A 57,671-nucleotide genomic window follows, 5' to 3' on the forward strand; every position below is an offset into this window, starting at 1 on the left:
TTTGCAGCACGCTAATTAGATATGTTATGATGAATTTGGCTGAGAGGCATCAGTTTATTTTAAGTCGGCTACAACGTGATCAATACATCAACGTAGTTGATTTGTGTAAGGAATTGAAAGTCTCGTCTGTAACAATAAGAAAGGACTTAAAACTGTTGGAAGATAAGAGCCTGCTTTTTAGAACACACGGCGGGGCAACTGTAAATAACCCATATACTGTTGACCGTCCGGTTAACGAAAAAGAAAAACTACAATCGACCGAGAAGCATAAAATAGGTATTGCTGCAGCCGGCATGCTAAACGATAACGATTCGATCGTTATTGCCTCTGGCACTACAGTACTTTATTTCGCCAAAAATATTGCACCGGCCGCTAATTTAACAGTGGTTACTTCGGCTTTAAATGTAGCGTTTGAGTTGATGCGCGAGCCGAGTATAGAGGTAATTCAGCTGGGTGGCTTGCTGAGAAAAAGCTCGTCGTCGGTAATGGGTGCTTATGCCGAACAGGTTTTGCAAGATTTCTATTTTAACAAGCTGTTTTTAGGCGTGGATGGCATAGACCTCGATTTTGGTTTAACTACCACCAACGCAATGGAGGCCCATTTAAACCGGAAAATGATTGCGGCATCGCAACGGACAATTGTACTGGCCGATTCGACTAAATTTGGCAAAAGAGGCTTTGGAAAGATATGCGGATTGGAAGAAATAGATCATATTATAACTGATAAAGGAATTTCTGAACAAATTGTAAAACATTTGGAGGGTTTGGGTGTTACTGTAACTATCGTATAGCGAAAGCTTGCGTATAGTAAACCAAAACATCATAATTTGAACATGGGAAAAAAACGAATACACATTTTAGAAGACGATCAGGAGATCAGAAACGTTATTGAAATTTTGTTAAGTGACGAGGGGTTTGAACTGCAGCTTTCATCATCATTTGCAGAATTGAAAAAGAATATACAGGATGCCATGCCTGATCTTTTCCTGCTGGATGTGATGCTGCCTGACGGTAACGGAGCAGAGATTTGTGAAGATTTAAAAACGGATATTTTTACCAAACACATCCCGATTATTGTAATGTCGGCACAAAATAATAGTGAGCAAAAAGCTATTGATGCCTTTGCAGATGATTATATCAGCAAACCTTTTGATATTGATGATGTGCTGAAACGCATTAATGTACAATTACAAAAAAGCGCGAGTAAAAGCATAAAAATTTAGCGGGAGTTGGCCAAAAGCCACTTAAAGAGCGTAAAAAAAATAGTCAGGTTAGTTAAGCCTGACTATTTTTTTGTTTTAGGCCGGTTTTGCTTCCTGCGCTTTGTTAAACATTACAAATCGTTTAGAATCGCCTATGCGCTGTGGTGCAGAAGCATTTGTAATGATGGCGTAGTCTTCGGTGTTTTTATTGATGAAAACTCCAGCCCCGATAATGTTGTGTGTGCCAATAATTACATCTTCTTTTACGGCAGAATTGATGCCTAAAAAGGAGTTTTTACCGACAGTTACATTGCCAGCCAGAATATTGCCCGAAAGCAAAATATTGTCTTCAAGCGTGCAATGGTGACCAATCCTGCTCCCAATAAGCATACAGTTATTGCCGATAGTTACAAAAGGCTGTATATCGCAGCACTGATCAATAAAGGTATTGTGTCCCATCACTAAATCGGGCCAAACATTGGCTTTTGAGGAAACATAACTGGCAAAGCCATATCCCGCTGCGCTTACCTTATTATATACACTTTCACGCGCACTGTTTCTACCTATGGCAATATGCATTTTATAGGCATCGGGAGGAAAATCTTTAGTTACCTGCGCAAAGCTTAAAATAGGTAGGTTTTGTAATGTACTTCCTGCGGGTGGCACATAAGCATCATCAACACAAAAGGCAACTACATTATAAGGGCTGTCTTTCGTAAATGAATAACAAATAAATTCGGCCATTTTTCCTGTTCCATAGATAATAACGTTCATAATTTAGTTTTTGGTGAATTACTAATTTAGGTATTAGATAGCCTTGTTATCGGGCTTAAATGCATACTGTACAGTTATTGCATACCCCTGTTTACAGTTTGCACATTTGCGCAACCGGGCTGTTTCAGCAATGATTTGCCAGGCTATATTTTGGCCACGGCCAGAATGTTAATCGTTTTACAAGTGCCAAAAGGCTAAAATCGAAATTAACCGGCAGGCAATGCCAAAAATTAATATTTAAAAGCCAGGTCATACACCTGTAAAAGTGGTTGCACAACCGGGCGGAAATGGCCTGAAAACAAAATAGCAAAGGCTCAGATTGAAGCTTTAGCCTCACACCATTTTAAAAAATTACAACCTTACTGACCAGCTTTTAAAAATGAGGCTTAAAAAAGGCCAAAAATCATCGGGTTTATTGTAGTATTAAACAGCTTTTTTAAATGTTAAATCAATTTCTGACGTTTTTTAGATTTTGGCGATTAAATTTTTCTGCTAATTGGGTTATTTTTCGTCAAAAACCGCGCTTGTTTTTTTACATCTTCTGCGCCAGAAAATTCACAAATCCTGTATAATTAATGCGTATAGTTACTGGATTATTGTATATGCTGTTTGTTAATTATACAATTTAAATACAACCCCCTTTGGCCTATAAAACATTGGGTCTTTAATGCATAGCTTAGTTCTCAATAAATCGAATCACAAACCAAACGATTACTTAAGCTATGAAAAAAGTAATATTATTTATCGCCATATATACATGCCTTGCAACAGGCTGCGCTCCTAGAAGAGACTTAGTATATTTTAGTAACCTGGCTAAACAAACCAGCGATGAGAAATTACCATCGCAGGAGGTAAAAATACAACAGAACGACCTGTTAAGTGTAAGCATTAATAGCTTAAACCAGGAATCGAATGTATTGTTTGCCGTAAACACCAAAGCACCCAGCGCCGAAAACAACTATAAGGTAGAAGGTTACCGGGTAAATAAAGACGGAATGATTAATCTACCGGTAGTAGGTAATGTAAGGTTAGAAGGATTAACCATAGAGCAGGCCCAAAACACCATATCAAGAGAACTTGATAAATATGTTAAAAAACCGGTGGTTGATATTCAGCTGGTAAACTTTAAGGTAACCGTAATAGGCGAAGTAAACCGGCCATCAAATTTTACTGTTCAGGGAGATAATATTAACCTCTTACAGGCCTTAGGTATGGCCGGCGATATGACTGTGTACGGTAAACGCGATAATGTGCTCGTAATCAGGGAGCAAAACGGGCAGCGCGTAATGAAAAGATTAAACCTGAACAACCAGGATGTAATGAATTCGCCTTTCTTCTTCCTTAAACAAAATGATATTGTATATGTAGAACCCGATAAATCAAAAGCAAGCGAGTATAGCACCAATACCAGGGTAATGCCACTCGTAATTGCTTCGATATCTGCAGTAGCAGTATTAATAACAGCTGTATTAAAACAATAACGTCTCTTAAACACAAGAACATGTCTAAACAAATCGTAAGTGGTGGCGCAAAAGATTTTGCAGAAACTATGATAAGTTTTGCCAGAAACTGGCCTTATTTCTTACTCAGTATTGCCATTTGTATGGGTGCAGTATATGGCTTTTTATACATCACCCCACCAAAATATAAAGTGAGCAGTACTTTATTAATCTCTGACGATAAAAACGGTGCAGCCATGTCAAACAGCACCGCATTCAGCGATCTCAATATGTTTCAAACGGTTAAAACTGTTGATAATGAAATCGAGATCCTGAGATCGCGCGACCTGATTTTTAAAGTATTGAAAAAACTCAATCTCGAAACGGCTTATTTTAAAAAGGAAGGTTTTAGGGAGAAAGAACTTTATGGTAAAACATCACCCTTGGTGGTTACCGCCATCAGCTTAAAAAATGGTGCTTATGCCCGTAAAATCAATATTTCTTATCTCGACGATGTTTCTTACATTATCCAGGATAGCCTGAATACCAATATTGTAAAGTATGGCGATACGTTACATAATAAAAACTATGTAGTTAAAGTAGAAAAAGGACCTGCATATAAAAGCGAATTCGGCAAAATTAAAATCCAGTTTAAAAACCTGTACAAAATGACTGAAGCCTATAGTCTGGTTTCGCTAAAAATTGTGCCGGTGGTTAAAGATGCAAACACCATTACCATAAGCTTAAACGATGTGGTGCCGCAAAGGGGTATTGATATTTTAAACGACCTGATCGAAACCTACAACATCAATAACGTTAACAATAAGAATACCATTGCCCGCAATACCATCCGCTTTATCGATAACAGGTTAAAATATCTGGTTAGCGATTTGTCTGGAACAGAAGAAGATGTAGAAAATTACAAACAGCAGAACCGTGTCACCGATATCAATATGGATGCACAGATGAATGCTACCCGTACCAGCGAATACAACCAGTTACTGGAGAATTCATCGGTACAATTGCGGATTGTATCTTCTATAGAGAGCTATTTTAAAGGTAAACAAAGCCAGTACGATCTGGCGCCAAGTGCTATGGGCCTTAAAGACCCTATTTTAAACTCGCTCATTTCTAAGTTTAACGACTTACAGTTAGAACGCAACAGGATGTTGCGCACAGCAAATGCCGAAAACCCGTTGGTTTTAAATCTTAACGAGCAATTGGCCAGCCTGAAAACCAACATACTGGAAAACCTGAGCAGCATTAAACAAGGTTTTGTGATTGAACGCAATAACTTAAGGGCCAATTATTCACAGTATGATAGTAAAATCAAATCTGTGCCTACTATAGAACGTGGTTTGCTGGAAAGAAGCCGCGAGCAAAGTGTAAAATCGGGACTATATAAATATCTGTTACAAAAAAGGGAGGAAACGGCTTTATCGCTCTCAGCCACCGTCCCTACTTCGCAGGTAGTAGATAAGCCTGCTTACAACACTATACCAGATAGCCCAAAACAGCCATTGTTATATTTGTGCGGTTTTATTCTCGGATTTCTTGTACCTGCAGGCACCATTTACATTAAAGGTTTCTTCAATAACAAAGTACAGGATGCCAGCACTATCGAATTAACCGGTGCAAAAATGCTGGGTGAGCTTTCGCATAACCTCGATAAAAGCACCATTGTTTTTCAAAAAGACAACCGCTCTACCATCTCCGAATTATTCAGGTACATCCGGATGAATTTAGGGCTGATGGCCAATAACAGCGATAACAAGGTAATGCTGGTAACCTCGAGCATGAAAGGAGAGGGTAAAACCTTCTTCAGTGTAAACCTGGCTACTACGTTAGGCATGCTGGATAAAAAAGTAGTGGTGCTCGAGTTTGATTTGAGAAAACCCGACCTGCTGAACAAGGTAGGCTTAAAACAAACCATAGGTTTAACCGATTACCTGCTTGATGATGCTGTGTTTTTAGAAGACATTATTAGGCCTACCAAAGTATCAGAACATATTTCGGTTATCGGTTGCGGCAAATCGCCCGAAAACCCTGCCGAAATCATGATGAGCCCCAAAATGGACATGCTTTTTGATGAACTGAAAGAAAAGTTCGATTATATCATCATCGATACGTCGCCTGTAGGGCAGGTAGCCGATGCCTTTAGTTTGGCCGAGTACGCCGACGTAAGCATTTATCTGGTGCGCTACAATTACACCAATAAATACCAGCTGGCCATATTGAAAGATATTTGCGAGAACAACAAACTTAAAAACCCGATGGTGGTATTTAACGACGCCAAACGGGAGAAAAACCAGAAATACAGTTACGGCGGTTACGGTTATGCCATGGCTAACTAATGTCGTCCTATTTTATTCAGAATACCACGAATACCCAGTACCCAATACCAAATAAACGTCCCCAAACGATTTAATTCCTGTTTGCAAGCTTATTGAACCACGCGCCCTAACTAAGCACGGTTAAAAGTTCAGGCAGCTGTAAACTACTCACATTAAATTGCCCATTTGCCTCAAAAGCATCTAAGGTTTAAAGAACAAAAAAATAGTCATGTAAGTGATATAGCGAAGCTGTATCCGGTTGGCTAAAAACATTTAAACACTAAAAAAAGCATTATTACCTACAGCATGTAAGTGATATAGCGAAGCTTTATCAAACGGTCTAAAAATTAAATCTTAATCTCTTTCAAATTATATGGAATCTAAAATTAACTACCGCCCCTCGTTTCCTAAAAAATGGTTCGTAATCTATACCCGTCCACGTTGGGAAAAAAAAGTTGACAAATTGCTTCAGGAGCAGGGATTTGAATCGTTTTGCCCGGTTAGAAATGTAGAAAACCAATGGGCCGACAGAAAGAAAATAGTTAGCCTGCCGCTTTTTACCGGATACGTTTTTGTAAAAATTGATGAAAGAGATGGATTTAAAGTTCGATTAATTCAGGGCGTACTCAATTTCATTCATTACATGGGGAAACCTGCCATCGTGAGAGATAGCGAAATAGAACGCCTGAAACACATTATGGATGCCTATAACGATGTTGATATAGTGAGTTTGAGCGGTGTATCCAAAGGCGATCGCGTCCGGATCAGCAATGGTCTTTTCCACAACCAGGAAGGAGAAGTGATCCAGATTCAGGGCAAACATGTACTCATGTCTTTCGATCATTTAGATTGTGCTGTAGTAACCCGTGTACCTATAAGCAACCTTACTTTAACCGTTAACCCACAACAACATTATGTATAATTCTGAAGATAATTTAAAAATGTCGGTAATCGGCTTAGGATATGTTGGTTTACCACTGGCAGTAGAATTTGCCAAGAAATACAAAGTATTCGGTTTCGATATTAATGAAAGCCGCATAGCAGAGCTGAAAGCCGGATATGACAATACGCTTGAAGTAACTGAAGAAGCACTAAATGAAGTGCTTACTTTTGAATGCACTACGCTACAAGGCTTGTATTGTACCAACGAGCTGGAAAAATTACGCAGTTCTTCGGTTTACATTGTAACTGTACCCACACCGGTTGATAAAAACAACCGACCGGATTTAACCCCCTTAATTAAAGCCAGTGCAGTAGTGGCAAAAGTTTTAAAGAAAGGCGATATCGTAGTTTACGAATCGACTGTTTATCCTGGTGTTACTGAAGACGAATGTGTACCGGTTCTGGAAAAAGGATCGGGATTGGTATTTAACAAAGACTTTTTTGCAGGTTATTCACCCGAACGCATTAACCCTGGCGATAAACAACATACGGTAGCCAATATCTTAAAAATTACTTCGGGCTCTACACCAGAGGCAGCAGAAAAAATCGATGCTTTATACCGTTCGGTGATTAACGCCGGTACTTACAAAGCTTCTTCTATTAAAGTGGCCGAAGCAGCAAAAGTGATCGAAAATGCTCAGCGCGATATCAATATTGCTTTTGTGAACGAACTGGCCATGATATTTAATACTCTTGGCATCGATACTTCTGAGGTGTTGGCAGCTGCAGGTACCAAATGGAACTTCTTAAACTTTAAACCTGGTTTGGTTGGCGGTCACTGCATTGGCGTCGATCCTTATTATTTAGCCCAAAAAGCACAGGAAGCCGGTTACCACCCCGAAATTATTTTAGCCGGCAGGCGTGTAAACGACGGTATGGGCAAATATGTGGCTGATCAGATGATTAGAAAGATGATTGCCAAAAACATCCATATTGTAGGGGCAGAGGTGCTTGTATTGGGTTTTACCTTTAAAGAAAACTGCCCCGATGTACGCAACACCAAGGTAATTGATATTATCAGGCGTTTAGAAGAATACAAGGTAAATGTAACCATTCACGATCCCTGGGCCAATCCTGATCAGGCCAACCATAATTATGGTGTGATTTGCGAAAATGGTTCTTCAAAAACCAGGCGTTATGATGGGATCGTACTTGCTGTGGCACACCAGGCCTTTGATAGCCTGAATATTGCCGAATTGCGTAAACCTACCTGTGTAGTTTACGATATCAAATCAGTTTTACCGCAATCAATGGAAACGGTTCGTTTGTAAAAGCCATGAGTTTAACATATAAAGCACGATCGGGCATTATATGGTCGATTGGGCAGCAGTTTAGTGTTAAATTCATAAACCTGTTCATTACCATTATACTGGCCCGCTTATTAAGTCCGGCCGAATTTGGCTTAATTGCCATGCTCTCCATATTTATTGCCATAGGCAATTCCTTAATGGATAGCGGCTTAACTTCGTCACTCATTCGCACACGAACAGCCGGCCAAAAAGATTATTCGACCATATTTTTTTTTAACCTGTTGGGAAGCCTTGTCGTTTACGGCATATTTTTTATTTCCGCTCCGTTTATAGCTGATTTTTACAGGCAACCGCAACTTACCAATATTGTCAGAATTTATGGTTTAACCTTTTTAATTAATGCTTTCTTCAGCATCCAAAGTACGCTCTTAACCAAGGAAATGAAGTTTAAGCTCCAAACAATCATCCAGATTCCTTCTGTAATTCTGGGCGGTTGTTTGGGCATTTTCCTGGCTAAAAATGGTTATGGCACCTGGAGCCTGGTATGGATGAGCCTTTTAAGTGCAACAGTATCAACCATTTTGCACTGGTTTTATTCAGACTGGCGGCCGCGACTGCTCTTCAGCAAAAGGAGCTTCAGGAAACATTTTCATTTTGGCTATAAAATGACGCTTTCCGGTTTGCTGGATACTGTTTACCAAAACTTGTATACCGTAATAATCGGACGCTTTTATGCCGCAACCCAACTTGGTTTTTATGCACGTGCAGATAGCCTGAGCCAGTTGCCTATCGGCATTATTTCTACTGCAATTAATAAAGTTACTTATCCCATGTTTTCGAACATCAGCAATGACGATGTAAAGCTTAAAATGGTATACAAAAGGTTAATGCAGCAGGTTTTATTCTGGAATGCACCGATCTTGATTTTTCTGGCCTTAATTGCCCAACCTTTAATTTCGCTGCTTTTAACCGATAAGTGGTTGCCATCAGTACCTTATTTCCAGATTTTGTGCATTGCCGGGGTTTTGTACCCTTTACATGCCTACAACTTAAATATTTTAAAAGTTAAAGGACACAGCGGGCAGTTTTTAAAACTCGAAATACTGAAAAAAGTGCTAAGTGTAATTGGAATTGTTTGTGTCATTCCATTTGGCATTATGGGGCTTCTGTACTTCCAGTTGTTTTTTACTGTTTTTGCCTATTACATTAATTCCATTTACAGTGGCCGTTTAATCAACTATCCACTTAAAGAACAGCTTCATGATATTGCGCCTATTTTAATGTTATCTAGCCTTTTAGGTTTAGCGTGTTATGGCCTCGATAAATGGTTCCTTGCGCAATATCAGCTCAATAACTTTCTGCGGATTGTAGGGTTGAGCGTTGTTTACGCCGGCTTTTACCTGGGCATAAGTAATACCATCCGCTTAGCAGCCTTAACTGATTTTAAACAATTAATCCTCAAACAATGATACCTGTAACCAAACCCTTTTTGCCTAAGCAGGCAGATTTTAAAAGCTATGTAAGTAGCATTTGGGCCAGACAGTGGCTCACCAATAACGGACCATTGGTAAACGAACTGGAAATAAAGTTACAACAGTATTTGGCGCTCCCGCATTTACTTTATGTTACCAACGGTACAATAGCCCTGCAGCTGGCCATACAGGCTTTAGAAATTAAGGGAGAAGTAATTACCACGCCTTTTTCTTTTGTGGCTACCACCAGCAGCATTGTTTGGCAGGGATGCAAACCGGTATTTGTAGATATAGATGAAGAAACGCTTAACATTGATCCGGATAAAATTGAAGCCGCTATAACGCCCAGAACAACAGCTATTTTAGCAACACATGTATTTGGTAACCCTTGCGATATTGATGCGATAGACCGCATTGCTAAAAAACACAACTTAAAGGTAGTTTACGATGCTGCACACTGTTTTGGTACCCAGTATAAAGGCAAATCGATTTTTGCCTATGGCGATGTAAGTACAACCAGTTTCCACGCTACCAAACTTTTCCATACGATAGAAGGTGGCGCGGTATTTACACAAAATCCTGATATTTTAAAAAGAATGGCGCTCATGCGCAACTTTGGATACAGCGGGGTAGATACTTTCTCAGAACTGGGAACCAACGCTAAAAACTCAGAGTTTCATGCTGCAATGGGCTTATGTAACCTCAACTATGTCGATCAGATCCTGAATAAGCGCAAAGAACTATCACAGCATTATGCCATGCGCCTCAACAAAATTGACGCTCAGTTTCAGGTAATACAAGCGGATACCGATTTCAATTATGCTTACTTCCCGGTTATTTTCCGGTCAGAAGAAATTATGCTTGATACCATGAAACAGCTCGAACTGGTTCAGGTGTATTGCAGAAGGTACTTTTATCCATCACTGTCGGCGTTGCCTTACATCGATAAAATAAACATGCCTATTTGCGATTCGATTGCCAAACGCATCATGTGTCTGCCACTGTACCATACACTAACCAGCGCCGATCAGGACCTGGTGGTGAGAATTATTTTAAGAACTCAGAATTACCGCAAAAAACAAGTTGTTAAACTTGCCGATTATGGCCATCTCGTTAATGGCAGCAGGGTTGCGGTAAATGGACGTTAATGTCATCATTTATTATGGAACCGAACCACAACGATATCATGGTGAGCATTTTTTGCATCACCTATAACCACAGTAAATTTATAGCCAAAGCACTTGATGGTTTCCTGATGCAGCAATGCAACTTCAAAACTGAAATAATAATAGGCGACGACTGTTCTACAGATGGCACTGCCGAAATTATTGACGACTATGTTGCCCGATACCCAGGCAGGATTACCCGTTTAAAAGCACCCAAAAATATCGGCGCCACTCAGAATGTAATTCGTGTGGCGCTCGAAACCAAAGGGAAATACGTAGCCACCTGTGATGGCGATGATTATTGGACTGATCCGTATAAGTTGCAAAAACAGGTTGATTTTTTAGAAAACAACCCTGATTACGTCATGTGTTGTCACTACACCCGCGAAATTAATTTTGATGATACTGAGGTGTTTTACTTGGATTTTAATCCCGTTCCCTTAAAGTATAGCTTTAGCGATTTGATCATCAATAAACAAGTAGAAACCTGCACTGCAACCATTCTGTACAGAAATATCGAACCCATTAAAAATTTGTATAAAAACGAATGGTTTTTAAAATGCCATGCCTGCGATAAGTTTCTGAAGTTGTACTGCACCTGGGTAACCGGTAAAAAGATTTATGTATTACCTGAAGTAATGAGCTGCTACAGGCGCCATCCGGGTGGTATATGGAGCCCGGTTTCTTATGTGCCGTTAAAGAAAATGCAGCTGAGCGACTTTAACATCATTGCAAAGATTTTTACCTACACAGGTTTGCAAAAAATTAAGCTTTTGCATTTCTACTTAAAAAGGTACTTCCTCTTCGAAGTAAAACATAAAACATTTGGAAACGCTTTCCAGACCATTAAAACGATTGTAAATTAATTAGAAATGGCTACCAGATTATGCTTCGTAATAAACAGTTTAGAAGGTGGTGGAGCTGAAAGGGTAATTAGCAACCTGGCAAATCACTTTAGCAGCAAAGATTGCAATGTTACAGTGATTTGCCTCAATAAAGCTCAGGTTAAATATCAGCTAAATGAGCAGGTAAAAATTGTAAACCTCCTCGAGAGGAAAGACAATCATAATAGCTTCAATAGAATTAGGTATGCTTTCTTAACTTTTTACAGGCTACTAGCATTATTAAAAAAAGAAAAGCCCGACTGTACCATCTGTTTTATGACCTCGGCAAACATCTGGGCAGGTTTATGTTGCATGATTTTAGGCCTGCCGTATCTGGTTTCCGAAAGAACAGCACCAGACAGCACTTTAAATCAGTACAATAAATTTTTCCAATGGTTTGTATTTCATATTTACAGGAAATCAAAAGCGATTGTGCTACCTGCATTTGGTATGTTTAATGGATTTAAGCGGATTAAGCAGTTTGAAACGCTGTATAATTTTAAAACGATATACAATCCGATTCATCAGTTTGTAAAACCAAATCCCGGATCAGTTAACAGCAAACCTTTTATGCTGTCGGTGGGCAGGCTAAGTCACGAAAAAGGTTTTGACAGGCTAATCGAAGCCTACCATCTTTTGCAGTTAAGGGATACAGATCTCATCATATTGGGTGAAGGACCTGAACGCACAGCTTTAGAAGCGCAAATTGCTGCTTTGAACCTGGATGGCAAAGTAAAGCTGATTGGCTTTAAATCAAACCTGCAGGATTACTATGCTCAGGCTACTGTTTTTGTACTACCATCGCGAAACGAAGGTTACCCCAATGCCTTGGTAGAAGCCATGGGGATGGGCTGCCCTTGTGTAGCCATGAATTGCGAATTCGGACCCTCAGAAATAATTGAGGACGGCGTTAACGGTTTTCTGATAGAACAGGATAATGTACCTGCACTTTCATTAGCTATAGATAAACTGCTAAATAACAGCGAGCTAAAAAAACAATTTTCTGATAGGGCTAAGCGCATTAACGAAACCAACTCTATTGAAAAAATCTCAGCCAACTGGGAAGAATTAATACTGTCATGACCAAAAAAATAATGTTTCTCTTTTTGTTGTTTGGCTATGTTTACGCAACAACCTTCAACATCTTCATGACAGGGGTTTTCAGGATCCCTGCGCCAGTGGTTTTTCTGGCTCCGCTTATCTACTTCTACCGGACAGAGATTACACACTTCTCCTACGGTAAAGAGCTGATGGTAATTTTTGTAGCGGCGCTGTTTTTCTATTTGATTGGACAGGCTGATATAACGGGTTTTTTCGCCTTACTCATTGTTGCAGGTTGCTTTGCCTTACTTTTTAACTATGTTATTGGCACCAACCTGAAGCGGATGAATATTGCAATTGCCTTTTTCTTTGGGGTTTTACTGCTTTCGGGATTGATCATGTTTATAGATCACCAGTACAACATGGCGCCCATCAGATCGCTTTTAGCACAGGAAGATGTTTTGCAGTCGCCTGCAGGTATATCGAGCACCATCTTTACCTTCGGCTATCAAATGGCGGCACTAACACCTTTCATGGTAGTTAATGCTGTGCTTTTTAAACGCAGCTGGCTGCTTAACCTACTCTTGTTCGGCTTGTCTTTGTGCCTTATTTTCTTTGGTATGCAGCGGTCGGTCTTGGTTGCCTTTATCGTTGTGGTCGGTTTGTTTTTTTTAAGCTATTACAAATTCAAGTCAATTTTATTATTTGGCTTACTTGCCGGCGTATTCTTTATTGCACAAAGCTCACTCGAGCAGTTTTCGGGCGATAAAAAACAACAAAACATATTAAATAAAAGTGCCGAAAACGCTAAAGGGAAAGAAGAAAGGGGCGATTTAATGGGCGAAAATATACAGATCATTGCCGATTACCCTTTTGGTTTGCTTTTTTATGGTAAAACCTGGAATGATGTGGTGCAGCACAATTTTGTTTATAAGAAAGGCCCTATAGTAATTACCTCGCACAATGCTTATTTAATGTTCATTACTTACCTGGGGCCATTACTAGGCTTTATTTTACTCATCTTATTATACCATAAAGTCGGCAAGGTAGTTTTTTATGCTTTTCTGCATGTAAAGGATAAGAAAAATGCAATGCTCGTCTGCTTAAGCTGTTCATTTATAGCGATATCAATCAATTCATTTTTTCATAACGAATGGCTTTTGGCTACGAGCGGACCTACATTGTTTTTATACTTTGCTATTTTACAGCTCTCTAAAATCAAAATGGAAGACCCCATTTTGATCCAATACAATTAACGATTTAAGCATTCTGCATCCCGGCGGACCTTTTAACAAACAAACTAAATTTATTGATTATGAATATTCCTTTTTCTCCTCCGTTTATCGATCAATCAGTAGTTGATCAGGTATTAGATACCCTAAACAACAATTGGATTACTACAGGGCCAAAGGTTAAAGCCCTTGAGCAGGAAGTAAAGGTAATTACTGGTACAGATGAGGTGATTTGTGTTAATTCCTGGACCTCGGGAGCCATTTTGATGTTAAAATGGTTTGGTGTTAAAGCTGGCGACGAGGTAATTGTTCCTGCTTATACTTACAGCGCTACAGCATTGGCCGTTTTACATTGTGGCGCAATACCCGTAATGGTTGATGTACTTGATGATTTTAGTATAGATCCGGAAAAGGTAAAGGCTGCTATAACAACCAAAACAAAAGCCATTATTGCAGTGGATATTGCCGGGTGGCCTTGCGATTATAATGCTTTAAAGCAAGTGATTAGCGATCCTCATATTCAGAAAAAGTTTAAGTGTAACTCCGAAAAACAATCAAAACTGAATAGAATATTATTGATTTCGGATGCGGCACATTCTATTGGTAGTATCTACCTGAATAAACCGGCAGCACAGCACTGCGATGTAACTATATTTTCATTCCATGCAGTTAAAAATATTACTACCGCCGAAGGAGGTGCCGTTTGCCTTAACCTTCCTGTTCAGTTCGATCACGAAGCGGAGTACACCTATTTAAAAATGTATACACTTAACGGGCAAAACAAAGATGCCTTATCTAAGTCAAAGGGTGCCGGCTGGCGTTACGATATTCTTTTTCAGGGTTTAAAAATAAACATGCCTGATATTTGTGCTGCTGTTGGCCTTGCACAAATCAGGAAATATAACAGCGATCTGCTGCCAAAACGCAAGGCTATAGCCAAAAAATACTTTGAAAGTTTTCAGGAGGAGGAGTGGTTTATCAGTCCACCATTAATAAGCACACAAAGAGAATCTTGCTACCACCTGTTCCCTTTAAGGGTTAAAGGTTTAAGCGAGGAGCAAAGGGATCAGGTAATCGATGATCTGGCTGCCTTAGGTGTTGCTACAAATGTTCATTTTATACCAATGCCTATGCTTACGCTTTTTAAGGATATGGGTTATAAAATTGAAGACTATCCAATGGCTTATCAAAACTATGCCTGCGAAATTTCCTTACCGATTTATCCGCAGTTAACCCAGTCAGAAATCGATTTTATTATCAACTCGGTAGTTAGTTGTGTTCAGATTCAGCTGGACAAAAATCTCAAAGCGATCGATACCAATGTAGTTGAACTTAAACAAATGGCCGTAGCATCATGAAAATAGATAAAAAAAGAATATTCGATGTATTGTTTGCATCCTTATGCCTGATATTATTTAGTCCGCTTTTAATATTAATCGCTGTCCTGATCAAGCTCGACTCTAGAGGACCGGTTATATTTAAACAAATCAGGGTTGGGCGAAATATGCGTGATTTTCACCTGATCAAATTCCGGACGATGAAAGTGGCACAAAGTAATAATAGCCTGCTCACCATCGGTAACAGGGATAATCGTATCACCAAAGTGGGCTATTGGCTTAGAAAATATAAACTCGATGAGCTGCCCCAGCTGTTAAATGTTTTAAAAGGTCAGATGAGCCTGGTTGGACCGCGTCCAGAGGTAAGGAAGTATGTAAACATGTACAGCGAAGAACAACGTTATGTACTATCTATAAAACCAGGTATTACTGATTGGGCTTCTGTTGAGTTTTGTAATGAAAACGAGCTTTTACAACATGCAGAAGATCCCGAAAACTATTATATAGAACGGATCATCCCTGCTAAAATAAAGCAGAATATGCGCTATGTTAAGCAGCATGATATTATTACCGATTTTAAGATTATCTGGTTAACGCTAAACAGGATTGTAATCAACTAAAAAGATATGTCGGCGCTCCAACAAAATAATAACGAAGAAGTTAAAGCCAGAAAAAAGGTTTTTTTTGTACTGAGCTCATTAACTTCCGGAGGATCTGAAAGGGTTTTCTGGAACCTGGCCCAGGGATTTAACAAAGATAAGTTCGAGATTACCATTGTTATTCTCGATTCTACAGTAAATTGCTTTTCGATGGATCTGGATGGCGTAAGGTTTATCGATCTTAAGACCAAAAAGGCTTCACGATCTTTCTTTGCTCTATACGCTGTTTTAAAACGCGAAGCACCCTATGCAGTTTTCTCTACTACCGACCATATTAATATCCTGGTTTCGCTGGTAGGCAGGTTTTTAAATATCCCGATGCTGATTGCAAGGGCTTCGAACATTCCGCACGAGCAGCGCTTGTATGAAGGTTTTAAATCTAAATTTTACGAGCTTTTTGCAAGTGCAAGTTACAGGGGCTATAAACAGATTGTTTGTCAGTCTGACGAAATGAAGCAATCGCTTATTGATACCTATAATGTAGATCAGAACTTAATTAAAGTAATTGCCAATCCCGTACTGCTGTCAAATAAGCTTAAAGGTGCCAAAGCCGCTGTTAAAATTTACAAGCTTCTGGTGGTGGCTCGTTTCGCGCTCGAAAAAGGTTTAGACAGGTTGGTTGAAATTATGGCTGGCCTACCCGAAAATTATCATCTCGATTTTGTAGGCACAGGTGTGCTTAAAGATCAGATAGCCAAACAAATTGCAGACAGACAGCTTGGTCACAGGCTCAAAATATTGGGCGAAATTAAAAACATCCACGAAGTAATGGTTCAGCATGATTTAATGGTGCTAAGCTCGCATACCGAAGGCTTTCCCAATGTGGTGCTTGAGGCACTTACCGTAGGCCTACCCGTAGTAACTTTCAAAGTAAGTGGTATTCCGGGCTTAATTATCGATGGTTTTAATGGCTATGTAATTAAGCAGGGCGATTTGGAAGACTTTCGCCAGAAAATTATTCAGGCTTGTACTATCGACAACTGGAAGCCCGAAGCCATCAGGCAAAATGTATATCAAAAATGTGCACTCGATAAAATCAGTGCCGAATACGAAGAATTAATCAGTTAACAACTCAAAAAAATAAAGTTATGTGTGGAATATATGGTGCTACTATACCTTACTCAGACGGCGTGGTCCGCGAGAAAATGGCAAGGATCAACTTTCGTGGACCAGATTATACCGGTGTACAACGTTATAACCAGGTTGTTTTTGCCCATAACCGCTTAGCCATTATTGATCTCGATGCACGCTCTAACCAGCCTTTTTCGTACCTGCACCTGCATATCGTTTTCAATGGCGAAATATACAATTACAAAGATATCCGTAAAGCGCTCGAAGCTAAAAACTACCAGTTTAGAACCAGCTCCGATACCGAAGTAATTTGTGCCGCCTATCTTGAATATGGGGCCGACTGCCTTACATATTTCAATGGCATGTTTGCTTTTGTAATTTACGATACACTGAAAAATGAACTTTTTGGTGCCCGCGATCGTTTTGGCAAAAAACCTTTTTATTATGCGCACGAACACGGCACTTTCGAATTCGCCAGTCAGCCTTCGCAAATCAGTATCGACCGCGATTTAAGTGTAGATGAAGATGCCATTAGCCAATACTTAATTTGGGGCTATGTTCCTCAGCCACAATCTATCTGGCAAAATGTTAAGCAATTGCCAGCCGCTAATTACTTTACTTACAATCTCCAAACCGATAAACTTAAAATAACCGAATACTGGACTTTAGATTACGGCTGGAAAAACAAGTTTGCCGGTACTTACGAAGAGGCTAAAGAAGCTTTGGCACTTATTATTGCCGATTCGGTTAAAATCAGGATGAATGCAGATGTGCCGCTTGGGGTTTTCCTTTCGGGTGGTATCGATTCTTCGCTCGTAGCCGCTTTAGCAACCAAAGAAATCGATCACGTAAAAACCTTCTCCATTAAATTCAACGAAAAAGGTTTTGATGAAAGTGCTTACGCCAATCAGGTAGCCAAACATTTAGGCACCGATCACCATACCATTGAATGTAATTATGATGATGGCATACAACTAATCGAGAACTTTAACCGCTATTACGACGAACCCTTTGCTGATTCGAGTGCTATACCCACCATGCTGTTGAGCAAAAGCACCCGGGCACATGTAACCGTAGCTTTAAGTGGCGATGCCGGCGATGAAGCTTTCCTGGGCTATCACCGATATAAATGGATTAAACAGGTAAGTAGTTTATTTTACGCGCCACATGCAGTAAGAAAAGCTTTTGCCGGCTTAATTAACCAATCGCCAAGTTACCGGCACAAGCTTATTGCCATGGGCATTTCTATGGAAGATGTAGAAAAGCTTTATGTAAAAATGTTTGGCAATATGGAAAACTCGTGGGTAAAACAACCCGATCTGGCCAAATATAATCCCTTGATGCACATTTTAACTAATCCATCAAAGCCTTTGCTGGAGCGTGTTTCTGATTTCGATATTAAAACTTATTTAAACGGCGATATTAATACCAAGGTAGACCGCGCATCTATGGCTTTTTCATTAGAATCGCGCTCACCTTTAATGGATTACCGGGTAATTGAGTTTTCGCGCACTTTGCCTACGCACTTTAAATACAGCAGCGGTAACCAAAAACGGATTTTAAAAGATCTTTTGTTTGAGCGCGTACCTGCACACATGTTCGATAGGCCAAAAGCAGGTTTTACCATGCCATTTCAAAACTGGTTCAGAAATGAGCTTAAAGATTATGTAATGGATAACCTCTCTGCTGATAATTTAAAAAACATTCCTGGTATCCATGTAAAAAGAACACAGGAAATTATTAATGAACACATGACAGGGAAATGGAACCGTTATCCGCAAATCTGGAAATTACTGGTGCTGTCGCAATGGCTCATTAAGAACAAAACAAACGCTAAAAAAATCTCACTAGTCGCTTAACAATATGGTAACGGCAACAGTTAACCTCTTCAATAAAATTTTTGCGGCCGATAAATGGAATATTGGTTTCGTACATCAAACACCCGAAAATCTGATCGAGACCCGAAAATTAGGCACTGCCATTAACTGGTTGCCTGAAGATGATATCGATTACGCAGCCGATCCCTTTGTAGTAAATGTGGGCAACACGCCGCGCATCTATTATGAAGAGCTCGATTTTTGGAAAGGGAAAGGCGAGATCATGATGATTGACGGGCTGGATTTTAAAAACAAAAAGAAAATTAGCGGTATAAAGCCCGATGCCATTCACTTATCTTATCCATATCTGATTGAAGAAGGGGGCACTTTATACTGCATTCCTGAAACATCAGAAGCCAAAGAGGTTGCACTTTATCAGGTAGATGAGAATAATCCGGAGAAGTTGATTAAGCTTAAAGCCCTGGTAAGTGGAAAGGCTTTTGTAGATAGTTCAGTCATTCATTACAACAATAAATACTGGCTGTTTACCAGTGTATCAGGCGATCACGATCATCTTTACATTTATCACTCCAATGCGCTGGATGGACAATATACAGGGCATTATCAAAACCCAATACCTGTTGAAGCAGCCTTTTGCCGTGCTGCAGGGCATTTGTTTGTAGTAGGGCAGTCGCTGTACCGGCCTACACAAAACCCGGTTAGCCGTTATGGAGGCTCCATCATGATTAACCAAATAGAAGTACTAAACGAAAAGGAATTTAAAAGCACCAACCAGTTCGAAATATTACCAGATAAAGCATATAGCAAAGGACTCCATAACATCAGTTTTGCCGACAACATTATTGTAATTGATGGCAAGCGGAAAGTAGTAAGCCCGATAATGCCGATTAAAAAGTTTGTCAGGAATTATAAAAACAGGTAAACCCAAACGAAATGAAAACACTAAAACAAAAAATCACTTTCATTTCGTTAACAGATGCCCCCAATGGTGCAGAAAACGTACTGCACATGATGGCCAATGCAGTAGAAGGTGATATGGTTTTTCTAAAGAAGCAACCTTTTTCTGGTTTAAAAGTATCCGAAAACATCGGTAAAACATATCTGTCTAAACAAAGTTTGATTAGCGGTTTTGCAAAACTGGTACCACAGCTCAGGCAATTTGGCCGTGACGATATTTTAATGAGTACGCATCCATACTTAAACGCTTTTTTAGGTTTTTTAAAACGGATTGGTTATTTACGGTCGAAACTCATTGTCAGAGAATGTACTTCGGTATTTACCCGGTTTCGGGGGATGAAGAAACGTATTTACGAAATCATTTACAGGATGGGTTACCCTGCAGTTGACTTGGTAGTTTGCCAAACCACCTTAATGCAAGAACAATTGCTGCTTCACAATCCCTTTCTGACAAAAGTAAAAGTACTGGTTCAGCCCAACCCAATCGATTTTAATAAGATTGTCGCCAAATCAAATCAGCCGCTAATTAATGGCGATGCAAAACTCGATTTTATCTGCTCAGCAGGGCGGTTGATCCCTGAAAAAGGTTTTCCGGTTTTGATCGAAGCTTTTAAACTGATTAAAGCTGAGCATCCGCAACTTAAATTGCTTTTGCTGGGTGAGGGGAAAGAAAGAGAATTACTGACGAAAATAATTGCCGAAAACGATTTAACCGGTTCTGTTTTTTTAAAAGGCCAGATCGATAACCCGGCACCATATTTTAAACAGGCTAAACTTTGCGTCGTATCCTCTATAAAAGAAGGATTTCCCAATGTGCTGTTAGAGATGATGTCGGTAAACAATGCAGTAGTATCAACCCTTTGTGCCGGCGGAATAAGCGAAATACCAGCGATTGCAAAAGTAGCCGTAAACGATGCAAAGGCATTGGCTAGCGCCATGAATGAAACTTTACAGCAACCACAAACAGAAAACACAGCTATTGCCACACAATACCTTTACGGCAGACGACCAGAAGTATTTGCCCAATCTATTTTAAACGCCTTATACGCGTAATCAATTCAAAATCAATTATTAAACCAAAACACTGCAAAGCGGTTTGTACCGCTATATCTAAAAAATAAAATCCACGCCTTACTTAAGGCTTTTCTTAACCGTTTCTCAAACAGAAAATTATGAAAATTTTAATTACCGGTACAGCCGGATTTATTGGTTTCCACCTGGCAAAACGCTTATTGGAAAGAGGTGATACTGTTGTAGGTATCGATAACATTAACGATTATTATGATGTAAACCTGAAACATGCCCGTTTGGCCGAAACCGGTATTACACACAGTACCCTGGTTGATGGAGTTCCTCAGCAAAGCGTTAAATATGAAAACTATACTTTCATTAAACTAGATCTTTGCGATAAAGCCGGCCTCGAAAATTGTTTTGAAACTTACCAATTTGATGCTGTTTGTAATTTAGCTGCCCAGGCCGGTGTGCGTTACAGCTTAACCAATCCTGATGCTTATATCGAAGCCAATATTAAAGGTTTTCTGAATATTCTGGAATGTAGCCGTCATTTTAAAATTGGTCATTTATTATATGCCAGCTCATCAAGTGTTTACGGGCTTAATAAAAAAATGCCTTTTTCGGCACATGATAATGTAGATCATCCGGTTTCATTATACGCGGCTTCTAAAAAGAGTAACGAGCTAATGGCGCATGCCTACAGTCATTTATTTAACCTGCCTACCACTGCATTACGTTTCTTTACTGTTTATGGTCCATGGGGCCGGCCTGATATGGCTTTGTTTTTATTTACCAAAGCCATTTTGGAAGGAAAGCCGATTGAAGTATTTAACAATGGCAAAATGAAAAGGGATTTTACCTATGTGGATGATATTGTAGAAGGAATAGTTAGAATTTTCGATCAGCCTGCCAAAGCTAATCCAGATTGGAATAGCCAAAATCCTGATCCTGCTACTTCAACCGCACCATTTGCTGTATTTAATATCGGCAGAGGCGAACCTGTTAATTTATTGGATTTTGTAGAGGAAATTGAAAAAGAAACAGGACTAAAGGCTGAAAAAGTATTTATGCCTATGCAGGATGGCGATGTGGCAGAAACATCAGCAAATGTCGACGATTTAAAGCATCTATTAGGCTATGAACCAAGCGTTTCGGTACACGTAGGTGTGAAGAATTTTGTGAAATGGTTTACAGAATTTTACCACCCTGATTTACACATTGCACAGAAAACACTCCGTATTGCGGTTTAGTTTGTCATTAAATTGTAAACTAGGTGTATTATTAATTCACATGTATTGAATAATTAAATCTAAATTTTGCATTCTGTAAACAATTGGTTTACAGTATAGCTAATCTATAACTAAATTTCTATTAATTAATTATCAGCACTTTAGCTGCATTTTTTTGAATATACTCATTTATCGCATATAGCGTTAAGTTGTAAATTTAAAAAAAATCAAAAATGCAGAGAAAGACAAATTTGTTTAAAAAAGTGAGTTTAATTGGGTTAATGTTTACACTGGTTGTTTTTTTTAGTAACTGTAAAAAAAATGCACAGGCAGAAGATGTAGCAGCAAATAGCACCGAGATGTTTTCGGGCGATTCGTCGGCAGTATTAGCAGCAACCGTAGGAAGTACAGGAAAGATAAATCTTTCGGGAACAAAATCAGAAGGTGGTTATGCGTACAAAATTTCGCAAACCATTTCAGGTGGCGACAATTCTACAGCTAAAGAGCAATCAATATTAAGATTATTTGAAAATGGTGTAGAGTTAGGCCCGGCACATTCAATACATGATGATATCAGAAATTTAGGTAAAGGCAGATTTAGCCACTGGGGAAGTACCGTAATCTTCTCGGCATCTGATAATACAGACCCAAGGACAAATGGTCGTACTTACACCTACTTAATGGGTGGAACCAGCACAATTGCACCTCCAGCTGATAATAGTAATACTACCGCGCCAACCACACCAACCCAATCTACTTCTGGGTTAATGGGTTATGCAATGGTAAACGGTACTACCACAGGCGGTCAGGGTGGTGCAGAAGTAACTGTTACTACTATAGCTCAATTAAAAGCTGCTGTTGCCGACAATACTCCACGTATTATCTACATCAGTGGTACAGTTAAAGGCGCAGGTATGGATCCTGTTTATGTAAAATCGAATAAATCAATTATCGGTAAGCCAGGCGCAGTAATTGAAGGTGTTAACTTATATATCTACACCGTAAGCAACATTATTGTGCAGAACATTACCTTTAAAAACTATGTTGAACAGGCAGCTGTACAAATTAAAGATGCGGCTCATCACGTTTGGGTAGACCACTGCGATTTTTCTACAGACCGTACACACGGATGGGAATACTGGGGTAAAGACATTTGTATTACGCGCGAATCTGATTACGTAACCGTTTCATGGAGCAAATTCCACGATACAAACTTGTCAGTATTAATTAGTGGTGGTATTGAAGGACACGAAGCTGATAAGGGCAAATTACACGTAACCATGCACCACAACATGTGGTACAATGTTACAGAAAGAGAGCCTTCAATGAACTACGGTAGCGTACACATGTTTAACAACTATCACTTAAACAACTCAGGTTACTCAATTGGTACCAGAGCAGGTGGTATTGTAAGAACAGATAACGAGTATTTCTCTAACTGTGTTAAACCTTTAACTACAAAAGTAGCAAGCGATCCGGAAGGATACTTTAGCGGTATTACAACCAACATTTACGATAAATGTGGCGCAAATAATATAACGACAGCAGTTTCTAGCTGGGTTCCGGAGTATGATTACAAATCATACGTTAACGATGCGGCAAGCGTGCCTGCATTGGTTATGGCTAACGCCGGTCCAACTAAGTAGACCAAAATCTTCATATTTTTTCTGCGAAGCCACCTGGATAGGTGGCTTTGCAGTTTAAATTAAAAAAATTGACATGATGAACATTACTAAGAAAAAGATCTTTATCGTCTGCGACTCTTCCAGATCATTGCTCGATTTTAGAGGGAGATTGATAGAAAAGATGCAGCAGCATAACCAGGTGTATGTATTTACACCCAAAATAGAACAGGATACGGTACGCAAGCGGCTCGACGATATGAAAGTAATTACCTACGAGAGCAATCTTAACGGCAGTAATGTATCTATCCTCTCTGATTTACGGTTTATATTTTCACTATATAAACTTATGCGTAGCATTAAACCGGATATATTTTTTCCTTATACTTTTAAACCGGTTATTTATGGCTCTTTTGTAGCCAAACTTTGCAAGGTTAAATTAATAGCCCCCATGCTTACCGGGTTGGGTTATAATTTTACCGATAACAGCTCAAGTAATAAGCTCGTAGTAAAAATTACCCGTTTGTTACTTAAGTTAAGCCTAAAACCAGATCCGCGTTTAAATATTATCTTCCAGAACAAAGATGATTCAGAGCGACTGGTTCAGTTAAACATCCTCAATAAAAAACACCAGGTTTACGTGGTAAACGGATCTGGGGTTGATTTAAGCCATTACAATTACTCAGAACCCAGTACTTCGCCCGTTACCTTTTTAATGGTGTCGCGTTTAATTAACGCCAAAGGCATTAGAGAATATTACGATGCAGCCAAAATAATTCACAAGACATTTCCAAAGGCTGTATTTAAGCTTATTGGGTCTTATGATCCCAATATCGATGCCATTAATGCCGATTTATACCAGCAAATAGCCAGTGGCGATACCATTCAATATATGGGCCAGGTAGATGATGTTAGGCCTGATATCGAAAATTCGTCGGTGATGGTGTTGCCATCTTACTATGGCGAAGGCGTTCCGCGATGTGTACTGGAAGGTATGGCTATGGGAAGACCGGTAATTACCAGTGATTCTGTTGGCTGCAGAGAAACGGTAAACCAAACACCCGGACAAGCCAATGGCTTTTTGATTCCGGTAAAAGACGCCAGTGCACTGGCCAGTAAAATGGAGTATTTCATTAAAAACTGTGATGAAATTATCCGCTTCGGAAGCAAAGGTTACGAATTTGCCAAATCCAAATTCGATGTAAACCTGGTTAACACCGAACTCTTCAAAATTATGCAGCTTCAGGCTTAACCTACCCGGAGTGCCGCAGTAAACTAACCAAATTATTCAACTAAACTTTAAGCTGTGAACAATTCATTTATTTACAAACGAGCCACTTTAGCCGATTTTCGGGAGGCTATTGATGAATATGGATGGGTCGTATATGAAAAAGCGATCAATCAGAAATTAATCTCCGAAATTATTGCAGGTTTCGAAACTTCATACCATTTACGTCGCGAAATTCAGATTTTAAACGGCATTGAGGCAAATATGGAAGGAACTTTACATCACTTACTCGAAAAAGATAATTTTGCACTCGAGTTACTGAGTAAACTATATTGCCACCGTGAAATACGCGATTTTTTAGGGGGAAATTATATCTTAAATGGTATTAATGGGGTAATCAACTCCAAAAAAAGTCATTCCTATATCCAAAATATACATCGCGATATCCGCACCTTTTCACCCGATTCGAAACTGATGATCCAGATGATTATTGTGCTCGACGATTTTACCATATTTAATGGTGCTACGCATTTTTTATCTGGTTCGCACAAACTCGATATCAAACCTGAAGAAAAGCATTTTAAAGCTTTTTCTAAACAAGCCGTGGCTAAAAAAGGAAGCATTATTCTGTTCGATTCGAACCTCTGGCATGCAGGCGGTGTTAATTTTACCCGCAAGCCACGCCGCGCCTTAACGCTGGGCTTTACCAAACCCTACATTAAGCAGCAATTCGATTATCCACGCTTTTTGGGTTACGAATTTGGCGAAAAGATAGACAGCGATCTTCGGCAGATTATTGGCTACAATGCCAGGGTTCCGGCAAGCCTGCAGGAATATTATCGCCCGGTAGAAAGCCGGATGTACAAATCAGATCAGGGATAAATGCTAAAACAATGGAAGTCCAAACAAAAGCTGCCAAAACTATTGGCGGTTACATACAACTACAGTTACCAAAGGGAAACATTTTTCATCCAGGCTTAGTAGCACTTAACACCGGACGTAACGCTTTCGAATACATTCTTAGGGTAAGAAAATACAACCTGATATATCTTCCGTACTATACCTGCGAAGTATTGTTGGAACCCTTACATAAACTAAACATTGCCTATAAGTTTTATCATATCGACGAAAACCTCGATCCGGTAATAGATTTCGATCTCGAAGCACACAGCTGTTTATTGTATACCAATTATTATGGCTTAAAAACAGAAACGGTTAAACGCTTAACCAAAACGATCAGCAACCTGATTATCGATAATGCGCAGGCCTTTTTCTGTAAACCGATTGCCAATGCCGATACCTTTTATTCGTGCCGTAAATTTTTTGGTGTACCGGATGGGGCTTACCTCAATATTGGCACTCCAATAAATGAGAACTTAAATCAGGATCAATCGATTAACCGTTTTTCGCACCTGATCAAAAGTATCGACATCAATATAGAAGAAGCATACAACGATTACATAGAGAATAATAAAGTGCTGTGCAACAACGATATCAAGAATATGTCGACCTTAACCACGGCGATGCTTTCTGGCATTGATTACGAAGCATGTGCTGCAATAAGAAGAGAAAACTTTGCCTTTTTAGCCGAACAACTGGGCGATAAAAACCGCTTGCATTTAAATTTAGTCCCGGGCGATGTTCCGATGGTGTATCCCTTTTTAAGCAATGATGCAGCTATAAAGCAAACACTTATTAAACAAAAAATATTTGTGGCCACTTATTGGCCAAATGTTTACGAATGGGCCAGCCCTGATAGTTTCGAATACGCGCTGGCCCAAAAGCTTATCGCATTGCCTATAGACCACCGTTACGGGTTAGACGACATGCGCATTATGGTTAATGCTTTAAAACCGCTAATATGAACACGCCAATTTACCTCAGGCCATTAGAACTTAAAGATGCAAGTGTATCTTATAAATGGCGCAACGATCCCGAAGTATGGTCGTACACCAAATTTGTTTTAAAAGATCCGGTTACGGTAGAGGTAGAGCAAGCCTGGCTGGCCAGTAAAATGAAGGCTGTTAACGAAAAACGTTTTGCCATTTGCATTAAAAATACAAACGAGTATATCGGCAACATCCAATTACTTGACATTAATAACGATACAGCAGAATTCCACCTTTTTATTGGTGAAAAAAAATACTGGGGCAAGGGCATAGGGTACAGCGCATCGTTGATGCTCTTAAAATATGCCTTTTATAACCTTAATCTTAAACATGTTTTTTTAGAAGTACACGCCGATAACCTGGCTGCTTATGCCATTTATAAAAAAGTAGGTTTCGAACGCATTTCTCAAGAGCATGATTTTATAAAAATGGCTATCAATCCATCGGTTTTATTGGCCATGAACTAATCTACCAACTTTAATATGCTCCAAATGAGAAAGATTATTACCATTAATGAAAAGCAGGAGTGGACAGACTATGTGAAACGCGCGCTACATTACGATTTTTATCACACCTGGTATTACCATTCGTTAGATAAAAGCGGTTTGCCCATACTCTTTGTTTACGAGGAAAATGAAAATTACATCGCTTTTCCGCTGCTAAAACGAAATATTCCCGGATCAGACTTTTTTGATTTTACTTCAGTTTACGGTTATACCGGACCTATTTCGAACATGGACTTTAAATCGCTCGACGATGATTTTATGGAACGGTTTAAAGCTTCTTTTATCGCTTACCTGCAAACCGGGCAAAACGTTACTGTATTTTCACGCCTGCATCCTTTTTTCGATCAGGAGAGATTGATGGAAAAGTTTTCGGGGGTACATGCCAACGGCAAAACAGTTGCTATTGATTTAACTACCAGCATAGAAAGCCAGCGCGCGGGATACCGAAAGAGTGTTAAAGAGAAGATAAGGCGTTTACGAAAACGCGATTATGAGGTAAGAATTTCTACCGATATTAACGACGCCATTATTTTCTCAGAAATATATACCGAAAATATGCTGCGAATTGGAGCTAAAGACAGTTACCTTTTTAACCATGCTTATTTTGTGGCTTTGCTTACTTCGGATGAGTTTGATAGCAAGCTCTTTATGGTTTACAAAGATGGTATTGCCATTTCTGGGGCTATTGTGGTTTGCACCAACGAAATTATGCAGGTACATCTGCTTGCCACACGCACTACCTATTTATTTGAATCGCCGGCTAAACTGTTAACAGATGAAATCACGGTTATCGGTCGCCAGTTGGGCTATAAATATTTTAACCTCGGTGGTGGTGTTAATTTTAAAGAAGATACTTTATTTGGCTGGAAAATGGGTTTTTCTAACCTGTGTTTCGAGTTTAACAGCTGGAGATATATAGCCAATAACGAATTATACAATACCCTTTTGAACGAACGGTCGCTTGACCCTTACTCTAATGTTGATTTTTTCCCACTCTACCGTAGTCCCGTAATTGCTTCATAATTAATTATTTATTTTTTAGGATATGATTATGCTGATCGAAAATAACGCTATAGGCACAACTTTACAATTGGGTTTGGCAGAAAAAGCCGATTGGATAAAGTATGTAGAACGTGCAGCCGATTATGATTTTTATCATAGCTGGCAGTATCATTCAATGGCCACCAACGGAACTCCTATTTTGTTTATTTATGAGGAGGCTGGCAATTTTATTGCGCTACCTTTGCTCGAACGCCCAATTGCAGATACCATTTACTATGACCTGCATTGTGTATACGGGTATTCGGGACCGATATCGAACCTCAAGTTCAATCAGCAGCCAGATACTTTAAAAGATAACTTTTTAAATGCCTTTCTGGCTTTTTTACAGCAGGGTAAATATGTTTCTGTTTTCTCTAAACTGCATCCGTTTTTTAACCAGAACGAGCTGTTAAAAAGAACAAAAGGATTGTACGAAAATGGAAAAACCATAGCTGTAGACCTGCGGCAAACGCTTGAAGATCAGCGTAAACAATACAGGGAAACCACCTGGGATGGCATTAAGAAATGCCGGCGTTTAGGCTACACCTTGCGCGAAAGTCGCAAACAGGAAGATATAGCTGCCTTCACCCAATTATACCAGGCCAATATGGGCCGCATAAGTGCTACCGAGTTTTACCTGTTTGATGAAGCCTATTTTACCCATTTAATCCATTCTACAGAATTTGATTGTAAACTGGTTTTGGTTTGTTTGGGCGATGAAATAACGTGCGGAAGCATTATCACGCTCACCAATGGCATTATTCAGGGACATTTAATTGCCACCAATATAAACCACCTTAAATATTCGCCTGCCAAATTCCTGATTGATGAGGTGAGCGGCCTGGGCAGAAAATGGAACATGAAATATTACCATTTAGGTGGTGGCCTAGGTTATAAAGAAGACTCGCTTTTTGAATGGAAGCGGGGCTTTTCGAACTTAATTTTAGATTATTACAGCTGGCGTTACGTTGCCAACGAACCTGTTTACAACCAGCTGGTAGAAAAATCAGGCATCGATATCCAGGATACGACTGATTTTTTTCCACTGTACAGAATGACCCCTCAATAACAACAATTGCTTTATTTAATGATTCTCAATTATGAAAAATTTTTTCTTCCCCGACAAGGCGCACTCTAGATGGTTAATTTTACTCATCGACCAGATGATTGTAGTCTGGACCTTGTTTATAGCCATTTTATTAACCCATACACTCAGTTACCAGGATATTTTTAACGCCAGTAACGCCATGTATGTAGGCCTTTACTGCGCCATTGCAGCAGGTGTTTTTATTACCTTGCGTATCCATACCGGTATTATTCGCTATTCTAATACCGAAGATATTTTAAGGGTATTTCTGGCTGTTTTTGTTACCAGCTTACTTTTTATTGGCGTAAATAAAATCCTTTCGCAAAGGTTTCAGTTATTGTGGAGTGAAATGGATAAAGCCCTGATCCTGAATTTCTTTATCTCTTCATCATTGCTCATTTTGATGCGTACATTGGTTAAAGGGGTGTTTTATTTTTTTAAAGAGCTTAAATCCGAAACCAAAGAAAATATCCTCATCTATGGTTCTGAAAAGAAAGCCATCCTGATTAAAAATGCCATTGAGCAAAATGAAGATTCGAACCTGAATATTATTGGTTTTGTTGATGATAACCGCGACCGGGTAGATAAATACCTCGAGCAGAAAAAAGTATACCATTCGTGCTCAGTAGAGTTTTTAAAAGAAAAACATGGGATTAAAAAAATACTATTTGCCGAAGATGCCTTAAATACCTTAAATAAAAAGAAAATTATCGATACCTGCGTAAACCAGGGTATTAAGGTAATTATGGTGCCACCATCTGATAAGTGGCTTTACGGCAAGCTTGATTCGCACCAATTGAGGGATTTAAAAATTGAAGATCTTTTAGAGCGCGAGCCAATTAAACTTAACAAAAAGAATATCCTTAAAGATTTAAGTGGCAAATGTATTTTGGTTACCGGAGCTGCGGGATCTATCGGATCAGAAATTGTGAGGCAGGCTTTACATTATAACCCTAAAATGGTTATCCTTTGCGATCAGGCCGAAACACCCTTACATGATTTGAAATTAGAGCTCGAAGATAATTTTCAGGCTGCAAATGTAAAAATCTTCATGGCCAACGTACAGAATATAAACCGCATCCGTACACTGTTCGAATTGTATAAACCAGAAATTGTTTTCCATGCTGCGGCCTATAAACATGTACCCATGATGGAAGATAATCCGGCAGAGGCTGTTTTAACCAACGTTTTAGGTACTAAAAACATGGCCGATGTATCAATGGAATTTGGTGTAGAAAAGTTTGTGATGATATCGACAGATAAAGCGGTGAAACCTACCAATGTAATGGGTGCCTCAAAACGTTTGGCCGAAATTTATATCCAGTCTTTAAATAGTCCGGAAACCTTGCCAAATGGCGAAATTACCACACACGCTTCGCGTACACGCTTTGTTACCACCCGTTTTGGCAATGTACTGGGCTCAAACGGTTCAGTTATTCCGCGGTTTAAAAGCCAGATTGAGCGCAGAGGACCAATAACCGTTACCGACCCTGAAATAACCCGTTATTTTATGACGATACCCGAAGCTGTACAGCTGGTAATGGAAGCCGGCGCCATGGGTAAAGGCGGCGAAATCTTTTTATTTGATATGGGCAAACCGATTAAAATAGTCGATTTAGCCATTAATATGATTAAGCTGGCTGGCTTAACACCTTACAACGACATCGATATTGTCTTTACCGGTTTAAGGCCTGGAGAGAAGCTGTATGAAGAACTTTTGCTAATGGAAGAGGAAATCATGGCCACGCACCATCCTAAAATTAAAATTTCGCAAAAAGTGGCTTATAATTACCTCTATGTAAACCAGATCATTAAAGACCTGATTGTGCTAAACAACGATGGAAACGATCTGAATATGGTAAAGAAAATGAAAGAAATTATACCCGATTATATCAGCAACAATTCGCGTTACGAAGAGCTTGATTTACTGGTTGCCAATTAATTAGATCAATGTTAAAACAGTAATTAATTATTTGCTTTTCTTAACAAAAAATTATTAAATTTAAGTAACATAGTCGTCCCCGAATGTTGGTTGAATTTAAATATCCGTTTTAAATTAAATTAACCGCTATGAGTTTAAATGTAGGACAGGTTCTTGAGCGCGTTGTGCGCCGGGACCGTATGGGCATAAGTGAATTATCCCGTAAATTAAATGTAAGTAGGAGAACAATTTACAATTGGTTCGATCAGAAGAGCCTTAACCCCGAAATCATCTGGAAAGTTGGAAGTGTAATCGGTCATGATTTTTCGATAGAGTTACCTGAAACCTTTGCAAAGACCAGTAATAATATACGCGAGGCTTTCGATGCACATACCGAAGATTTTGCTAAGGGCGATGCCAATTCGGTATATTTCTGGATGAATAAATACATTAAGCTTCTCGAAAAATACAACGAAATATTAAGTCACACCAATTTAGACAAAACAGTTTCTGAAAAGGTGGCGCATCATACTATGCCCAGAAACAACAGCGGCAACCGCTCTGTAGCCTAGGTTTAATTACTTATTTCTCATTATTCAATTACAAAACCAATCTCACAGGCTAACTACATACTTCTTGTAGTGGCCTTCAGTATTATTTCTTAACTCTCTAAAGCTTTACCATATTTCGCTTTATGGTAATGGATTTCTATTTACTAAATTTTTGAAATCATGAAAACAATTAACGCATTAACTCTGCTATTATCTTTATTTATTTTTCAGGGTGTACATGCACAATCGCAAGTTTATGGCGGCACAGGTATTCGTTATTCGTTAGGTATCGAAACTGGTTTGGCCACTGGTTATTTAGCTAAAAAATATGAAGCACCCCTGGGCGTTTCTGCACAAGCCGAATTTCCCATTACAGAGGGCATCTTATATGCCACAACCAATGCCGGTTTCAACAATATTTTTGTTACTGGTACCTATTCACATTTGGTAGATGATCTTCACCTCATTCCGCTTAAAGCTGGTTTGAAGTATTTTTACAGGAGTAATCTCTACTTGCAGTCTGAAATTGGCGTTTCATTCCTGTTGAATAAAACCAACTGCGTGGAAGGTAAAAAGGCGGCATTTCTATATGCACCGCAGTTTGGGATGATATTTTATCTCCACAACAATAATTATATCGATGCCGGCCTGCGTTGGGAGAGTAACGGCAAATACTATAAGTGCGATCACACCAATAACTTCGTAGGCTTCCGTGTTGCATGGGGTTTCAGCCTATAACTGCTGGTATATTAAAGTAATCATCTTTTAATAAGCTCTGTACATGAAAGCAAGTATACAGTATAATACCATGAATGGATTATGGATTCTCTTCATTGATTGTAAGTACGAGGATTCTCCTAAATACATCAGGATGATTACCAAAATAATAATCAAAATGCTATCCGGCACCATTATTCCCGGCAATAAGCGCAGGGTGAGGTCGGGGAGGCACTACCTCATCCACGAACACGTGGTAGAGCTGCATACCGACGAATGGTTTCCGCTGGTGCTGGCCAGCGAAAGGAAAGAGCTTTTAGAAGGTATTAAATCTATTTTTATGGATATGAATGGAAAAAAATAATGGCTGTCCCGAATGATTGTCATCCTGGGCCTGTTGAAGGACATACTTAAAATATATCCTAATTGAGTTCTACAGGCTAAAAACAGAAAATCTCTTATCAAGACAGCCAAATTTAAAAGACCAGCTTAAAAAACGGGAAGGTTGCTCCGCAAGGAGTGGCCTTCTCTTGTTTCAGGCCAGGTCTTAGTAATTAAGCGATAAACCTAAACCAAAACCCATATCGCTATCGTAGTGTGTACGAATACCCATATTCTTATTAATTACATACCTCAAATCAGCCATGTATTCCAGATCGGTATTCACCATAAAACCCGCCCTGAGTCTTTTAGATACCGGAATATCTTCGCGCATTAAGGCCAAACGTACAATACCATCATGGTAAACCTCTGCCTGAAAATCAATTAGCAGAGGTAAGGTGTACATTACACCCAGGCTCACGGCACTTCTGCTATCTTTTTTGTTTACCTGGCCGAAGATATTTTTCTCATGTTCGTCCATTCCCATTTTACGATAACGCCAGTCGAAACCAATAAAAGGCATTAACCATTGCATTTTACCAATGTAGCGGCCTACGTGCGTTTCTACTTCAAAACCATGCATATCGCTATAACCCAGGCGCCATTCGGTACCTACCGACCATCTTGCGTTTTGCAACATAGCCGAACCGTCATTACCGTTTGTGGCAAAATCGTTCTGGGCCATAAAATGAGGCATATTACTTTCTTTTTGCAGCTCGCGATAGGCCATAGCCTTATCAGGCAGTAATGGGTTCTTATAATCGCCTACTGCAAACACACGGTTCATACCCGCCATCATGTGGTATAAAATATGGCAGTGAAAAAACCAGTCGCCTTCTTCGTTAGCCAGAAACTCAATTGTATCCGTCTCCATTGGCATAATATCGAGCACATTTTTAAGCGGCGCATTTTCGCCCTGGCCATTAATTATCCTGAAATCGAAACCATGTAAATGGATTGGGTGGCGCATCATTGAATTGTTGTATAAGGTTATGCGGAGTATTTCTCCCTTTTTAACGGGGATTTTGTCACTTTCACTCAACACCTTATTATCCATGCTCCAAACGTAACGGTTCATGTTACCCGTTAATGTGAATTTGAGTTCTTTTACAGGCGTATTTTTAGGCAGGGTAGTAGGTTGCGGTGCCTTAAGCATGGCATAATTGAGGGTTACAATATCACCTAAAGCATTAGCATTATAGCGGTTTGGATTCTTCTCCATATCCATCTCTTTCATGCTGTGTGCTTTGGCTTTGTCGGCTTCTCCGGTAATTTCCGGATACATCACTACATTCATATCCATCTGGTTAAGGCTCATTTTCATGCCCATATCATCCAGGTCGCCGTTCATCTTCATCATATCGTTCATCATCTTCATGCCATCAAAATACTTAAGGCGCGGTAAAGGCGAAATCAACTGTTTAATACCATTACCGATAAAATAACTGGTAGATTGTGTACGATCTTCGGTGGTGGCCATAAATTCGTATGCTACGCCGTTTTCCGGTATCGTAACTACTACATCATAAGTTTCTGATACGGCAATAATCAAACGGTCAACCTCAACAGGGCTTACATCGTTACCATCGCTGGCTACAACTGTCATTTTACCACCGGCATAACGTAACCAGAAATAAGAAGATGCACCGCCGTTTGAAATGCGGAGCCGAACACGGTCGCCAGCTTTTAAGGTTTTGCCATCTACGCTTTTTAATTCGGTATTAACCTGGCCATTCATCAGCACTTTGTCGTAATAAACGTCGCTAACATCCATCGCTGTCATTCGTTTCCATTCGTTTTTAACCTTAGTTTTAAGCTGGCCCTGCTTAACGGCTTCAGCATAAGATTGTGTAGCTCCTTTTTTAATTGCTGCCCAATCATTTGCGTTATGCAGCATGCGGTGTACGTTATCGGGATTAAGGTTAGTCCACTCGCTGAGCACTACCGGTACAGTTGGCAAATCATCTATTCCTTTCCTGAAAGTTTTATCGGTATCACGTTTCTTCATTACAAAGTTGCCATACATACCAATTTGCTCTTGCAGGCCCGAGTGTGAATGATACCAGTGTGTTCCGTTCTGGATGATTGGAAAGCGGTAGGTATGTGTGGTGTTGGGCTTTATGGGCTGCTGGGTAAGGTAAGGCACACCATCCTCTTTATTTGGCAAGAACACACCATGCCAGTGTAACGAGGTATTTTCCTTGAGCTGGTTGTGTACCACAATTTCTGCAGTATCACCTTCGGTAAAAGTGAGGGTAGGCATGGGGATCTGTCCGTTTACAGCTATGGCCCGTTTTTCTTTTCCGGCATAGTTTACCAGGGTATCTTTTACGTAAAGCTGGTAACGTACTACTTTTTGCGCCAATGTAGTTTTTGTAGCAATAAATAAAAAAAGTATGGTAGTAAACAGCTTTAAGTTATGATGAAATAAACTTCTACTTTTCATTTGTGATTTTTTAATTAAGCGGGTTATTTTAACGTTTCTAGAGTACTACCGCAAGTCAGCATTTTAGCACCATAAAAGGGGTTCTTAACCGCACTTTCTTTACTTAGCCAGTTGGCTCCCTTACCACTGTTATACATCGGGCAATGCTGATAATAAACAGGTTCAGCTTGTTTTGTAACTTTAGCCAGTGCATACATATTTGCAGAAAGAGTGGAGAAAGCTTGCCTTTGCGCTTCCACATCTTTTAATTTGGCAATATTGCTCACCTTAGCTGTCAGGTCTTTTACTGCCGCCATCCAGGCAGTGTGTTCGGCCGTGCTAAGTTTCTCCATTTCTACTGCTTTGATGGCCTCAAGTAAGGCTGTTGCTTTAAGTCCGGCTGCATTGGCATCTGTTTTTACCAGTGCATCTTTAATGGCAAAATACTGATCGAATACTGTTTTTAGTGGTGATGTTCCTGAGCTGCTTGCTGCCATAGCCTGATGATCGTGAGGGACTTTTTCTGCTTGCGCTGCTTTCATTTTGCTTGCTGGCTTTAAAGTCCGCTGGTACTGGCAACGCTCCGGTAATTTCGCATAAGCTTCATCAGGTGCCAAATAGCTTGTATTATCGTATCCTGCTAAAGCAATTCGTTTTAATATTTCATCGGTATTGGTTTTCTGGCTGTTGTAAGTAATGCTGGCCATTTTGGAAGTTTTATCCCATTCTGCTGCAGCAATCCCTTTTACATTTGCAGCGGTTTCGATGGTTTTTTTGCACATTTCACAGTTTCCTGATACCTGAATGCTAAGGATTTGTGCGTTTTTAATTTGGGCGAAGGTATTTCGGGTTGATAATAATAAGATCATTACCACCAATATTTTTGATGTCAATTTCATTGTGATGATTTTTAAAGGCTATAAATTAATTAATAAGTAGCTATCCTGGTTTTGGTGAGGACGCATTTGTGGCTAAACAGCCATTAATTTAAGCTATTTTTGGCGGTTGCCAGATGGATATAAAGCCAAAAGAATAATTGGATTGTTGATAACCAATTTGCTGTTTTTCGGCCATAAGCGGCTGATTGATCACTTGCAAATTGCATACCATGGCCAGGCTAACTGAAGGACTTGAAGCACAACAGCGACAAGAACCGTGCTTGCATTTGTGCCTGCAATCGTTGTGTTTTGCTTTTTTACCGGCTTTAGCGTGGCAGCAATCATGCATCGCTGCTTTTTTGGTCTCTGCTTTAGAGCAGGAAGCGTGCATTGTTTTATCAGACTTGGTAGCATGCGCATAACTAAGGCCTGGGAATAAAAAAGATCCCAAACACAATAGCAATACTGCAACGATATCTACTCTTAATTTTTTCAATGCAAAGCAAAGTTAGGAATTAGATTCAGCTATGCTTTAGTATATTGAAATTATATAAACAAATCATAAAATTATATAAACGGGGCATAGCAATTAAAAGAGTTATTCACAACCTAATTTACTTAAATTGGAGTATCCTGTTTTTACTATTTCAACAAAAATTTGCAAGCATAAATTTCATCAATAACCTTTAATGTTTAAACTATAAAGGCTTAGTTTAATTAGTTGAAGGGTTTACTAGCGAAACTCTTATGCTTTTTTTGTTAAATTCAATATCCAAGTGAACCCGTATCCCTACCGCTATCTTCTGTTTATCTTGTTCTCCAGGAATCCATAGGGGAGCGCTTAACATTGCATCAATAATAGCCGTATCTACTGCAAAGTTTATATCCTCATCGATAATTTTTCTTGTTATTACACTTGGTTCAGTAACTCTTCCTGTTTTATCTATAGTAATGCTGTAAAATGAGTTTTTTGTGCCAGATTGGCTCATACCTTTTTTCGAAAGCTGGGTATTTAAGTAACGAACAAAGTCATATTTGGGGCGGGGGTCAGTTACCTGCTTATATTTATCCTTTTTTTTGTTAATAGAGGGGATTGCCTTAATCAGTTTATTTTTTTTGTAGATATCTGTTTGTATGGTATCACCCTCTCCTGATAATATATACCATTCGCCTTCTCTCATATCATCCACATAATTTCCGGTTACTGATAATATCCCATGATTATAGCTCTCGTATAAACCATTCAATTTCCCATGTTCGTATGTTTGAGCAATTTTTTTTTCATTGGAATCATTGAAGGTAGTCCAGATACCTGTTCTTTCTCCATCAACAAAGTAACCAACCATATGCAGAAAATTTTTTGCGGGTACGATTACAGAATCCGTTTTATGGGTGGCGTAATCGTAAGTAATTTGTAAATGTGGTGGACTATAATGGTAATACTTGAACCTTCCGGATGGTATAGTTAATTTTTCATCCTTAAATGTCCCTATAGTCATTATACTATCTTGTGCATCATATTGATGAACTATCCAGGCAGAATTAGAGGCTAACTTTTCAACTACTGTTCGGCTGTTATTACGGATGGAATCCAGAGTGTCACCAAAGGGTGGTAATTGCACAATGCGTGATTGCGCCATTAAAAGTGCAGGAAAAAGCACGAATAATAGAAGAAAGCGGTTTGACATACATAAATATATAGAAATTAGTAAATATTAGGATGGAGTCATTAAAGAAAATCCTGGAAAACAAAAAACCCGACTATTGTCGGGTTTTGTTTCTTTGGCGGAAAGCGAGGGATTCGAACCCCCGGACCTGTTACAGTCAACAGTTTTCAAGACTGCCGCATTCGACCACTCTGCCAGCTTTCCGGAGGCAAAAGTACAAACTCCGGCTAAATCTGCAAACTATGATTGTGTTTTTTTTATATAAAATTGATAATTGCTTAACACAGAGGGAGAAAAAATTATTTCTTCTGGATGTTTTCTTCAATTGGCTCTGATTTTTTGAACAGATTGAAGGTAGGCCTGATGATTTTAACGCTTCTTTTACTCACATCCACACTCGCGTTTAGCTCAAAACCGAGTAGTAATATCAGCGAGTTGAGGTAGAGCCAGATCATCACCACGATTAAGGTGCCTATAGAACCGTATACTTTGTTGTAAGAACCAAAATGGTTGATGTAATAAGAGAAGCCCCAAATCGTAATAAAAGCCAGTATAGTGGCCAGCCACGAGCCGGCACTAAAAAGTTTCCACTTTTTGGTGTGCGAGGGGCCATAACGGTAAAGGATAGAAATGGTAATGAAGTACAATGTTGCCAGTACAGCCCAGCGGGTAAATCCTACAACAAAAACTATCATGCTATCTTTGATATGAAGCTCGTTCTTGATGTAGGTGAGCAGCACCTCGCCCAAAGCCATGGCGCTGATACAGATAATAATAGAGAAGCAAATGATCGTAGTTAAAACCAATGCAATCAGCCTTTGTTTTATCCAGCTACGGGTTTCGATAATTAACGACGATTTGTTAAAAGCTTTCATTAGGTTTTTAACGCCATTGGTGGCAAAAAATATAGCCGATAAAAAACCGAAGGATAGTAAACCCCGGTTCTGGTTTTTGATAATGTCTTTTAAGGTCGTTTCAAAAGCGTCGAAAGCATTATGTGGTAATACCAGTTGAATTAAGTTTAACAACTGATCCTGGAAACCTTTAATCGGTATAAAGGGGATAAGCGTAAAAAGGAAGATAATACCCGGAAAGATGGCCAGCATAAAACTGTAAGCCAGCGACGAAGCTTTATTAACCAAGGTATCTTTACCAATTTCCCTGAAAAAGAAAGTAGCAACGGTATACAAAGGGAGTGGGCTAAAACCAGGCAAAATACATCCCTTGGTCCATTCTATAAACCGAGAATAGAGCCTAAGATGTAATAATTGCCGGTGTAACCATTCCATTGCAAATACTAATTAAAAAATACCGATAATTTCTCCATGAAATTTTCGGGTGGATTGGTAGGCTTGTTTTTTTTCATATCTACAAAAACAAGGGTAGTAGCACCCAGGTTAATCAGTTCTTCCTTTTCGTTATACAATTCGTATTCAAAAAATATCCTGATGCCTGGTAAGGTTTTAATAATTGTTTTTACGGTAATTTCCTGGTCGTAAAGGGCAGGTTTAATGTATTTACACTTTAGCTCCAGCACGGGCATCATAATGCCATCAGCCTCCATAGAGCTGTAGCTCATACCTAAACTGCGTAACATTTCTACCCGGCCTACTTCGTAATATTGAGCATAGTTACCGTAGTACATATAACCCATCTGATCGGTTTCGCCGTAGCGCACCCTGATTTTCGTACTATGGCTATACATTATTTAAATATATTCCTTTTATTTAAAGCCTCGCGGTATTTTTTTGCATTTACTTCGTGTTCTGCCTTGGTTTCGGCAAAGTTATGGTAACCCGAAAAATCTTCTTTGGCACACATGTAAATGTAATTGTTCTTATCGCGGTTTAATACCGCATCTATTGCATTTATACTCGGCATCATAATTGGTCCCGGAGGCAAACCGGCATATTTATAGGTATTGTAAGGCGATTGCACCTGCAACAGCTTTCCGGTTACCCTTTTAACCGTAAAATCGTTATTAGCGAAAATTACAGTCGGATCGGCCTGTAACAATATGCCCTTGTTTAAGCGGTTTAAGTACAAGCCGGCAATAATTGGCATTTCTTTATCGTAAAGCGCCTCACCATCAACAATCGAAGCCAGGGTATACACCTGTGAAGGCGTAAGGTTTAAACTTGCTGCTTTTTGCTTACGTTCGGCGGTCCAGAATTTATCATATTCCTTGTGCATCCTTTCAAAGAAATCAACCGGCGAAATATTCCAGTACATCTCGTAAGTGTTGGGGATAAACATGGTGTACACGTTATCCTGATTAAAGCCATATTTGGCAATTAATGCTGTAGAATCTAACACATTAATAAAACTCAAAGAATCAGCTTCAAGGTTGCTTGCCAGATAGGCTGCAAAGTTTTCCTTTTTGCGGATGTTGTGAAATTTCAATTTAACAGGATCCTGATTACCAGCTTTAATCAGGTTAATCAGGGTGCGGTTAGTCATCCCTTTTAGTAGACGGTAACGGCCGGGTTTAACACTGTTGGCCAGGTTCATTTTTCCAGCAGCCGCTGTAAAAGAAGAAATGCTCTTTACCAGGTCTTTCTTTTTAATCTCTGCAAGCAGGTCATCATAACTGCTTCCGGTTTTAATGTATAAATATTTTTGGTTTTCGGTAACGTTAGGGGCAAAGTACAGCCTGTATAGGTTTAACGCAAAGTAACCTCCGGTTAAAATCACAATAAGTGCCACGATTAGTGCTACTTTTTTGCCGGTACTCATATTCTTTTTTTCTACTTCAGTCATCGGTATGTTATGCGAAATTATTGTTGTTTGTTAGATAAAGTAATGTTTATTTTAGTTCCAATAGCCACTTTGGTTACCGAATCGGCTACCACAGGGTTTTGTTTAACAATTACAGCCGTAGCACTATCGGTAATTGGTCCTTCGTAAATAATGGTACCCAAACTCAGGTTCGATCCTTTTAAGCTAAATTTAGCCTCGTCCATGGTCAATCCCATTAACTGTGGAATTTCTACTTCTTCATTTCCGCGTCCATCACCCAAAACAAGGTTGATACGTGAACCAACCGGTACAATCTGGCCGGCGGTAATCGGCTGCCCGCCAAAAGATGCTTCCAATACCACATCACGGCTCACATCAGGTCTGTAAGTCGTATCACCAAGCTTTAAACGCGAGCTTTCAATAAGCGCCTGGGCTTCTCTTAACGTTTTAAAGGCAACATCAGGGAATTTCGTATTTGGTGTTTTGCCAGCGTTAATGGTTAAGTAAATGGTACGGTTATCTTTTACAAAGGTATTGGGATCGGGATCCTGATCAATTACAATACCTGCCGGTTGATCGAGAATAAATACCGAATCTACTTCGTATTTTAAGCCTGCATCTTCGAGTTTTTTAACAGCTTGCTCAAACGGAAGCCCTTTAACTGCAGGTACGTTTAAACCCTGACCATGTTTGGTGTAAAATCTTAAACTAAAAAAAGCCACCAGCAGCAAAACAATAACGGTAATTACGGCTGCTAAAATGTTGTTTCTAAAGGATTTCGTTTTTAAATAATCTATAAATTTAGACATGAATCTTAAATTTTGGGTTATGCGTACAAGCTCAAATGTAGCTATTTTAAATTATTGAATATAGAATTGAATACCTGCACAAGCAATTATCCGTCCAATTATTTTGATTTTATTTATTGAATATTCTACGCGTCAAAATTAACTAAAGCACAAAGATATTTATATTTTTGAGGATATATTTATAATCAATTTCTATTTATACAAGGATTTCAGACATGAAAAAAACGATAGCATTGTTAACAGGCGGTACCACAGGCGAATGGGTTGTTTCGGTAAAAAGTGCGGCAACTATTGCACAACATATCGACCCCGAATTATACGATGTTTATAAGATTATGCTGAACGAAAAGGGCTGGTTTTACGAGCCTGCCGATTCGGTAAAAATTGAAATTGATAAGAACGATTTTTCACTAACCTTAGAGGGCAGAAAAATAAAGTTCGATGGTGTATTTATTGCCATACATGGTTCGCCGGGCGAAGATGGTAAGTTGCAGGGTTATTTCGATATGATTGGCATTCCTTACACTACCTGTGATGCCTTAACCTCATCAATTACCATGAATAAAGGCTACACCAAAGCCATTGTTGAAGGGATTGATAACCTTTTCACCGCTAAATCGGTACAGATTTTTAAGGGAGGCAATTACAATGTCAATCAGATTAAGCAGGATTTAAGACTGCCGTATTTTGTAAAACCCAACAGCGGAGGTAGCAGCATTGGCATGACCAAGGTTAAGCATGCTGATGACCTGGAGGAAGCAATTGAAAAGGCCTTTAAAGAAGATAGTCAGATCCTGATCGAGGAATTTGTAAGTGGCCGTGAGTTTTCAATCGGTATTTTTGGTGCCGAAGGAAAAATTATTGTGCTACCTACTACAGAGGTTATCCCGCAAAATGAATTCTTCGATTTCGAAGCTAAATATACACCTGGTGCAACCGAAGAGATTACACCTGGCAACATGAATGATGAAGAGTTGGTTCGTGTGCAACAAGTGGTAACCGATGTATATAAAAAGCTAAACTGCAGGGGCGTGGTGCGGGTTGATTATTTTCTGGAGCACGAAACCGGCAAGTTTTATTTTATCGAAATCAACACCATTCCGGGCCAAACTGCTACCAGTTTTATACCACAACAGGTGGCTGCCATGGGCATTACACTGAAGGAGTTTTATACGCGCTTGATGAAAGAAACCTTAGGATAGTTTAAAGCTAACTGGAAAATGAATATTCAGCAGCTGGTTGACCGGGGTTTAAAAATAAAAACTTACACCAAAGATTCGGTGATTTATGAACCCGGCATGCAGCCAAGGTATGTGTATTTCATCAAAACGGGTGAGGTGCGCATGGTAACCGTGAGCGATGAAGGTAAAGAGTTTATACAAGGGGTTTTTAAAGCAGGACAGCATTTTGGAGAACCCGCTTTGCTGATTAACCGGCCTTATCTGGCCTTTACCATTACCAATAAAGATACCCAGCTTATTGCCGTAAATAAAGAAGATTTCTTCAGCCTGATTAAAAACGAGCCGGATTTTAGCATGAATCTGATCCAGACGCTAAGTCAGAGGTTGTTTTATAAATCGATGATGCTCGAAGAACTGGCCAATGAAAAGGCCGATCACCGCTTACTTACCATCATCAATTACTTATTGCACGATATTACTGAAGGCGAAAATTTAAAAGTAACCCGGCAGGAACTGGCCGATATGACTGGTTTAAGAGTGGAAACGGTAATCCGTGGCGTGAAAATGCTTGCCGGTAAAGGTTTAATTAAGACTGTTAAAGGAAAAATAGTTAAAGGTTAGTTTATAATTATGTTTTTGGCCTGGCAATTCGCTGCCAATAAACTAATGACTATTGAACGAACCACTAAATATGACACAGATCATAATTTTGTGGATTATTAAAGCCTAACTTTGTACTATCAAATCAGAATATTATGGCTGAGTTATCCAAATTTCAATCCTTTTTACAATGTAAATGTCCACGTTGCCGCAAAGGCGATATTTTTACCGGAAGCGCTTATTCGTTCAAACTTCAAAAAACAAATATCAATTGCCCGCACTGTAATCTAAAATTTGAGCGTGAGCCAGGTTTCTTCTATGTAGCCATGTTTGTAAGTTATGCCATGAATGTAGCCGAGATTATTACCATAGGTGTAGCAGCCTACATTTTAGGTTTGCCACTGGTTTATGAAAACCTTTGGTACTACGTTACCCTGATTTTAAGTGGCGTGTTGCTTTTATCACCTATCAATTACCGTTATTCGAGGGTAATTTTATTACATTATTTAACACCTGGTCTCCACTTCGTTCCCGGAAGCGGCGATTAAAAGATATGTGAAGTCAGATATACCATCTGACTTTTTTATTGGGAAACGAATTGGTTAAAACAATTTAAACAGTTCTTCTAACGGATACAGGTCTAAGAAGCAAGCTGTGGCATTGAAAAAGAAGTGAACAAAAACGCCATACCATAAGGTTTTGGTTTTAATTCTTAGCCAACCCAGAAATAAGGCAAATGGCAGCAGCCAGAATATAGAAATCAGGCTGAAGTGGATAATGAAAAACAAGACCGAAGAAATATATACCGCCTCTTTTTCATCTACTACACTTAATAACTTCTGAATTAAATATCCTCTGTAAGCTAACTCTTCAAATATTGCAGGATAGAGCGCAATGGAAAGAAACATGAGATAAGTGCCATACCTGTGGAACTCGAACAGGGTGTAATGCCTAACTTCTTTTTTGAAAAGCAATACATTTAAGTGATCTACAAGGAATGTAACCGTAACTGACGCCAGAATAGTAAGTACAATAAGCCCAAGCAATTTAGCGATGGAGAAGCCCGGCCATTTCAATATGGCTTTATTTTCAGGCCAGTTGTAAAAAAAGAAGAGCAGGGCAGAGCACCCCATAATTACATCCAGACAAAATAATGTAGTTAACGAGTGATCTTTGATCAGTAACGAAGCGACACAACAACAGATTTCAACGACAAAAAATAGCCCAACCTGCTGAATGTTGGGCCACCTTTTATGCTGAATCACAATATCCTTGTAGTTTTGGGCTCTGCCGCAAGTGCTACAAAATTTATTGCCTAACGGAACTTCGCTCTGGCAATTATCACATAAGTTCTCAGGAATTGGCTGTTCTTCCAAGTTATTCGATATTAAGCTCTTTTTTTATCTTATCAGCTTCCATTACGGATTTAATACCTTTAATCAGGTAAATTATAATACCGACTTTAAAAATAATGCCTTTGAATATGGTTGCAGGATCGGCAATGAGATTTAAAATCTGAATGATCACGTATAATGATAAGCCCGAAATCATGGCAGTAGTAGGCTTGGATCTGCTTAAAACTCCAAAGCCTAAAAATGCGCCAACCAAAATAACATTCATGATCAATAAGGCAAACTGATCTTCTGCTGCAGCAGTAAAAAATATAAATATTGTAGATAGCCCAATAAATCCAGCAATCCAATAGAGTGAATTACAAGCGCTGTCTACCGACCTTTGTAATTCGATAAGATCTACTTCTTTAATTGTTCTGTTGGCAATATGACTATCTTTTTCTTCTTTTGTTCCCTGAAGCGGGAAACCGCAGTTGTTGCAAAAGGTATCGGTAAGGGTAAAGGGTTTGTAACAGCTGTTACATAAGCTATCATTTGAGCTTTCCATAATTTAAACGTTAATTTTTTTGTAAATATAGAATTGAAAGAAAGCATTGCAAAATATCAGGTAAAATTTTTAGAAGTTATTTTAGCTGTTAGCATTGCTGAGTGTTAAAGTATTAGTTTTATCTGGAAATTTGTCAGGTTGAGGGGTAATTTATTGTATAAAGATCAATATGAGTGACAGCCTAACGGCATTGATCTACTAGAAAAATCGTCATTGCGAGAAGGAACGACGAAGCAATCTTTCATGCCGGTAAGTTTTGCTATAAAGATTGCTTCGTCGGCTGAAAAAGCCTTCTCGCAATGACGAAATTGCTTAGGTGTCTGTCAATGGTAGCTTCTCGAAACGCCTTTCACAGAATTATCAGTGAAGTCAGATGTTACCATCTGACTTTTAATAGGTTCTAAACACGGTTGTCATTCTGAGCCCGTCGAAGAAGCTTTGCTAAGCTAAGGTGCTTTGGCATATCGGCAGGCCCAGGATCACAAATTTATTCTTAAATTATTTCCCCTTCATCGGGTGCTGCACATATTCAGACCAGCCTACTACTTTACCATTTTTCATTTTAAAATCGTTAAAGCAGTTAACGGTATCTGTTTTACCATCTTTCATTGTCGAGATTTGTTTATACCACAAACTCACCCATTCTTCTGATTTATCTTTGCTAATTACCGATTCCATATCTTCCATATCGATCTGGATTTGTTTAAACCGGTCTATTTCGTGCTGTGCCTCACCTAAAAACTGACTTCTTGTACCTTTAAAGCTGTAGTTATCTACCATTAGCCAGATGCTGTCACCCAGAAAAGGTTTAACTGCAGCCGTATCCAGAGATGCAAAGCCTTTTAAAGCACTCATGGCGGCGATCATGTTCTGAGGTTCAGGATTCATTTCCCAGCTGTGCACCTTTTTAGGTGTGTAGGGATACTTCGTGGTATCGGAGGTTACCGATTCAGTTGTTTTTGCTTCTTTACTCTGGCATGCCGCCAAAAGCAAAGCCACCGCAAATAGGGGGATTAGTTTTTTGATCATAATTAGTATAGTTAATGGTTAATTAAATATACTAAATAACTGAATACTATTTATTTAAATTCCTGTTGATAATTGTTGTCAGTGCCTTAACTTTCTCTTCGGACGTTAATTCGTAACGGTATTCATCTTCAATACTGCCCATTTTGGTCTCAGTATTCCGGTATTCCATTTTACTGGCAACAAATACCTTTGCCGATGCATGAAAGTTGGTAGCACCAGTCTGGCTAATTAATTTCTGAATATTGCCCTCGTTTATCCCTGCACCCGGCATAATGGTAATGCGGCCATTGGCTTTTTTAACGAGTTGAGCCAGTTTTTCAGCACCCAGAGGAGCATTGGGAGCACCTCCAGAAGTTAAAACCCTTTCAACCTTAAGGTCAATCAGGTCTTCCAGTGCCTGATCCATATCATTACTCATATCGAAAGCCCGGTGAAAAGCTACTCCCATAGGTTGCGCCAGGGCAATGAGTTCGGCACATCTGCTTTTATCAATGCGACCATCGGCACGAAGTATCCCGATAACCACACCTTCACATTTTAAAGCTTTACAAGCAATTATATCTTCTTTCATCAACTCAAACTCAATGTCCGAGTACAAGAAATCGCCACCCCTTGGGCGGATAATTGGCCAGATGGCTATGCTGAGATTTTTTTTAGCTAGTGCGATTTGACCATAACTGGGGGTAGTACCGCCTTCGGCCAGGTTATCGCAAAATTCGACCCTGATGGCGCCGCCATTTTGTGCAGCCAGGGCAGAGGTATAAGAATTGGCACATACTTCTAATCCACCAACCGTTCCGTTATTATTCATGTTGTGCTTTAATTTAAATTATTCTTTTGGTCCTTTAGGGCCGAGAACTACCCAACCTTTGGGCGATTTATAGGTGTTTAACTGCTGTACCGATTTGCCTCCATCGGCATGCCAGCATACTTCGGTAATTACCCAATGTGTTTCATCGATCTTTTTACGTTCGGGAAAAGCATTCTGGATACCTGAAAAATCAGGAAAGCCGTTTTCTTCAATGTTTTTGATGAAAGATAGCTTTAATAGTTCGGCCGTTTCGTTGATAACCTCCTTATTTAGGTCCATATCCATGCCCGAGAGGAGCGTAGCAGCCTCTTCGAAAAAATCTTTGCAGTCCATCGCCGCATGGATATCCTTATAATTGTACGCTTTTTCTAAAGAAAGGATTGCACCTTCCGGCGTTTCCAGATTGGCTTTAAAATGATCTACACCTTCATCAATATATAAATTAACCTGCTGATCGAAAGCCATTTTATCCTGATCAGGAATGGTATCTCGGATTGCCCTGATGGTGTAACCTCCAATTAACCGGCCATTTTCAATAATCATCCAATCGGAAATCAGCTCGCGTTTTATGCCTATTTTCTGGTTCAGTTTTACATTGTGTACATTAACCGGCGCATTGCCTACGGTGCCAAATAAATTGCCTTCGTCATCAAAATGAGGATCGGTTAACCAGATATGCTCGCCGTTTTCACCATCAATAATCATCACTTTAATAGAAAAATAATCCTGCCCGGGCGATGGATTTTTCAAACTGGCTTCAAAATACCATAGCGTAAGACCAGCCTTTTCAATGGCCCAATCCATTTTTTCATTATCCTCCGGAACCACCACCATATCTGGTTCGCCTTTGCGCTCGGCAACATTTTTTTTGCCGAAAATCTTTGCTAGTAGTCCCATTAGCGTTTTATTTAGATCTGAGCTGTGAATATAGCCATTCTATTAATAATAGCTTTTACCTTTAATTAAAAGGTCTTGTTTTTCTGCATTGCATACCGCATAACTGAAACCTTGCTGAATGGCATAAGCACCATATTCGCCTTTTTTATTAATGGCCAGAAAACCAACCTGGATATTTTTAGCCGTTTCGGGTTTCTTTTTAATGATGCGCATAACCGCTTCCTTGCAGGCTGCTTCTGGTGTATAACCTTGTCTCATCAATTCTACTACTAAGAATGAACCTACGTTTCTAACCACTTCTTCGCCAACGCCTGTAGAGGTTGCACCACCAACTTCGTTGTCTACGTATAAACCTGCACCAATAATCGGACTATCGCCAATGCGGCCATGCAGTTTATAGGCCATACCACTTGTGGTGCAGGCACCTGAAATATTGCCTTTGGCATCAATTGCCAGCATGCCAATGGTATCGTGGTTATATTGGTTACCTGGTAATTTTTGAGGGGCAGCTTTTTGGTAAAGCTTATTTTCGATATTCATTACCGGCGCATATTTGGCCGTTTTTAACCATTCTTTCCATGCCTTTTCACTTGCGGGAGTAAGCAGGTTTTCTTTTTTAAAGCCCTGTTCTAATGCGAATTGTAAAGCTCCATCGCCAGCCAGCATTACGTGAGGTGTTTTTTCCATTACTTTACGGGCTACCGAAATGGGATGTTTGATATACTCGAGCGCTAAAACCGCACCACAGTTACCTTGTTCATCCATAATACAAGCATCGAGCGTAACGCGGCCATCACGATCGGGCAAGCCACCATAACCAACCGATTGATTTTTCTCATCAGCTTCCGGCACCCAAACACCTTGTTCTACAGCATCCAGCGCACGTCCGCCTGCAGCGAGTACCTTCCAGGCATCTGCATTGGCTGCAATTCCAAAATCCCAGGTAGAGATTACAATCGGGAAATTGGCAACCTTTGTTTTTTTCTGCGGAACTACGGCAGCAATGCTGCTTTTCTCGATAGCCAGCAGGCCGGCTGAAAGGGCAGAGGCTTTTATAAATTTACGGCGGTTAAACATGTATGTGTGGTGCTTTGTTGTTTTATTTGGTTAATTGTATAAATTGGTTAACTGGTTAATTGTTAGCTATTCTTTGAAAATTGCGATTTGGTTATTGGTTATTCCCAACCTGGGTTAATTGTATAAAACGTTTAACTGGTTAATTGTTTGTTATACTTTGAAAATTGTGATTTGGATATTGGTTATTCCCAACCTGGATTAATTGTATAAAATGGTTAACTGGTTAATTGTTTGTTATACTTTGAAAATTGTGATTTGATTATTGGTTATTCCCAATCTGGGTTAATTGTATAAATCGTTTAACTGGTTAATTGTTTGTTATACTTTGAAAATTGTGATTTGGACATTGATTATTAGTTATTGATAATTGGTCATTGGTTCTTGAAGTTTGATTCTTCTCTAGCTGATGATAAACCTGTCTGCATCTTTAAGAAACGGGAACTGACGCCTGATTTTAACCAGTTCTTCGTAATTGATACTGAAAGTATATAAGTCTTCGTCTTCTGGTTTGTAATAAACGGTATTGCCATAAGGATCTAAACACATGGATAGGCCACTGTGGTAAATCTGGTTGCCATCGTGCCCAACACGATTTACAGCAATTACATAACTTTGGTTTTCAATGGCCCGTGCCGGAATGAGGGCTTTCCAATGTGCCGAACGTTTGTCTGGCCAGTTGGCCACTAAAAGCAAAATATCGTATTCCTGATCTACATTACGCAACCACACCGGGAAACGAAGGTCGTAACAAATGGCCAGTCTGATTTTCCAGCCTTTTAGTTCGACCACGAGCTTGTTGTTGCCCGGACTAAAATGCTGATCTTCATCACCCATACCAAACAAATGGCGTTTATCGTAATGTTGGTGCGTTCCATCGGGCTCCATCCAGATCAGGCGGTTATAATATTGGTTATTTTCTTTAATAATGATGCTCCCGGTGACCACGCAATTATATAAATCTGCCATTTTGTGCATCCACTGCATGGTTTTACCACCCATTTCTTCGGCTAAGGCTTCAGAATTCATGCTAAAACCGGTGTTAAACATTTCGGGCAGGATAATAAGATCCGTTTTTTCCCGTACACCCATCGAAAGGCGAAGGGCCAGGTTTAAGAGGTTTTTATCGATGTTTTCCCAAAAAAGATAAGCCTGAAATACAGTTACTTTCAGGTTTTCGATTTGAGTGTAAACAGGTGCTTCCATTTCTTTATGAGTTTGGTGCCGTTAAATATTCTTTAATTTCTCTGCAGCTAAAGCCAGCGTTTCGTGCTCCTTGGCAAAACAGAACCTGATAATTTTGTGATCAGTACCTTTCTGGTAAAATGCAGAAACGGGTATGGTGGCCACACCAAATTCTTTAATCAGGCGCATGCTGAAATCGGTATCTTTTTCATCGCTGATATTCCGGTAGCTGGCGCATTGAAAATACGACCCGTTGCAGGGGAGAAGTTCCAGTCTGCTTTCGGCCAAAAGGCTCCTGAAATAATCGCGTTTCTCCTGAAAAAATGCCGCAATTCCGGTGTAATTGGCAGGTGTTTGCAAATAAGTGGCAATAGCTTGCTGCATGGGACTATTAACGCTAAAAACGTTAAATTGGTGTACCTTCCTGAATTCTTTGGTTAGTTTTTCAGGTGCCAGACAATAGCCGAGCTTCCAGCCTGTAGCATGTAAAAGTTTCCCAAATGAGGCCACAATGAAACTGCGTTGCTTTAATTCAGGATATAACATTACGCTTTGGTGCTGCTGTCCATCGTAAATTAAATGTTCGTAAACTTCATCGCTTAAGATTAAAATATCGGTGCCGCTAACCAGTTTAATCAGTGCTTTCATATCATCTGCCGATAGTATGCTTCCTGTTGGGTTTTGTGGCGAATTTAAGATAATCATCCGGGTTCTGGCCGTAAACAATTTCTTCACCATATCCCAGTCAATAGCATAACTGGGAGGAGCTAATTCGTATGTTTTAACCAGTCCGCCAAGTAATTTAATCGTTGGCGCGTAGCTATCGTAAGCAGGTTCGAATATAATGACCTCATCACCGGCACTGATTATGGCAGCAAGAGCAGTAAAAATAGCCTGAGTGCCGCCAGCAGTAATGGTAATTTCGGTATCTGGATTGTATTTTACCTTATATAGATTTTCTACTTTTGCCGCAATGGTTTCCTTTAAAAATGTTGAACCAGGCATTGGAGCGTACTGATTAAAACCATCCTGCATGGCTTTACTCACCAGTTCAACTAAATTGGGATCGCATGCGTAGTCAGGAAAACCTTGCGATAAATTAATGGCATTGTGTTCTGCCGCAAGCTTGCTCATCACCGTAAAGATGGTGGTACTTACGCCAGGAAGTTTAGATTGTATATTCAGCATCTTATAAGCGAAAATAGAAAAAAAAAGCTTAAAGCAGGAATAGGCTGGCCTAAAACGCTTATGATGATACAAATATTATTGAAAACCAGAAGCCTTAATAGTTTACCACGAAGACACGAAGATCACAAAGTATTTTAAAGATGCGTGATGCGGATTATGTATTCGTCATGCTGATCCGATAACATAGCTTTTTAACCAAATGATATATATTCTGAAGGTATAATTATAGGTTATTTTTCAAATGATATATGTTCTGAAGGTATAATTATGGTCTCAGAGATGATAATTATAGACTGTTTTTCAAATGATATATGTTGAAGGTATAAAACGATTTTACCGCAGATCATGATTAAGCATCTACGTTTCTTATCTGTTAAATCTGCGGGAATTAATATTGCTTTGTGTCCTTAGTGCCTTTGTGGTCAGCAAAACTTAATGTGCAACCACAGCCGCATCAGCATCGGCTTCTACTTCACTGGTAATAAACCTGCGGCCAATTAACAGGCAAAATAGCGCTATAAAGGCTGCCACAGTCATTACCAAGGGCATGGGTACTACCGAATGTTCACTGAATAAACTTACCATTACCGAGGCAAGCGCTCCCAAACCCATTTGCAATGCGCCCATTAAGGCCGAAGCACTTCCTGCATTTTTAGAAAAAGGGGCCAGTGACAAGGCTGCTGCATTCGGATTAATTAAACCCAAACAGGCCAAGAATAAGGCAATAAAACCGATGGTACTGTATAAATCAAGCCAGTTATTTAAAGCAAAGATTAGGAATGTTAAACTGAAGATGCACTGGGCAACCAGTGCACAGGTTACAATTTTTTTACTGCTAAACCATTTCAAGATCAGACTATTTACCTGACTCGAACCAATAAATGATACCGATAAAAGGGCAAATATCCAGCCATAGCCCGTTTTGCTTACTTCATAAATCTTCATAAACACGGTGGGCGAAGAAGATACGTAAGCAAACAATCCTGAGAAGGTGATCGAACTGATTAAAGCGTAAGTATAAAACTGCGGTTCACGCAATACGGTGAAAAAGCTATTCAGAATAGGTTTTGGCTTTAAAGAGTAATTGGGATCGGGTTTGTAGCTTTCTGGTAACTTAAAAATAGAGGCGAGCAGCATTAAAACAGCCATTAAGCCTAAGAAGACGAATACATATTTCCAACCGAGTGCCGAAATTAAATAACCACCGGCAGTAGGGGCCAGCATTGGAGAAACTGCAATAACCAGCATTAAAGAAGCGAATACCTTAGGACTTTCTTCTACCGAAAATAAATCGCGCACCATGGCTACAGAGGCTACAGCGGTAGCACAACTTCCGATGGCTTGTACAAAACGCAAAACAATAAGTTGATTCACATCAGTTACGGCTAAACATAAAACCGAAGAAAGGATATAAAGCGCTAAACCAAAATACAGCGGCTTTTTACGTCCATATTTATCGAGCAAAGGGCCATACAAAAGCTGACCGGCTGAAATTCCGATAAAAAAACTTGATAGTGAAAGGGCTACAACAGACTCGGTGCTCTTTAAATCTTTGGCAATATCAACAAAACCAGGCAGATACATGTCGATAGAAAACGGGCCAAGCGCAGCGAGTGAACCTAAAATAAGTATTAAATAGAAGTGTTGTTTCTTAGCCATAATCTGTTAGTTTTTCGGAGGTGCAAAGATTGGGAGATTTAATTTGCTAACCTAAATTTACGGGTCGACCGATTGTAAAAATTACCACCGCACCTAAAATTGAATTAATCTGTGGCAAAAAATAAAAACACAGAAAGATCTTATATTGATTATACTCCCATAATCTTTTAAAGTAAACAACTTGTTAAAAAGTATAATCCCTGCGGTTATGTGGCAGATTATTTTTAGATTTATTGCCTATGACTTTTAAAACGAAAGAAAGCCGTTTGCTACTCGTTCTGGGTAGTTTTTTTGTGGCCAATGCAATATTATCAGAATTTATCGGTGTTAAATTATTCAGTGTAGAAGAAACGCTGGGCATGAAGAAGTTTGACATCAATCTTTTGGGTGTTCCGCATTTGTCGTTCGTAATGTCGGCAGGGGTGCTAACCTGGCCCATTATTTTCATCATGACCGATATTATTAACGAATATTTTGGGGTAAAACAAGTCAGGTTTTTATCTATACTCACTTCAATTTTAATTGCATTTGCCTTTATTGTGGTATGGGGATCTATGCATTTAAGCGCTGCTGATTTTTGGGTTCATCAAAATATAAACGGCGAAGACCTGAACATGAACAATGCCTTTGCCGGAATATTCGGGCAGGGGATGTGGATTATAGTTGGCTCCATTACAGCCTTTATTATCGGACAAATGGTTGATGTGCTCATTTTTCACCGGATTAAAAAGATAACCGGCGAACGGGCATTGTGGTTAAGGGCAACTGGCTCAACACTGGTATCGCAGTTTGTAGATAGTTTTGTGGTCATTTTTATTGCCTTCTACCTGAACCCTCAATATCACTACACCTGGAAAATGGTGTTTGCTATTGGCTTGGTGGGTTATACCTATAAGTTTATTGTAGCCATTTTAATGACACCAATCCTGTACCTCGTACATCGTATTATCGATGCCTATCTGGGTAAAGATTTAGCCCATAAACTCATGCAAATGGCTGGTCGTGGATAAAAAAACTAACCAAATATATCGCTTGCTTATGAAATTAAATTATTTAACGGGCTTCGCCTTACTTTCGCTGGTGGCCTGCAATAGCCCGGCAGAAAAAAAGAAAGATCAATCGCTCGATATTCAGGGCACCTGGCAGCTGGTTTCGGCTACTACTACGCAGAACGGCAAAAGCGAGGTGACCGATTATACTGGCAAACTAAAAATGATTAAAATGTTTAACGATACGCATTTTGCATTTTTGAAACACAGCACTAATCCGAAAGATACTGCAGATTTTGATGCAGGCGGCGGAACGTTTAAGCTGGATAAAGATAATTATACCGAACACCTGGAATATTATAAGAATAAGAACTGGGAGGGTAATACCTTTAATTTCAAACTGAGTATTAAAGGCGATACTTTAATTCAGCAAGGTGTAGAAAAGGTGGAAGGAGAAGGCGTTGACAGGGTAATTACAGAAAAATATATAAAAGTTAAGTAACACAAAAGGCCGGAATCGCTCCGGCCTTTATGCTTAACAACAAAACAAATAAAAAAATTAACCTTAAAAAATAAATTTAAAGGGCTGCCAGTTCTTCGGCAAAAACATTTTCGCTTAACAGCTCTTGCTTGTAAATCTGTCTGCCGGTATAAGCCACAAAAACAGCCGGATCTAAAAGCAGTTCACGGTTTTTGATCAGGCTTTCCAGTTTAAGCGTTCCAACCACATATTTATAGCTATTGGCTGCATAGCGCTCGCTAATATTATCAAATTCCAGTAAGGTAATCAGTTCTTCATCAGCATAGCGTAAGTACACTTCAAGTAATATTTCTTCAGTATGCTTTACACCATTTTCTGCATGGTATTTTTTGTACTCATAACGGTAATCGTAGCGTAATGCAGCAATATCCGATAGTACGGCTGCACCGGTTGGGTGACCGCCGGCACCTTTGCCATAGAAAAACTGTTTATCAGCAAAAGCAGCCTGTACCGCAACCGCATTGTATTCGTTTTCTACATTGTACAGGAAATCGTCTTTAGCTACCAGTTTAGGCAAAACATAAGTTACCACATCTTTGGTGTTTACCTTGCGTGCTGTTGGAACCAGTTTGATTTTAAAGTTTTTCTCGCGTGCATATTTAATATCGTAGTCTGATAGGTTTTGGATACCAATGTTTAAAATACTATCTGGGTTTACGAACAAGCCATAAGCATGCGCTGTAGCAATAGCCAGTTTGTATTTCGGATCGTAACCACCCACGTCAAGAATCGGGTCAGTTTCGGCAAAACCTAAATCCTGGGCTTCTTTCAATGCTGAATCGTAACCTTGATTTTCGTTAAATATTTTAGATAAAATGTAGTTAGATGAACCATTAAAAATACCACTTAACGCGTGGAATAATTCGTTATCGTAATATTCTTCGAGGTTACGGATAATTGGAATACTACCACAAACCGCACCTTCATACAAGAGGGAAGTGCCATGTTCGGCCTGTAAATCTACCAGCTCTTTTAAGTGGGTAGCAATCATTTTTTTATTGGCCGAAACTACGTTTTTACCGTTTTTCAATGCAGTAGTTACAATTTCGTATGCTGCATCAGCATCGTTAATCAACTCCACAATGGTGTTGATTTCGGTATTGTTTAGTATCTCGTTACGATCGGTGGTAAATAAATCTTTATTGAGCGTACGCTTCTTCTTTGGATCTTTTATCGCGATTTTAATGATCTCCAGGTTCAGGTTCTGGCTTTGGATAATATCCAGTAAGCCTTGTCCTACAACTCCGAAACCAAATAAACCGATTTTTAAATTCTTACTCATTGTTATTGTTGTGATTACACAGATTTACGGATTACACCGGTTTTACCTGTTATTATATTTGTTTTAAATCTTTATAATTTAACCTGAAACTTTAGCCTTTCAGCTTTAGTCTTTGGTCTTTCTGCTTTCAGCTTCTAAGCAGTATGTTGCAGCTTGATTATCTTCTTATCGCGGCTTTCTTTAATAAAAGTTCCGATAATATTGGTCAATGCATTGGTTTCGATTAAGAACCCATCATGGCCATATTCAGAGTGAATGGCGGCAAATTCGGCACCGGTAATCTGATCGGCCAGGTACTTCTGCTCTGAAATCGGGAAAAGAAAATCGTTTTCGATACCAATTACCAGGGTATTTGCTTTAATTAACTTCAGGGCATCGGCAATGCTCTTGCGGTTACGGCCTACATTGTGGCTATCCATTGCTTTGGTTAAGTAATAATAGCTGTAAGCATTAAAGCGTTTGGTTAATTTTTCACCCTGATAATTCTGATAAGATGAAGCCCTGAAATTATCGGTTTTATCGTTTACACTCTCTACCTGTGTGCTGCCGTAAGCATTATAAGTACGGTAACTTAAAAGCGCAATACTTCTGGCCGCTTTTAAACCTTTAAGCCCGCCATCGGGTTTGTTGGCATAAAAAGTACGATCAGTAGTAATAGCCAAACGCTGACTTTCGTTAAAAGCAATTCCCCACGGCGAGTGCACTGCGTTTGTAGCTACTAAAATCAGGTTCTCAATTTTATTAGGTTCAATAATGCTCCATTCAACCGCTTGTTGCCCGCCTAACGAACCACCAATTAACAATTTAATGCTATCGATTTGTAAATGCGCTGCTAACAACTGGTGTGCAGAAACAAAATCGCGGATGGTAAACTGCGGAAACGAAAGATAATAAGGTAAACCATTAACCGGATTGGTACTTAAAGGATTGGTTGTACCATAATTAGAGCCCAATACATTGGCACATACAATATAATGATCGTTCGGATTGAACAAAGCGTTTTGTCCAAACAAACCTTCCCACCACTCAAAAACATCTGCATTGGCCGTAAGTGCATGGCAAACCCATATTACGTTATCTTTCTTTGCGTTTAGCTTGCCGTATGTTTGATAAGCGATTTGCAGATTACGGATTTTTTTTCCGCTTTCCAGCTTAAATTGTTTGTTGTATTGATATGTTGATGATGTGCTCATGCTAAAATAATGCTCGTGGTAATAAAAAAAGTTAGGCTTGTAAACTGGCTGCGCTTACTGATAAGCCAATGGCTGCAAAAGCCTGTTCAAAATCAGCTTTAATATCGTCGATATGTTCTATACCAACCGATACGCGAAGCGAATTGGGTTTAACACCTGCCGCCAGCTGCTCGCTATCGCTTAATTGCTGATGGGTGGTGGCCGAAGGTTGGATAATTAAAGTTTTGGCATCACCCACATTGGCCAGGTGCGAAATTAACTTCAGGTTATCGATCAGCTGGGTTGCACTTTCTTTGCTGCCATTTAATTCGAAAGATAAAACTGCGCCAAAGCCGTTGCTTAAATATTTCTTAGCTAAATTGTTGTATTTGCTGCTGGCAAGACCCGGATAAGCTACTTCTTTAACTGCCGGATGGTTTTCTAACCAGGTAGCCAGTTCTAAAGCATTATCTACATGGCGTTGTACACGAAGCGATAAAGTTTCTAATCCCTGCAGTAAAAGGAAAGAATTGAATGGTGCAATAGCCGGACCTAAATCCCTTAAACCTTCTACACGTGCACGGATAATGAACTGGATATTGCCAAAAGGGCCATTAACACCAAAAACATCGCTAAAAACAAGTCCGTGGTAACCTTCTGATGGCTGGCTGAATTGCGGAAATTTACCGTTACCCCAATTGTAATTTCCACCATCAACAATTACACCGCCAATGCTGGTGCCATGGCCACCAATCCATTTGGTAGCCGATTCTACCACCACATTAGCACCGTGCTCTAACGGCTTAAACAGATAACCTGCAGCACCGAAAGTATTATCGACAATTAAAGGCAGATCATATTTT

General features: G+C 39.5%; 55 protein-coding genes and 1 tRNA gene (1 of these 56 running past the window's edge). 34 read left to right on the forward strand and 22 right to left on the reverse strand.

The features are described from left to right. The first annotated feature begins 26 nt into the window (after positions 1 to 26). Both BLR37_RS11520 and BLR37_RS11525 read left to right on the forward strand, forming a co-directional pair. On the forward strand, positions 27 to 791 hold the full coding sequence (locus BLR37_RS11520) for a DeoR/GlpR family DNA-binding transcription regulator (RefSeq protein ID WP_090768703.1): 765 nt from the start codon (positions 27 to 29) through the stop codon (positions 789 to 791). Between the two features lie 42 nt (positions 792 to 833). Beyond that, positions 834 to 1,223 carry a response regulator transcription factor gene (locus BLR37_RS11525; protein ID WP_090768705.1) on the forward strand — a complete coding sequence of 130 codons (390 nt, stop codon included), beginning with the start codon at positions 834 to 836 and terminating at the stop codon, positions 1,221 to 1,223. Between the two features lie 75 nt (positions 1,224 to 1,298). Here the strand turns inward: BLR37_RS11525 and BLR37_RS11530 are convergent, their stop codons facing one another. Then, a complete protein-coding gene (locus tag BLR37_RS11530; protein WP_090768706.1) occupies positions 1,299 to 1,976 on the reverse strand; it encodes an acetyltransferase in 678 nt (225 codons plus the stop codon). A 722-nt stretch (positions 1,977 to 2,698) separates the two neighbouring features. Between BLR37_RS11530 and BLR37_RS11535 the strand changes: the two genes are divergently transcribed. The 27 genes from BLR37_RS11535 (at position 2,699) to BLR37_RS11665 (ending at position 32,766) form a co-directional block, all read left to right on the forward strand. Next, the gene (locus BLR37_RS11535; protein ID WP_090768708.1) at positions 2,699 to 3,457 is read left to right on the forward strand and encodes a polysaccharide biosynthesis/export family protein; all 759 of its coding nucleotides are present in this window, start codon (positions 2,699 to 2,701) and stop codon (positions 3,455 to 3,457) included. Positions 3,458 to 3,477: 20 nt separating this feature from the next. Beyond that, on the forward strand, positions 3,478 to 5,769 hold the full coding sequence (locus BLR37_RS11540; protein WP_090768710.1) for a GumC family protein: 2,292 nt from the start codon (positions 3,478 to 3,480) through the stop codon (positions 5,767 to 5,769). A 352-nt stretch (positions 5,770 to 6,121) separates the two neighbouring features. Beyond that, positions 6,122 to 6,670 (forward strand): UpxY family transcription antiterminator, encoded by a 549-nt coding sequence (locus BLR37_RS11545; RefSeq protein WP_090768712.1) that lies wholly within the window; start codon positions 6,122 to 6,124, stop codon positions 6,668 to 6,670. Beyond that, a complete protein-coding gene (locus BLR37_RS11550; protein WP_090768714.1) occupies positions 6,663 to 7,961 on the forward strand; it encodes a nucleotide sugar dehydrogenase in 1,299 nt (432 codons plus the stop codon). Before BLR37_RS11545 ends, BLR37_RS11550 begins: the two co-directional genes overlap by 8 nt. A gap of 5 nt (positions 7,962 to 7,966) precedes the next feature. After that, positions 7,967 to 9,409: a lipopolysaccharide biosynthesis protein gene (locus BLR37_RS11555; RefSeq protein WP_090768716.1), complete on the forward strand. Its 1,443-nt coding sequence runs from the start codon at positions 7,967 to 7,969 to the stop codon at positions 9,407 to 9,409. Next, on the forward strand, positions 9,406 to 10,560 hold the full coding sequence (locus tag BLR37_RS11560) for a DegT/DnrJ/EryC1/StrS family aminotransferase (protein ID WP_090768718.1): 1,155 nt from the start codon (positions 9,406 to 9,408) through the stop codon (positions 10,558 to 10,560). Before BLR37_RS11555 ends, BLR37_RS11560 begins: the two co-directional genes overlap by 4 nt. Then, on the forward strand, positions 10,560 to 11,444 hold the full coding sequence (locus BLR37_RS11565; protein ID WP_090768720.1) for a glycosyltransferase family 2 protein: 885 nt from the start codon (positions 10,560 to 10,562) through the stop codon (positions 11,442 to 11,444). Before BLR37_RS11560 ends, BLR37_RS11565 begins: the two co-directional genes overlap by 1 nt. Before the next feature lie 6 nt (positions 11,445 to 11,450). Next, positions 11,451 to 12,545 carry a glycosyltransferase family 4 protein gene (locus BLR37_RS11570; protein ID WP_090768722.1) on the forward strand — a complete coding sequence of 365 codons (1,095 nt, stop codon included), beginning with the start codon at positions 11,451 to 11,453 and terminating at the stop codon, positions 12,543 to 12,545. Next, complete coding sequence (locus BLR37_RS11575) at positions 12,542 to 13,759, forward strand: O-antigen ligase family protein (protein WP_090768724.1); 1,218 nt, start codon at positions 12,542 to 12,544, stop codon at positions 13,757 to 13,759. Before BLR37_RS11570 ends, BLR37_RS11575 begins: the two co-directional genes overlap by 4 nt. A gap of 59 nt (positions 13,760 to 13,818) precedes the next feature. Then, positions 13,819 to 15,093: a DegT/DnrJ/EryC1/StrS family aminotransferase gene (locus tag BLR37_RS11580; RefSeq protein ID WP_090768726.1), complete on the forward strand. Its 1,275-nt coding sequence runs from the start codon at positions 13,819 to 13,821 to the stop codon at positions 15,091 to 15,093. After that, positions 15,090 to 15,692, forward strand: coding sequence for a sugar transferase (locus tag BLR37_RS11585; RefSeq protein WP_090768728.1), 603 nt, complete (start codon positions 15,090 to 15,092; stop codon positions 15,690 to 15,692). The genes BLR37_RS11580 and BLR37_RS11585 overlap by 4 nt, the downstream gene beginning before the upstream one ends. Positions 15,693 to 15,698: 6 nt before the next feature. Then, a complete protein-coding gene (locus BLR37_RS11590; protein ID WP_090768730.1) occupies positions 15,699 to 16,799 on the forward strand; it encodes a glycosyltransferase in 1,101 nt (366 codons plus the stop codon). Positions 16,800 to 16,819: 20 nt separating this feature from the next. Next, positions 16,820 to 18,661 (forward strand): asparagine synthase (glutamine-hydrolyzing), encoded by a 1,842-nt coding sequence (gene asnB / locus BLR37_RS11595; protein WP_090768732.1) that lies wholly within the window; start codon positions 16,820 to 16,822, stop codon positions 18,659 to 18,661. Positions 18,662 to 18,665: 4 nt separating this feature from the next. After that, positions 18,666 to 19,562, forward strand: coding sequence for a glucosamine inositolphosphorylceramide transferase family protein (locus BLR37_RS11600; RefSeq protein WP_090768734.1), 897 nt, complete (start codon positions 18,666 to 18,668; stop codon positions 19,560 to 19,562). A gap of 11 nt (positions 19,563 to 19,573) precedes the next feature. Beyond that, on the forward strand, positions 19,574 to 20,650 hold the full coding sequence (locus BLR37_RS11605; protein WP_090768736.1) for a glycosyltransferase: 1,077 nt from the start codon (positions 19,574 to 19,576) through the stop codon (positions 20,648 to 20,650). 119 nt (positions 20,651 to 20,769) lie between these two features. Further along, complete coding sequence (locus BLR37_RS11610) at positions 20,770 to 21,861, forward strand: NAD-dependent epimerase (RefSeq protein WP_090768737.1); 1,092 nt, start codon at positions 20,770 to 20,772, stop codon at positions 21,859 to 21,861. A 212-nt stretch (positions 21,862 to 22,073) separates the two neighbouring features. Beyond that, on the forward strand, positions 22,074 to 23,486 hold the full coding sequence (locus tag BLR37_RS11615; protein WP_090768740.1) for a pectate lyase family protein: 1,413 nt from the start codon (positions 22,074 to 22,076) through the stop codon (positions 23,484 to 23,486). Between the two features lie 73 nt (positions 23,487 to 23,559). Further along, positions 23,560 to 24,714 carry a glycosyltransferase family 4 protein gene (locus tag BLR37_RS11620; RefSeq protein WP_244154644.1) on the forward strand — a complete coding sequence of 385 codons (1,155 nt, stop codon included), beginning with the start codon at positions 23,560 to 23,562 and terminating at the stop codon, positions 24,712 to 24,714. A gap of 54 nt (positions 24,715 to 24,768) precedes the next feature. Further along, positions 24,769 to 25,572, forward strand: coding sequence for a phytanoyl-CoA dioxygenase family protein (locus BLR37_RS11625; RefSeq protein ID WP_090768743.1), 804 nt, complete (start codon positions 24,769 to 24,771; stop codon positions 25,570 to 25,572). A gap of 11 nt (positions 25,573 to 25,583) precedes the next feature. After that, entirely contained in the window at positions 25,584 to 26,555 is a 972-nt protein-coding gene (locus BLR37_RS11630; RefSeq protein WP_090768745.1) for a hypothetical protein, read from the forward strand. Beyond that, positions 26,552 to 27,046 (forward strand): GNAT family N-acetyltransferase, encoded by a 495-nt coding sequence (locus tag BLR37_RS11635; RefSeq protein ID WP_090768747.1) that lies wholly within the window; start codon positions 26,552 to 26,554, stop codon positions 27,044 to 27,046. Before BLR37_RS11630 ends, BLR37_RS11635 begins: the two co-directional genes overlap by 4 nt. A 24-nt stretch (positions 27,047 to 27,070) precedes the next feature. Then, entirely contained in the window at positions 27,071 to 28,108 is a 1,038-nt protein-coding gene (locus tag BLR37_RS11640; RefSeq protein ID WP_039472552.1) for a GNAT family N-acetyltransferase, read from the forward strand. Between the two features lie 22 nt (positions 28,109 to 28,130). Then, positions 28,131 to 29,195, forward strand: a complete 1,065-nt coding sequence (locus BLR37_RS11645; RefSeq protein ID WP_244154645.1) for a GNAT family N-acetyltransferase — start codon at positions 28,131 to 28,133, stop codon at positions 29,193 to 29,195. Positions 29,196 to 29,226: 31 nt separating this feature from the next. Beyond that, on the forward strand, positions 29,227 to 31,155 hold the full coding sequence (locus BLR37_RS11650; protein ID WP_090768748.1) for a polysaccharide biosynthesis protein: 1,929 nt from the start codon (positions 29,227 to 29,229) through the stop codon (positions 31,153 to 31,155). Positions 31,156 to 31,283: 128 nt separating this feature from the next. Beyond that, a complete protein-coding gene (locus tag BLR37_RS11655) occupies positions 31,284 to 31,706 on the forward strand; it encodes a helix-turn-helix domain-containing protein (RefSeq protein WP_208599640.1) in 423 nt (140 codons plus the stop codon). A 159-nt stretch (positions 31,707 to 31,865) separates the two neighbouring features. Then, complete coding sequence (locus BLR37_RS11660) at positions 31,866 to 32,423, forward strand: hypothetical protein (protein ID WP_090768750.1); 558 nt, start codon at positions 31,866 to 31,868, stop codon at positions 32,421 to 32,423. Positions 32,424 to 32,466: 43 nt separating this feature from the next. Further along, positions 32,467 to 32,766, forward strand: a complete 300-nt coding sequence (locus BLR37_RS11665) for a hypothetical protein (protein WP_039472556.1) — start codon at positions 32,467 to 32,469, stop codon at positions 32,764 to 32,766. A 183-nt stretch (positions 32,767 to 32,949) separates the two neighbouring features. On the opposite strand, the gene BLR37_RS11670 is transcribed toward BLR37_RS11665, so the two are convergent. The 9 genes from BLR37_RS11670 to BLR37_RS11710 form a co-directional block, all read right to left on the reverse strand. Then, positions 32,950 to 35,229 carry a multicopper oxidase family protein gene (locus BLR37_RS11670; RefSeq protein ID WP_090768752.1) on the reverse strand — a complete coding sequence of 760 codons (2,280 nt, stop codon included), beginning with the start codon at positions 35,227 to 35,229 and terminating at the stop codon, positions 32,950 to 32,952. A 23-nt stretch (positions 35,230 to 35,252) separates the two neighbouring features. Further along, a complete protein-coding gene (locus BLR37_RS11675) occupies positions 35,253 to 36,107 on the reverse strand; it encodes a DUF3347 domain-containing protein (RefSeq protein ID WP_090768754.1) in 855 nt (284 codons plus the stop codon). An 88-nt stretch (positions 36,108 to 36,195) separates the two neighbouring features. Further along, positions 36,196 to 36,582, reverse strand: a complete 387-nt coding sequence (locus BLR37_RS25105) for a hypothetical protein (protein WP_143009566.1) — start codon at positions 36,580 to 36,582, stop codon at positions 36,196 to 36,198. A gap of 217 nt (positions 36,583 to 36,799) precedes the next feature. After that, positions 36,800 to 37,774: a toxin-antitoxin system YwqK family antitoxin gene (locus tag BLR37_RS11685; RefSeq protein ID WP_090768758.1), complete on the reverse strand. Its 975-nt coding sequence runs from the start codon at positions 37,772 to 37,774 to the stop codon at positions 36,800 to 36,802. Positions 37,775 to 37,869: 95 nt separating this feature from the next. Then, positions 37,870 to 37,957, reverse strand: a tRNA-Ser gene (locus tag BLR37_RS11690). Positions 37,958 to 38,052: 95 nt separating this feature from the next. Then, on the reverse strand, positions 38,053 to 39,042 hold the full coding sequence (locus tag BLR37_RS11695) for a YihY/virulence factor BrkB family protein (RefSeq protein ID WP_039472570.1): 990 nt from the start codon (positions 39,040 to 39,042) through the stop codon (positions 38,053 to 38,055). Between the two features lie 8 nt (positions 39,043 to 39,050). After that, complete coding sequence (locus BLR37_RS11700) at positions 39,051 to 39,458, reverse strand: acyl-CoA thioesterase (protein ID WP_039472572.1); 408 nt, start codon at positions 39,456 to 39,458, stop codon at positions 39,051 to 39,053. Beyond that, complete coding sequence (mltG, locus tag BLR37_RS11705) at positions 39,458 to 40,513, reverse strand: endolytic transglycosylase MltG (protein WP_090768760.1); 1,056 nt, start codon at positions 40,511 to 40,513, stop codon at positions 39,458 to 39,460. Before mltG ends, BLR37_RS11700 begins: the two co-directional genes overlap by 1 nt. A gap of 17 nt (positions 40,514 to 40,530) precedes the next feature. Continuing rightward, a complete protein-coding gene (locus BLR37_RS11710; RefSeq protein ID WP_090768762.1) occupies positions 40,531 to 41,301 on the reverse strand; it encodes a PASTA domain-containing protein in 771 nt (256 codons plus the stop codon). Positions 41,302 to 41,516: 215 nt separating this feature from the next. On the opposite strand from BLR37_RS11710, the gene BLR37_RS11715 reads away from it, so the two are divergent. The 3 genes from BLR37_RS11715 to BLR37_RS11725 all read left to right on the forward strand — a co-directional run bounded on the left by BLR37_RS11715 (position 41,517) and on the right by BLR37_RS11725 (position 43,630). Beyond that, positions 41,517 to 42,503 (forward strand): D-alanine--D-alanine ligase, encoded by a 987-nt coding sequence (locus tag BLR37_RS11715; RefSeq protein ID WP_090768765.1) that lies wholly within the window; start codon positions 41,517 to 41,519, stop codon positions 42,501 to 42,503. An 18-nt stretch (positions 42,504 to 42,521) separates the two neighbouring features. Beyond that, the gene (locus BLR37_RS11720) at positions 42,522 to 43,103 is read left to right on the forward strand and encodes a Crp/Fnr family transcriptional regulator (RefSeq protein WP_090768767.1); all 582 of its coding nucleotides are present in this window, start codon (positions 42,522 to 42,524) and stop codon (positions 43,101 to 43,103) included. Positions 43,104 to 43,237: 134 nt separating this feature from the next. After that, positions 43,238 to 43,630, forward strand: coding sequence for a DUF983 domain-containing protein (locus BLR37_RS11725; RefSeq protein WP_039472580.1), 393 nt, complete (start codon positions 43,238 to 43,240; stop codon positions 43,628 to 43,630). 54 nt (positions 43,631 to 43,684) lie between these two features. Here the strand turns inward: BLR37_RS11725 and BLR37_RS11730 are convergent, their stop codons facing one another. From BLR37_RS11730 to BLR37_RS11770, 9 genes are all read right to left on the reverse strand, one after another. Further along, positions 43,685 to 44,215 carry a CPBP family intramembrane glutamic endopeptidase gene (locus BLR37_RS11730; RefSeq protein ID WP_090768769.1) on the reverse strand — a complete coding sequence of 177 codons (531 nt, stop codon included), beginning with the start codon at positions 44,213 to 44,215 and terminating at the stop codon, positions 43,685 to 43,687. Between the two features lie 244 nt (positions 44,216 to 44,459). After that, positions 44,460 to 44,981 (reverse strand): hypothetical protein, encoded by a 522-nt coding sequence (locus tag BLR37_RS11735; protein WP_090768771.1) that lies wholly within the window; start codon positions 44,979 to 44,981, stop codon positions 44,460 to 44,462. Positions 44,982 to 45,479: 498 nt separating this feature from the next. Next, a complete protein-coding gene (locus BLR37_RS11740) occupies positions 45,480 to 46,010 on the reverse strand; it encodes a hypothetical protein (protein WP_090768773.1) in 531 nt (176 codons plus the stop codon). A 46-nt stretch (positions 46,011 to 46,056) separates the two neighbouring features. After that, a complete protein-coding gene (locus tag BLR37_RS11745) occupies positions 46,057 to 46,821 on the reverse strand; it encodes a copper homeostasis protein CutC (protein WP_090768775.1) in 765 nt (254 codons plus the stop codon). 18 nt (positions 46,822 to 46,839) lie between these two features. Beyond that, positions 46,840 to 47,718, reverse strand: a complete 879-nt coding sequence (locus tag BLR37_RS11750) for a YegJ family protein (RefSeq protein WP_090768778.1) — start codon at positions 47,716 to 47,718, stop codon at positions 46,840 to 46,842. 42 nt (positions 47,719 to 47,760) lie between these two features. Further along, the gene (locus BLR37_RS11755; RefSeq protein ID WP_090768780.1) at positions 47,761 to 48,795 is read right to left on the reverse strand and encodes a glycosylasparaginase; all 1,035 of its coding nucleotides are present in this window, start codon (positions 48,793 to 48,795) and stop codon (positions 47,761 to 47,763) included. Between the two features lie 399 nt (positions 48,796 to 49,194). Then, complete coding sequence (locus BLR37_RS11760; protein WP_208599641.1) at positions 49,195 to 49,998, reverse strand: nitrilase family protein; 804 nt, start codon at positions 49,996 to 49,998, stop codon at positions 49,195 to 49,197. A gap of 21 nt (positions 49,999 to 50,019) precedes the next feature. Then, positions 50,020 to 51,165, reverse strand: coding sequence for a methionine aminotransferase (locus BLR37_RS11765; RefSeq protein ID WP_090768782.1), 1,146 nt, complete (start codon positions 51,163 to 51,165; stop codon positions 50,020 to 50,022). A gap of 432 nt (positions 51,166 to 51,597) precedes the next feature. Beyond that, positions 51,598 to 52,824: a multidrug effflux MFS transporter gene (locus BLR37_RS11770; protein WP_090768784.1), complete on the reverse strand. Its 1,227-nt coding sequence runs from the start codon at positions 52,822 to 52,824 to the stop codon at positions 51,598 to 51,600. Between the two features lie 239 nt (positions 52,825 to 53,063). Here BLR37_RS11770 and BLR37_RS11775 point away from each other — a divergent pair, with 239 nt between their 5' ends. Beyond that, on the forward strand, positions 53,064 to 53,834 hold the full coding sequence (locus BLR37_RS11775) for a queuosine precursor transporter (protein WP_039483449.1): 771 nt from the start codon (positions 53,064 to 53,066) through the stop codon (positions 53,832 to 53,834). A 28-nt stretch (positions 53,835 to 53,862) separates the two neighbouring features. Then, the gene (locus BLR37_RS11780) at positions 53,863 to 54,315 is read left to right on the forward strand and encodes a hypothetical protein (RefSeq protein WP_090768846.1); all 453 of its coding nucleotides are present in this window, start codon (positions 53,863 to 53,865) and stop codon (positions 54,313 to 54,315) included. A 76-nt stretch (positions 54,316 to 54,391) separates the two neighbouring features. On the opposite strand, the gene BLR37_RS11785 is transcribed toward BLR37_RS11780, so the two are convergent. The 3 genes from BLR37_RS11785 to BLR37_RS11795 form a co-directional block, all read right to left on the reverse strand. Further along, positions 54,392 to 55,636, reverse strand: coding sequence for a homoserine dehydrogenase (locus BLR37_RS11785; RefSeq protein WP_090768786.1), 1,245 nt, complete (start codon positions 55,634 to 55,636; stop codon positions 54,392 to 54,394). 134 nt (positions 55,637 to 55,770) lie between these two features. Beyond that, positions 55,771 to 56,829 (reverse strand): homoserine O-acetyltransferase family protein, encoded by a 1,059-nt coding sequence (locus BLR37_RS11790; RefSeq protein ID WP_090768788.1) that lies wholly within the window; start codon positions 56,827 to 56,829, stop codon positions 55,771 to 55,773. 31 nt (positions 56,830 to 56,860) lie between these two features. Continuing rightward, positions 56,861 to 57,671: the 3' portion of an O-acetylhomoserine aminocarboxypropyltransferase/cysteine synthase family protein gene (locus BLR37_RS11795; protein WP_090768790.1), read on the reverse strand. The gene runs 521 nt beyond the window's last position; 811 of the gene's 1,332 nt are visible here — the last part of the coding sequence; the start codon falls outside the window, past its right edge — the gene reads right to left on this strand; its stop codon occupies positions 56,861 to 56,863.

The sequence above is a fragment of the Pedobacter soli genome (assembly GCF_900101435.1).
GTDB lineage: Bacteria > Bacteroidota > Bacteroidia > Sphingobacteriales > Sphingobacteriaceae > Pedobacter > Pedobacter soli.

Coding starts and splice junctions, on each gene's coding strand:
- BLR37_RS11740 (WP_090768773.1), bottom strand. CDS start 46,010: ATGATCAAAAAACTAATCCCCCTATTTGCGGTGGCTTTGCTTTTGGCG.
- asnB (WP_090768732.1), top strand. CDS start 16,820: ATGTGTGGAATATATGGTGCTACTATACCTTACTCAGACGGCGTGGTC.
- BLR37_RS11725 (WP_039472580.1), top strand. CDS start 43,238: ATGGCTGAGTTATCCAAATTTCAATCCTTTTTACAATGTAAATGTCCA.
- BLR37_RS11760 (WP_208599641.1), bottom strand. CDS start 49,998: ATGGAAGCACCTGTTTACACTCAAATCGAAAACCTGAAAGTAACTGTA.
- BLR37_RS11620 (WP_244154644.1), top strand. CDS start 23,560: ATGATGAACATTACTAAGAAAAAGATCTTTATCGTCTGCGACTCTTCC.
- BLR37_RS11685 (WP_090768758.1), bottom strand. CDS start 37,774: ATGTCAAACCGCTTTCTTCTATTATTCGTGCTTTTTCCTGCACTTTTA.
- BLR37_RS11720 (WP_090768767.1), top strand. CDS start 42,522: ATGAATATTCAGCAGCTGGTTGACCGGGGTTTAAAAATAAAAACTTAC.
- BLR37_RS11770 (WP_090768784.1), bottom strand. CDS start 52,824: ATGGCTAAGAAACAACACTTCTATTTAATACTTATTTTAGGTTCACTC.
- BLR37_RS11580 (WP_090768726.1), top strand. CDS start 13,819: ATGAATATTCCTTTTTCTCCTCCGTTTATCGATCAATCAGTAGTTGAT.
- BLR37_RS11775 (WP_039483449.1), top strand. CDS start 53,064: ATGACTTTTAAAACGAAAGAAAGCCGTTTGCTACTCGTTCTGGGTAGT.
- BLR37_RS11585 (WP_090768728.1), top strand. CDS start 15,090: ATGAAAATAGATAAAAAAAGAATATTCGATGTATTGTTTGCATCCTTA.
- BLR37_RS11675 (WP_090768754.1), bottom strand. CDS start 36,107: ATGAAATTGACATCAAAAATATTGGTGGTAATGATCTTATTATTATCA.
- BLR37_RS11590 (WP_090768730.1), top strand. CDS start 15,699: ATGTCGGCGCTCCAACAAAATAATAACGAAGAAGTTAAAGCCAGAAAA.
- BLR37_RS11765 (WP_090768782.1), bottom strand. CDS start 51,165: ATGCTGAATATACAATCTAAACTTCCTGGCGTAAGTACCACCATCTTT.
- BLR37_RS11540 (WP_090768710.1), top strand. CDS start 3,478: ATGTCTAAACAAATCGTAAGTGGTGGCGCAAAAGATTTTGCAGAAACT.
- BLR37_RS11635 (WP_090768747.1), top strand. CDS start 26,552: ATGAACACGCCAATTTACCTCAGGCCATTAGAACTTAAAGATGCAAGT.
- BLR37_RS11570 (WP_090768722.1), top strand. CDS start 11,451: ATGGCTACCAGATTATGCTTCGTAATAAACAGTTTAGAAGGTGGTGGA.
- BLR37_RS11550 (WP_090768714.1), top strand. CDS start 6,663: ATGTATAATTCTGAAGATAATTTAAAAATGTCGGTAATCGGCTTAGGA.
- BLR37_RS11745 (WP_090768775.1), bottom strand. CDS start 46,821: ATGAATAATAACGGAACGGTTGGTGGATTAGAAGTATGTGCCAATTCT.
- BLR37_RS11665 (WP_039472556.1), top strand. CDS start 32,467: ATGAAAGCAAGTATACAGTATAATACCATGAATGGATTATGGATTCTC.
- BLR37_RS11640 (WP_039472552.1), top strand. CDS start 27,071: ATGAGAAAGATTATTACCATTAATGAAAAGCAGGAGTGGACAGACTAT.
- BLR37_RS11535 (WP_090768708.1), top strand. CDS start 2,699: ATGAAAAAAGTAATATTATTTATCGCCATATATACATGCCTTGCAACA.
- BLR37_RS11545 (WP_090768712.1), top strand. CDS start 6,122: ATGGAATCTAAAATTAACTACCGCCCCTCGTTTCCTAAAAAATGGTTC.
- BLR37_RS11785 (WP_090768786.1), bottom strand. CDS start 55,636: ATGAGTAAGAATTTAAAAATCGGTTTATTTGGTTTCGGAGTTGTAGGA.
- BLR37_RS11780 (WP_090768846.1), top strand. CDS start 53,863: ATGAAATTAAATTATTTAACGGGCTTCGCCTTACTTTCGCTGGTGGCC.
- mltG (WP_090768760.1), bottom strand. CDS start 40,513: ATGACTGAAGTAGAAAAAAAGAATATGAGTACCGGCAAAAAAGTAGCA.
- BLR37_RS11660 (WP_090768750.1), top strand. CDS start 31,866: ATGAAAACAATTAACGCATTAACTCTGCTATTATCTTTATTTATTTTT.
- BLR37_RS11655 (WP_208599640.1), top strand. CDS start 31,284: ATGAGTTTAAATGTAGGACAGGTTCTTGAGCGCGTTGTGCGCCGGGAC.
- BLR37_RS11730 (WP_090768769.1), bottom strand. CDS start 44,215: ATGGGGTGCTCTGCCCTGCTCTTCTTTTTTTACAACTGGCCTGAAAAT.
- BLR37_RS11575 (WP_090768724.1), top strand. CDS start 12,542: ATGACCAAAAAAATAATGTTTCTCTTTTTGTTGTTTGGCTATGTTTAC.
- BLR37_RS11755 (WP_090768780.1), bottom strand. CDS start 48,795: ATGTTTAACCGCCGTAAATTTATAAAAGCCTCTGCCCTTTCAGCCGGC.
- BLR37_RS11520 (WP_090768703.1), top strand. CDS start 27: ATGATGAATTTGGCTGAGAGGCATCAGTTTATTTTAAGTCGGCTACAA.
- BLR37_RS11530 (WP_090768706.1), bottom strand. CDS start 1,976: ATGAACGTTATTATCTATGGAACAGGAAAAATGGCCGAATTTATTTGT.
- BLR37_RS11555 (WP_090768716.1), top strand. CDS start 7,967: ATGAGTTTAACATATAAAGCACGATCGGGCATTATATGGTCGATTGGG.
- BLR37_RS11790 (WP_090768788.1), bottom strand. CDS start 56,829: ATGAGCACATCATCAACATATCAATACAACAAACAATTTAAGCTGGAA.
- BLR37_RS11560 (WP_090768718.1), top strand. CDS start 9,406: ATGATACCTGTAACCAAACCCTTTTTGCCTAAGCAGGCAGATTTTAAA.
- BLR37_RS11750 (WP_090768778.1), bottom strand. CDS start 47,718: ATGGGACTACTAGCAAAGATTTTCGGCAAAAAAAATGTTGCCGAGCGC.
- BLR37_RS11525 (WP_090768705.1), top strand. CDS start 834: ATGGGAAAAAAACGAATACACATTTTAGAAGACGATCAGGAGATCAGA.
- BLR37_RS11610 (WP_090768737.1), top strand. CDS start 20,770: ATGAAAATTTTAATTACCGGTACAGCCGGATTTATTGGTTTCCACCTG.
- BLR37_RS11710 (WP_090768762.1), bottom strand. CDS start 41,301: ATGTCTAAATTTATAGATTATTTAAAAACGAAATCCTTTAGAAACAAC.
- BLR37_RS11600 (WP_090768734.1), top strand. CDS start 18,666: ATGGTAACGGCAACAGTTAACCTCTTCAATAAAATTTTTGCGGCCGAT.
- BLR37_RS11650 (WP_090768748.1), top strand. CDS start 29,227: ATGAAAAATTTTTTCTTCCCCGACAAGGCGCACTCTAGATGGTTAATT.
- BLR37_RS11700 (WP_039472572.1), bottom strand. CDS start 39,458: ATGTATAGCCATAGTACGAAAATCAGGGTGCGCTACGGCGAAACCGAT.
- BLR37_RS11630 (WP_090768745.1), top strand. CDS start 25,584: ATGGAAGTCCAAACAAAAGCTGCCAAAACTATTGGCGGTTACATACAA.
- BLR37_RS11645 (WP_244154645.1), top strand. CDS start 28,131: ATGATTATGCTGATCGAAAATAACGCTATAGGCACAACTTTACAATTG.
- BLR37_RS11695 (WP_039472570.1), bottom strand. CDS start 39,042: ATGGAATGGTTACACCGGCAATTATTACATCTTAGGCTCTATTCTCGG.
- BLR37_RS11735 (WP_090768771.1), bottom strand. CDS start 44,981: ATGGAAAGCTCAAATGATAGCTTATGTAACAGCTGTTACAAACCCTTT.
- BLR37_RS11605 (WP_090768736.1), top strand. CDS start 19,574: ATGAAAACACTAAAACAAAAAATCACTTTCATTTCGTTAACAGATGCC.
- BLR37_RS11565 (WP_090768720.1), top strand. CDS start 10,560: ATGTCATCATTTATTATGGAACCGAACCACAACGATATCATGGTGAGC.
- BLR37_RS11670 (WP_090768752.1), bottom strand. CDS start 35,229: ATGAAAAGTAGAAGTTTATTTCATCATAACTTAAAGCTGTTTACTACC.
- BLR37_RS11615 (WP_090768740.1), top strand. CDS start 22,074: ATGCAGAGAAAGACAAATTTGTTTAAAAAAGTGAGTTTAATTGGGTTA.
- BLR37_RS11715 (WP_090768765.1), top strand. CDS start 41,517: ATGAAAAAAACGATAGCATTGTTAACAGGCGGTACCACAGGCGAATGG.